The organism is Paenibacillus sp. CAA11, assembly GCF_003060825.1.
Classification (GTDB): domain Bacteria; phylum Bacillota; class Bacilli; order Paenibacillales; family Paenibacillaceae; genus Fontibacillus.
On record NZ_CP028922.1, the window covers coordinates 3,922,501 to 3,980,171 of the forward strand.

Consider the following 57,671-nt stretch of genomic DNA (forward strand, 5'->3'; position numbering starts at 1 on the left):
CAGCGCACGACGTCCGGGTTATCGCCCGAGAGCACCCATTGCTGTAAATCATCAGAGCTAATGTACAGAAGCTGATAGCGCTGCCCCTCACTGGCACAGTGCTCAATCTTTAGCTTTTCCTCGGTATGATCGCAGATAACCAGAATCAACAATTCGAAATCATGCAGCAATGGTCCATGAAAGCCTCCGACATTGTGACGGTATGCTATCGCCCCAAATGCCTGGCGCCCGATCGTCTCTTCTCCGATAAATGAAAAGTTTGTAGATCCCACACTGTCCCTCCGTCTCCTGTTTGTTATACACACAATTCGATATATTTAGATTCTACATAACCTCATGGTTTCCTTCTTCAAAATGGAGTCAATTTTGTAATGAGGAAAACAGGTTATCTCGATTGTGTGGATTGATAGGAGATCCGGTAGTCGGTTGGTGTTTTTCCGGTTATCTTCTTAAACACCTGGGTAAAATAGCGGGGATCCTGATATCCGACAAGCGGCGCGATCTGAAAAACTTTCACCTCAGAGTTCTTGAGAATAAATTCCGCTTTCTCGATGCGCAGCCTTGTTAAATACTCCAAGAAGGTGCTCCCAGTCTTCTGCTTAAACAAGGTGCAGAAATGGCTGCAGCTGATATGAATGAAATCTGCAACATCCTCAATGCCTATGTCTTCCTGATAATGAGCGTCAATAAATAGCTTAGCCTGATCAATCAGACTGTCTCCTGTCTCACCGTGTCTGCCCTCAGCCGCCAGATGCAGCCAATCCATAAGGCGTTCCTGCAGCGTCTTGATCAGCTTAGTAAGGCTGTCAGCCTGCTCCAAGGCATCCAGTATATCTTCTGAATCCTCTTCAGCCACTTCCGGTGAAGAAGGGATCATCATCTCCAGCTGCCTGCGAGCGACAATAGCAAACTCAAGGCAAATCCTTACCGTTCCTTCTTTGCTTGCTCCAGGTTGCTGCAAATGCTTTAGAAGAAGCGACATCGCAGCCTCAACTTCGTCTGTATTTAGCGTCTTGATCGCCTCAATTAGACGCTTCTCTATCATTCCGGGATACATAGAAGCAAGCTTTGAACTCTCGTTGAGTTCTCCATGAAGGAACACGGATTGATCCGTATGAACAAAAGCTTGGCGCAGCGCATCCGAAGCCATGCGATAACTGCTACGCAGCTGCTCCAGCCCCATAGCCGGGCTGCTGATCCCAACAGTGCATGTCATTTTAGTACACAAGTCTATCACCTGTACAAGCTGCTCCCCGAGCTTAAGCTTCTCTTCTTTGGTCATCTCGGGAAATATGAGCAGCCACTCCCCGCTGTAATAAGGAAAAACCATAAAGCAGCCATGCTGATCCCCAAATTCCTTAAGAACGTTGTTTACGGCGAAGAACCATAGCCTCTTCTCATCGGTTCTCCATCTTTCGGAGGCCTGCTGAAGCCGATCCAGCCGAACCAGGAACAGACAGTATGGGTCCTTTAAGAGCTCTACATCACTATCTCCTTGCATGGCTGGGAATGAGGGTTGGCCGTCCATCCACTCCGTATACAGCCTTTCCTTAGCAAATGCCGTCAGCCGCTGAAGTGAATATTGCAGCTGCTCCTCCTCCAGCTTTCGATTCCGGCGAACATCCAGCTCCAGCTTCGCCTTGGCAACAATCTCCTCCAGCTCTTCATGATCAATCGGCTTCAGAATATAATCAAACGCGCCGCTTCGCAGAGCCTCACGCGCATATTCAAATTCACCGTAGCCGCTAATCACGATGAACAACGGCTCCTGGTCCATCCTACCCTTCTTCAATTCACGCATGAATTGTATCCCATCGATCACAGGCATACGTATATCGCTAACGATAATATCAGGTTTTATCACAGCAGCGGCCTCCAGCGCCTCCTGTCCATTTCTCGCCTCACCCGCCACCTTCATGCCATATTGATCCCAAGGTATGGCCATTTTCAAGCTCTCCAAAATAATCGGCTCATCATCCGCCAGTAGAACCCGATAAGCTCGCTCCATGGTACCTCCCCCTTCCTTATCTGTTCTGAATGAGCTTCCGATAATTATTTAAAGACTGCTCCAAGCGCTCCAAGCTTTCCTCCGGGGTGACCTGCTGATCAACAATTCCTGCAATACTATGAAGAAAAACCTGCTTGATCTCCGGGGGAAGCATATTGTCATAAGGGACAAACTTAGTTTTGCTAGCCTCAGTCAGTGCAATGACCTGATTAAAGACGGAATCCTTTTCGACCTTTTGAACCTCCCCTGACATCACGGGGATCCGATAAGCCTCCTCAGTAATCTTCGCGCGCACTTCAGGTTTGTATATTTCTGCGATAAATTCCAATGCAGCTTCCCGCTTGCTGCCGGTGAGCGCTGATGATAACCCCAATCCTACCGTATACCCTCCTGCCAAGGAGCCCTCGTCCCCTTCCTGCAGGGTTGGAAAGGAGAGCACACCAATTTGAGTAGAGAATCCTGGAGCTGCCTTCTGAAATAAGGTGATGTCCCAGTTTCCGCTTAAGTACATTGCAGCTTTGCCTTGTGTAAACAGTTCCACCGCCTCTTCAGAGCTAAGCTGGTTAGCGTTGTGCGGGAAAGCGCCCATCTTCACGAGCCTGTCAAAATTCTTCATGGCCAGAAGATATTCAGGATTCGTAAAAGAGGCCCTCCCATTAATAATTTGAGTGAACTTCCCGGAGCCTGTCTGCCGATCCATGAAATAATGAACATAGATAGCTGCTGGCCATTCCTGTTTATTACCTAGCGCAAACGGGATGATTCCATGGTGCGTCAGCACAGGAATGATGCTCATTAGGTCGCTGATCGTCTGGGGCGGAGAGATTCGAAGCTTCGTAAACAGTTCTTTGTTGTAGAAGAGAGGCTCAGCATTCCCCTCAAAAGGAATCCCGTACACTTTCTGATCAAATGTCCACAGACTTAAGTCTTTGAATCTGCCATACAGATCTTCATCCTTAAGAAAACCCGTTAAGTCCAGCAGCCTTCCCGTCTGCACATAGGGCTCAATCTCCGCACCTCCGAAGAGACTGAATATATCCGGCGGCCTTCCGGTCACCATTTCACTTTTAAGCTTCTGCTCGCGGTGGATGGTCTGATCCAGTCCCTCAAAGTCGATTTTGATATGGGGATGCTTCTCCTCAAACTTCTTGATCGTATCCGCTATAATCCGCTCCACAGGCTCATCATGCTTACCTACCCAGAAATGCCGAAATGTAAGTGTGATCTTCTCCTCCGCAACCTTCTCTCTGGCAGGAAGAAGCTCGAAATTGCACCCTGAGCACATCAGCAGACTTAACGCGGTACAAACAAGCAGTCCTCTTATAGAACGATTCATATCAGGTTCTCCCCTTCTCCTACGCCCTTCCACTGCTTGGGGATACGGATTCTAATTACCGTACCAAAGCCCTCGGCAGAACATACAAGAATCCCATAAGGTGAGCCGTACTGAATTCGAATGCGCTCATACACATTTCTGAGCCCTACACCGCTGTTCTTATATTTGCTCTCCTTAACCGGTTGATGAAAAGCTCTTTCCAACCCCTCAGGATTAAATCCCTTGCCCGAATCCGCCACCTCAATCACAAGATCACGCCCGACCTCCATGGCTTCAATACGTATAAATCCAGATTCAGGCATCGGCTCGATCCCGTGATATAGAGCGTTCTCTACCAGAGGCTGAACAATCAGCTTTAATGTCATCAAGGTTCGCAGCTCTGGCGGACAACTGATCTCATAATCAAATTTATCCCGGAACCTCGTCTTTTGAATATTCAAATAATGCTTCACATGTTCCAGCTCTGTAGACAAGGCAATGGCCTCGATGTTCTCACTGATGCTGATTCTAAGCAGCTTCCCAAGCGAAATCACCATTCTGCTAATCTCCCGATTACCGGCTAGGACAGCCATAGAATTTATGGATTCTAGCGAATTATAAATAAAATGCGGATTGATCTGGGCCACAAGCGCATTCATCTCCGCTTCCTTCTTACGCTTCTGCTCACGCTCCACCTCATGAAGCAAATCTCGGATCTGGTTGCTCATCTGATTAAAGCCATCGACAAGCATCTTCGTCTCATCGTTCCAGCGGGTTGGTGGCTTCAGCTGGGTGAACTGCCCCTGTTCGACTCTCTTCATCCCGCGTGCACTGATGATAATCGTACGGACCACACGTCGAACAAATATACGCTCAAACACAAAGCCCATGAGGAGGGTTAACAGAATCAGCAGGATGGCAATACTTCGAATGGCACTCGATTCCCGGTGCAGCGTGCTTAATGGAGTAACCGCTGCAAGGGTCCACGCTTCATGAGCTGAGGGAACTACAGTAATCATAGATTCCTCATCTCTATACCTGGCGATCTGGTACCCTTGCTCATTAGGCTGCTGCCACAGCTCGGCAGGAATAATATTGCCGGCAGCATCGCCGGATTTGTCGAACACGACCGTTCCTTCTCGGCTAAGCAGCAAGATATCACTATCCGCTATGGTACTTGTTCCCCAAAGCGCTTGTTCAAGCACATCCGGCTTGACGGTGATCATGATGGAGCCAATTGTCTGCAACGAGAAGTAGTCCTTGATCAGCCGGGTATGAATCAGCACCGGACTGTCTGTCCGGTACGTTCCATTCTCTCCGGGACCGAGCCACAGCGGCCTACCTTGCAGATTTACACTGCGGGAATACCAAGGGGCCTCTTGGGGAACGGGATAGAGGGATGCACTGATCCCCGTTCCATACAGCAGCTTATGATTGGAAAAAAGCGCAAACGAGGTGATCTTCGGATGCGCCATAATCAAATTATTCAAGGATTGAGCAAGCTCGCTGCTGACCCTTTCCGGCGGGTGCTTCAGCAGCTGCTGCACACTGGGCTGAATGATTGCCAAGTCCGATACAGCATTTATTTCATTAAGGGCATATTCCAGCTTCCTATCTGTATCTTGTAGTGACACTCTGTAAAAACTATTGGTCTTCTCTTCATTCATTCCTGAAAATATGAAGTAGGAAACGGTCCCCATCATAATTACCGGAATAAAAACAAGCAGAATAATGCCCAGCCTAAATTTTCGCTGCAAATTCACGAAACAGCCATCCTTTCGGGAAACGCTTTCTTTCTCTTCATACATATTCCCGCTGCAGCTGTGTTTTTCCTACCTCCAAACGGCCATGTTCGTCAAATAATTAGCTCTTTACCGCCCCGCTGGTCAGCCCGGCAATAAACCATCGGCTGAAGAACAAGAACACGATTAGCAGCGGCAGTGTTGCAAAGAAGGTCGCCGACATGATCATTCCGTAGTCCAGACCATCTTTGTTGCTGAACAGCTGCTGAAGCGCGATTTGAATGGTAAAGTGCTCCTTATTCTTGAGAACAACAAGCGGCCAGAAGAAATCATTCCAGACGTTCATGAATGTCAAAATCCCAAGTGTCGCCAGTGCAGGCTTAATAATCGGCGTCACGATGTTAAACAGGGTTCTCAAATGACCGCTTCCGTCCATCCTGGCAGCTTCAAGCAGTTCATTATGCACCGAGGATGAGATATACTGCCGCATCCAAAAGATCCCGAAGGCATTGACCATCCCTGGAACAATGATCGCTTGATAGGTGTCGATCCAGTGGAATTTAGCCATAATGACATAGTTAGGCAGTACGCTCAGCTGCTGTGGAACAAATAGTGTAAACAGGACGAACATGAATAGTATATTTTTCCCCGGAAACTTATATTTAGCAAAAGCATAGCCGGCCAAGGTACAGAAGAAGAGAACTAGCACGGTGGTCGTTACCGATACAAGCGCAGAGTTGAACAAGGCTTTGAAAAAGTAAGTACGCTCAAGCACCCGCTCAAAGTTGTCAAACAGCTGACTGCCGATAGATAGCTTAGGGGGAACATGGAAGACTGCACTGCGATCATTGGTTCCAATGGCAAACATCCAATAGAACGGAAAGATCGAAATCAAGGCTCCCACCGTCAGCAGCAAATAATAAAAGAATTTGGAAACGATGTGGGGTTGTCCCGGTTTCTTAGCTCTACTCATCAGGCTTCTCCATCCTCTCCGTTCATGCGATTGCTTAACCAATGATTGGCAACCGAGAACAATATAGTAAAGAAGAACAGAATAACCGCAGACGATGCTGCCGTTCCGAAGAACGAATTGCGGAAAGCTTCGCTATACAGATAGATCACCATCGTGATCCCTTCTTGACGTGTTGATCCCGTACCTGACTGACCGAGGAACACATAGGGCTCCGTGAACAGCTGCAGGGCACCGATTGTTGACAGCAGAACGGTAAACACTACAAAGGGCTTTAATAGCGGTAGTGTAATCGAGGTCAGCTGCTGACGCCGGCTTGCCCCGTCAATCGTAGCTGCTTCATAGAGATCATGTGGAATGCTCTGCAGACCGGACAGATAAATAATCGCATTGTATCCAACCCAGCGCCAGAAGACCATAATTGAAATCGCAATCTTCACACCCCACCAACCCGAGTTCCAGGCTACAGGATCCAGTCCTATGCTTGTCAGCATCCAGTTGGCGATCCCTTCTCCGCCGAAGAAAGAGCTGAACACCAGGGTTACAGCGACAATGGATGTAATGTTAGGCAAAAAGTACAGGGTTCGAAACGCTTTTTTAAACCGAGTTATTGATGAATTCAGCATGACGGCCAGGATCAACGCTACAATCAACTGGGGAATCGTTCCCATGAGCGCCATCACAATCGTATTCATAAAGGAAATCCAGAATGTCGGGTCCTCGATCACAAATTTAAAGTTGTCAAACCCGACGTATTCCATTGGGCTTAAGGCGTCCCAACGAAAGAAGGAAAGATAGAACGTGAATATAATCGGATAAATGCCGAAAATCGCAAACAAAAGAAAAAACGGGGATATGAATAAATAAGCGACTCCCGCGCTTTTCTTCTTCTCCGTCCAAAACGATTTGGATTTGGAAGGCATTTTTCCGTCAGATAGCTTCGGTTCCAGTTGGCTCATACCGCACCTCCATTAATATCCTCTCTTAAGCACATAAGCAGGCTTACAGCGTTCAAAGTCCAAGAGGACCCAAGGCTCCTCAAGGACTTTGACAATTCATGCATTACGCTGTACGTACCGTTCTACAGGTATCAGCCGCCGCGTTTGGCCAGATCTTTCGACTGCTTCACCGCGGAATCCCATTCTGCTGCCGGGTCCGAGTTCTTCTCGATCACATTCCGAAGCGCAGACTTGAAATAGGAATCGGTTGTATCGTGGAGCGGTCCATAATAGACAGGCTTGATCTTCTGGGCCGCCTTCGCGAACTCGGTCGCGATATTCTGTCCGCTGAAGAACTCATCCTTTGCATTCTTGAAGGTATCGGTATCATAGATCGCAGGGATGGATGGCATCAAGCCAGAGCTTTCAAAGGCTCTCAGCTGCTGGTCTTGATTATCGAGCCAGGTGATAAATTCATAGGCTTCCTTCGAGTGCTTCGTTTCCTTAGGAATGGTCAAGAAGGAGCCGCCCCAGTTCCCTGAGCCTTCCGGAAGCTGGGTGACTTTCCACTTACCCTTGGTGTCCGGAGCGTTGCCGGTAATGTTCGCTTTCATCCAAGCCGGGCCAAGGACGACAGCAACCTTGCCTTCGTTCATGGCCGCCCCCCATTCAGGAGACCACAGTACGGTTTTGCCGATCCATTTCTCCTGAATCGCTTTTACCGTCAGGTCATAAGCTTTCTTGATTTGAGGATTGGTGTCTCCAATAAAGGAGTCGTCCTCTTTCTTAAAATAGATTTCGCTATCGCTTTGGTCACGAAGCGCATTAAACATCAGATCGGTGTTGTCGACAAACGCAACCCCCGTCTTATCCGTAAATTGCTTGCCAACAGCAGCGAACTTATCCCATGTATTGATCGCTTCGCCAAAGGCTACCGGATCTGACGGAATGCCAGCCTTCTCCATGAGATCTGCACGGTAATAAACTACGGACGGGCCGATATCCGTTGGCAGCCCAATCTGGAATTTGCCGTCTTTGGACTGGGCCTGCTTCCATTTCCATTCGAGATAGTTGCCTTCAATATCTTTTGCGCCTAAATCATACAAGTTATAGAACTTATCCTGGTTCTTAATGAATTTCTCCATAAAGGCAATTTCAAGCATGAAAATATCAGGAGCCCCTGAACCAGCCGAAAGCGCTGTGATCAGATTGTTGTGATGTGCCGTCTGATCTCCAGTATTCTGTACTTTCACTTGGATATTGGGATGGGCCGCATTCCATTCCTCAACAAGCTTGTCATAACCGGCCGTTCCCAGAGTCCAGAAGGTGAGCTCCACCTTCTCCTCTTTCTTCTCACCTCCGCTGCCACCCGTGCCTTCGGCATTCTTGGAGTTGTTGCCGCCGTTACCGCCACCGCAAGCTGCTAAGGAAACCAGAAGTATGGCCGACAACAGCAAGGTCATCCATCTCTTCATTTCTGTAACCCCTTTCAAAATTTATAAATGTCATGATCTGCACCTATAAATCTATAGGATTCCTTGTTTGATTGGCAGGCGGCAAACCAACGATTTAAGGTTTAAATTCTTTTGAGGGTACAATAAAAAAACACCATATCCCGCTGAAGCCTAACAAGCACGGCTTACGGTCTATGGTGCTGTGAACATGCAAGTATGATCACTTCAATGCTATGATTGCCAATTCTACTCATTCACCTTACTCAGTACTTCCCAAGCTTCCTTGGAGGCAAAGCCCCGGTTCCACGAACCAATCCCCCCCAAATTCAGCCTATGAACCAAATCCACTCTCTGTTCAAGAGAATCCACATCCTCCAGCCAAATTCGCTTCAGCGCACCGTCTTCCTGATATTGCACATAGTTCTGGCCAGTATTATCGGGAGTGCTCTTCTCAAGCTTAAGCTGCTTTATAATTTCCTCTGCTTTATCCATACCGATCGCTTTGGAGCTGACTTTAGTTTCTCCGTTCTCCGTCTTCTCCGTCCAGACTCTGGTATAAAGGGGTACTCCCAGAATGAGCTTGGCTGGAGGAACCTCATCCTCCTCCAAAATCTTCGTTACCGCAGCTTCTGTCCAGGGCAGTGAAGCCACTGACCCCGCTTGGGGACTCGCCGCCCAGTGCTCGTCATAAGCCATCAGCGCCATAAAGTCAACAATGCTGCCGAGCTCCTTGCGGTTCAAAAATTTGGACCAAAGCTCACTGTTCGATTTAGGCGTTACATCTATGGACAGTGTCAAGCCGGCAGCGTGAGCAAGCGGCCGCATCTCCCTCAAGAATTGGGTAACATTATCCCCATCCTTGGTATGAACACTTTCAAAGTCAATATTGATTCCGTCCAGATCGTACTGCTTTGCATACTTTACCATTTGATTAATTGCATTTAGCCGTCTGTCATAAGCAGCCATTGCCTCCGAGGTCAAATCGGCATCAAAGCTGTTGCTAAAGAGCCCCCAAACCTGCATGCCTTGAAGATGGGCCCAGGTTACATAAGCCCTATCAGCTTTGTTCTTCACATTGCCCTTCGTATCCTTCAACTGGAACCAGGTCGGACTAACAACATTTACCCCGGGAAGACGCCCGATCCGGGACGGACTGGCAGGCACCTGATACACGGCCTCCCATGTCAGATTAACCCGTTTGTTCTTCCATTGCTTCTCCGCAGGTGAGACGGCTTTTTTCACCTCTGGAATGGTCGCCTCCTGTTGAGGAACTACCTCCTTCTGCCGGATATACCCTGTGTATCCGCCGTCTGTCTGCGCGTAATACCATTCTCCTTCAGCCCGAAGCAATCGAAGATTAGCCCCCGATGGGACATCTGCATAGATCGGGGAATGAATGCTTGCTTCTTGCCTAAGGGGGGCTGTTCCCTCCTTGTTATTAGCTACCTGCGCCCGCTCAATGCGTTCGCCCGGCTTATAGATATGCACCACTCCCGATGCTGAATCCTCTTTAAATTGTACTCCGTACAGCTGCTCGATCAGTTTGGCCGGAACATAAGGAACTCCGCTTGCGACACTTGGCGAGGACGTTAAGCTCAGCTTATGATTATTCATCTCGCCATAAGCTTGATTCACTTTAAGGCGAACCAGCTTGTCCGGCGTAGCCATGACGATCGAAGCGCTGTCCTCCTCATACCGTACGTTAGAATCAATCTCCTTCTGAATGACCGGCAGTGGAATCAGCAGTTTATCTCCTGTACCAGCCGCAGAGTAATCCATCACAAGGCCCTTCGCAAAGATCGGCTTAGCGCGGCCTTTCCAGTCTGGATCTACATGGGCATGATTAGGAACGAACCAGTAGTACACTGCATAGGCCGCCCCCATCAATAATAGAAGAAGCAACCATCTGCCCGTTCTTCTCTTCTTCCTGGTTCTGTACATACTTCGTCGACTCATGCTATTCTTCATACCTCCTGCATTGTCTGATTCTCCTCACTCTATATAAACAAAAAACGTGAAGAACCCCGAAAGGAATTCCGCACGTTCTAAAATCAGGCCGCAGTCTCTTATCAATTCTGTTTATGCTTTTGACAATTGTCACATATGCCATAAAGCTCCAAACGATGTCCGAGCACCTTAAATCCGGTCACTGATTCAGCTTGACGTTCCACAGCCTCTAATGAAGGATAAGTAAAATCCTTGATTGTTCCACATTTCTCACAGATTATATGGTAGTGATCCGAGACATCGGCGTCAAAACGGCTCGAATCGTCACCGTAGGTTAACTCCTTGACCATACCAGCCTCTATAAACATCTTGAGATTATTGTAGACTGTAGCCACACTCATATTCGGAAATTCCGGCTCCAACGCACGATAAATTTCATCGGCTGTAGGATGTCCCATCGAATCAAGCAAATAGCTAAGGATGGCGTGACGCTGCGGCGTGATACGGACACCATTTACTTTGAGTTTATCTAAGGCATGCTGCACGCGTGTCATATGTCCACCGCCTTTACAAATACTGCAAAATCCTGTAACACATTCATTGTACGTTCACTCTAAATCGTTTGTCAACGCAAGGATAGAGTATCAGATCAACCATGCTATTCACCCATCATAGGTGTAATAAGATTCTCCCGATTCACAAGCAGGTTGCTGTTACCCTCCAGCTTGATCTGATATTGTCCTTCGCCAAGCTCTCCTTCGATCCTCTTATTATCTTTCTCAAAAGGAAGGTTACTGTAAATTTCTCCATACCCGCTTGACGCCTCCAAATGATAGCTGCCAAAGTAAGGCAGTGTAATATTAACCTCTCCCACTGCACTATACACCGACCAGTCTCCGCCAATGGAACTTGAGCGAATAGAAATTTTCCCATTGAGTGATTCTGCATTTAGGCCTTGGTCCGCACCCTCTACCCGGATATTCCCATTCTTGGTGGAGACATCAATATTCCCTTTATTATCCTTAAGGTTCAAATCTCCCACCAAAGTTGAAAGCTTGGCAGAGCCTTGAACATTTTCTGCGGTCATTTTCCCGCCCTGTGTATCGGCATTCACATCACCGAAGACATTCGTCAGCGCGACATCCCCATTCAGCGTCTTCAAAGAAATGTCCCCGTCCCCGTATATATCGCTTAATTCTACAGCTCCGTTCCCGGTCTGAAGCTTTATTTTTCTGGACGAAATGCTCTTCACCAGCAGGCTGCCATTAGTCGTCGTCGCATCAAGGGTCAGATCACGGTTAAAAGGAAGGATCACATGGAGATTGACTCTCGGGTGTCTCTTACCAGACTGGCCATAGCCGCGGTCATTCACTACGATAGACAGCTTATCGCCCTCGGAGATATTAATCTCCGCCGCATCTGCAATGGCCTTCGCCTCTTCACGCTGCACTTCATCAACATAGACCTTGGCCTCAACCTGCACTTCAAACACGGGTTCTCTTGAAACTGTAATAGTGCCATTAATATTCTCAATCCGAACCCCCTTCATATCCGAATTAACAGGAATGGTTAGCGGTTCCTTGAGGAAGGAATAGCCCTTCTGCTCACTAAATTCCGTTCCTGCTGCGGTCAGATCAAGGCTTACCTTGTTCCATAAATGCAGGTAATGGTCCTGCTGCGTAACTGCGAACACACAGGCAGCTGCAACCACTGATCCAAGGATGCCTTTGATATCCAAGCGAAAGCGGCGCCCATGCCCTGGGGCTGCTTTGCGCCTCTTCCAAATCAGGACTGCAATATACTCCACACCAAGCAGCACCAGCAATACCGGCCACCAATTGATTAATAGCAGCAGAAAATCCCCTTGTGTCAACTCTTCAAGCAGCAGCAGGACACTTACACCTAGCAGCAGCAGAGAAGCGGTAAAGCGGCCTGTTCGCGCAGCCCGATATTTGATCTCCTGCATAAATAAAGATAGGCCTACAGCGGCCAAGATTCCCGCGCAAATATAACCCGCCCATTCTTGAATCAGGACTTCAAGCCACTTGGGCTTGATGCGCAGGACCCATACAATTAGCCCCCCGGCAACCATCATTGCCCCGATTGCGGTCCCCCTCAATAGTTCGCGTCCTGGCCCGGCCTTGACCGGATTGCGGCTCCGTGAATTCATGGAATCTGTAGACTGAAGCACATCGTAGATACTATAAAAGTAAATCATTGGCACCAGTAATCCCATAATAATCAGCAGAGGAACATTTATTTGAATCCGAACGGATGAGAAATAGATCAAGGCGGCAAGATCTATAGCGATCAAGTAAATCAAAGCGATTCCCTTGCTGAACAATTTCAGGTAAACATGCCCCAGGCCAGGAAACAGCGCGGTCAGCAGTACGGAAACAAACTTCCGCTTGCGTCGTCTCGGGCGATAGCCTTTGCGCGCTTGAGCCCCGTTCGGCCTTGGCGTGCCATTCTCGTCAGAACTGCTCACTTGCTCTTTTGCCATGCCGATTCTCTCCTCCTCTCATCTCTTATCTTGTAAGATCATACCCTTTTTCAAGGCGATACGTAACGGAAAATTCAGGTTGAATCCGCCCGACTCAACGAAAAAAAGGCCCCGCTTCCGGCTCACCGGCCCCCGAGGCTGTGTAGTCAAATTAACCTTCAAAAAGAAGACAGGCTTCAAACAAGCGCTTCTCTTCCGCGTTCTCTCCACGGAAAAATACCTGTCCATCACGCTTTTCTGTACGGAATATGCGAATCTGATCGCCCCAGGCTGCCTCTTGGAAATAGGTAATCCGAAATCCCCGAAGCGTGATACAATCCAGCTCTTCTCGCAGCATGGCATCAAGGCAGAGGTCTGCATACTTGGCATTGTTAAGATGGCCGTTCGCATCAATTCCACTGTATCGCACCGTCCATTCGTGGGCCAATTGAAGCGCGAAGCTCTCGGGAATGGCCAGCTTCTCAAGAAGATTCTCCGGCAGCTCCTCAGCGGTCACCGGCTGATGGACAGGCAGCTCATACGGAAAGGCAGATGGACGGAGAATCCGCCGCTTCCGAAGATCCACCAGCGTCCATAGCGTGCGGGCCACTGCCCAAACTTGCCCTCCCTTATGAATCCCATCATAGGATAGATTAAAGTCACGCCGCCACTGCACCCCTTGTGCGCCCCGGTTCCAAGTAGATATCTCCACGGCTTCATGCAGCAGGGGCACCTGGCGGATATCCAAATCCACGGACATCAGCATCCAGGCCATCCCTTGATTCAGCATATCTGTTATCTCTACTCCAGCTGCCTCAATATGAGAATCGGCTGCCTTCTGCATAGCTTCCAATATAGCGGACAACCGATACTGTCCCCTATAATCGGCATCACGCGAGGAGACTGTGCTATCTTCCTTCCAAATCTCAAGCTTCATAAGCATGTCGCCTCCATGTTCTACGGTATACCGTCAATTCCACACCCGGCAAAGGCTCATAAATTTGCTCGGGGGCAAATCCGAAGTCTTGATACAGAGCTACGGCGGCATGGTTCCGTGAACCTGCGGTAACCGTAAGATCGGATGTTTCCGGCAGCACTTCCAGCACATGTTGAAGCAGGCTGCGGGCAATCCCCTTGCGCAGATGCTCCGGATGAACCATAAGCCGGGTAATTTCATAAGAAGTCTCCCGCGTCTTCTTCACCGACACTGCTCCGAGCAGTTCTCCTTCCTCTGTTACAAGCCCGAAGAAAACTTCGGGGGAAGCCTGCAGGGACTCCAGCGTATCCGTTAAGGGAGGCGCATCCTTAAGACCAATCGCCTCCGATTCCATCCTGTAGGCTTGATGCTGCAGCAGCCAGAGCTGGCTAAGTATATCCGGATCATGTAAAGAAAGCTGGGTAATCATCTTATCGACCGCCTTCCCTAAGAAAAGAGGCGGTACACGAAGGAACCGCCCCACATCTGTTCTCTCTTATTCCTAACGCCGAAGCGTCTCAACAAGCAGCTTGTTCACAAGGCCAGGGTTAGCTTTGCCTTTACTGCGCTTCATCACTTGCCCGACCAGGAATCCGATCGCTTTATCCTTACCAGCCTTGTAATCTTCTACAGAAGCCGGATTCTCGGCGATCACTTCATTCACAATAGTGAGAATGGCGCCTTCATCACTGATCTGCACAAGGCCTTGCTCTTCAACAATTTGCTGTGGAAGCTTGCCGCTTTGCAGCATTTCCTTAAAGACCGTCTTGGCGATCTTGGAGCTGATCGTCCCCTTCTCCAGCAGTCCAATCATCTCGCCGAGGCCCTGCCCGGTCAGCTTCACCTCGGACAGCTCCAGGTTGTTGCTGTTCAAATATCCGAGCAAGTCGCCCATGATCCAGTTCGAGACAGACTTGGCATCCGAAGTAAACTCAAGGCTGCTCTCAAACAGATCGGCCAGTGCCTTAGATGCAGTAATTACGCCTGCATCATAATCCGGCAGGCCGAGCTCAGAAGTATAACGGGCTTTGCGCGCATCTGGCAGCTCAGGGATGGAAGCGCGAATGCGATCCTTCCACGCCTGGTCAATATGCAGGGTCACAAGGTCCGGATCAGGGAAATAACGGTAGTCATGCGCTTCTTCCTTGCTGCGCATGGTCAGTGTTTTCCCCATTGCTTCATCCCAGCGGCGAGTCTCCTGAACTACTTGTCCGCCTTCATCCAGGATTTCAGCCTGACGATACTGCTCATACTCCAGGCCGCGCTGAACACCGCGGAAGGAGTTCATATTCTTGAGCTCGGCCTTCGTGCCCAGCTCCTGCTGGCCATGCGGCCGCAAGCTGATGTTAGCGTCACAGCGAAGCGAGCCCTCTTCCATCTTCACATCAGAAACCTCGCAGTACTGCATGATTGCCCGCAGCTTCTCCAGATAAGCACGCGCTTCTTCCGGCGAGGAGATGTCCGGCTCAGACACGATCTCCACCAGAGGAGTGCCGACACGGTTAAAGTCGACTAGAGAAGCATAACCGCCATCCACGTGGGTCAGCTTGCCTGCATCCTCTTCCAGATGCAGCCGGGTGATCCCGATCCGTTTCGTCTCTCCATTCACTTCAATATCTATATAACCATTCAAGCCGATAGGCTGATCAAATTGCGAGATTTGATACGCCTTTGGAGAGTCAGGGTAAAAATAGTTCTTACGATCAAACTTGCTGACATCGCCGATTTCGCAGTTCAGGGCCATGGCAGCCTTCATCGCATAATCTACCGCCTGTCTGTTAAGCACAGGCAGCACGCCGGGATGTCCCAGGCATACCGGGCAGGTATGCGTGTTCGGAGGTGCGCCGAATTCGGTCGAACAGCCGCAGAAAATCTTAGATTTTGTATGCAGCTCCACATGCACTTCCAGCCCGATTACTGTTTCATATTTGGATGTTGACATAAGTAATCCTCCTGAAAGAATAGGCTTATAGCGACGGGCGCCGCTTATGATGCTCGGTATGAACCTCGTAGGCATGGGCCGTGCGGAGCACCGTGCCCTCATCAAAGGCTTTGCCGATGATTTGCAGTCCTACCGGAAGACCGTCTGCAAATCCACATGGCACGCTGACGGCTGGTACGCCGGCCAAGCTTACCGGGATGGTCAGAATATCATTCAGATACATCGTCAGCGGATCATCAACTTGTGACCCTAACGGGAAAGCGGTGGTCGGCGCAGTAGGTCCGATAATGACATCGAACTTTTCGAACGTCTGATCGAAATCCCGCTTGATCAAAGTACGAACCTTCTGTGCCTTCAAATAGTAAGCATCATAATAGCCTGAACTCAAAGCGTAAGTACCCAGCATAATTCTACGCTTCACTTCCGGTCCAAACCCCTGGCTGCGGGAATCCAAATACAGGTCCATTAAGCTTCCTGCATGGTTCGCGCGCTCGCCATAGCGCACCCCGTCAAAACGGGAGAGATTGGAGGAAGCCTCCGAGGAAGCAAGCAGATAATAAGCGGCTACGGCGTATTCCGTATGCGGCAGAGACACCTCTTCCCATACGGCGCCCAGGCCTTCGAGCACCTTCAGCGCGTCCATCACGGCCTCTTTCACTTTAGGGTCTACGCCATCAAGATACTCCTTAGGAACAGCAATGCGCAGCCCCTTCACATCACCTGTCAAGGCACTCACATAATCAGGAATCTCCACATTCGCAGAGGTGGAATCCTTCGGATCATGGCCTGCAATCGCCTGAAGCACATAAGCAGAATCCTCGACATTTTTCGTAATTGGCCCGATCTGATCCAGCGATGATGCAAATGCTACCAGACCATAGCGAGATACTAATCCGTAGGTGGGCTTCAATCCGACAACACCGCAGTAGGAGGCAGGCTGTCTGATCGAACCGCCGGTATCCGAGCCCAGTGTAAAGTAGGCTTCACCTGCTGCAACAGCAGCAGCCGAGCCTCCGCTGGAACCGCCAGGAACACGGCTGAGATCCCAAGGATTCCGTGTAGTATAGAAGCTGGAGTTCTCATTCGATCCGCCCATCGCAAATTCATCCATATTCAGCTTGCCGATCGTTACCGTATCGGCGGCTTTCAGCTTGGTAATAACCGTCGCATCGTAAATCGGATCATAGTTCTTTAAGAACTGGCTTGCACAGGTGGTGCGCAGCCCTTCAGTTATCATATTATCCTTGATGCCTGCGGGGAGCCCGAACAAGAGTCCTCTGGCTTCGCCAGACATAAGCTTGTCGTCAAGCTTGGCAGCCTGGGCTCTTGCCCCCTCCTCATCCAAAGTCAGATAGGCCTTAACCTGCTCTTCCCGCTTCCCAATCACCTTAAAGGCCTCATCCACCAAATCGGTAACGGATAATTCCTTCTCGTGAAGCCGGTTATGTACCTCCTGCAAACGCAAATCAAACAGCGTCACTTCCATTTCCTCCTTCCATAATCTGTTCCTGGTCTATTCCAATACAGCCGGAACCTTAAATTGCCCGTCCTCTTCCTCCGGCGCATTGCGGAAGACCTTCTCTTGCGGAAGGCTCTCATGCACTTCGTCCTCTCGCATGACATTGCTGAGGTGCAGCACATGGGTTGTCGGTGCGACGCCCTCCGTGTCCAGCTCATTCAGCTTCTCAGCATATTGTAAAATAGCGTTCAATTGTTCGGTGAACGTCTCTTTCTCTTCATCGGTCAAGTTCAAGCGAGCCAGCTTGGCCACATGCTCTACATCTTTGATCTGAATGCTCATTGCTTCTAAGTTACCCCCTTATCCTTCAATCCTCGTGGTTCCATTCTAGCATGTCCTCACAGATGAATAAAATTATATTGTAGAAACCGGGACAATTCAATCCGCTAACGCGAAACAACGCAAAAGAGCGCCTCAAATGGCGCTCTGATTTGCATATATCCCTAAAGCCTACTTTCGGGACGCTATTTCAATATCTTCCGCAGCCCAGTGACCGGCAGGCACATCGCTCCAAGCTACAACCTGATCATCCAGGCCCAGCCCTCCATGAAGTTGGAACATACGGTTAATAATGACCACAGTTTCTGCACGAGTCAAAGTCGCATTCGGATGGAAAGTCCCGTCTGCATATCCCTTGATTAACCCTGTGCTCTGGGCAGCCTGAATGACCGATGCAGCCCAGTGCCCTTTAACATCTGTAAACCCATCTGCAGCTGCTGAGCTGGACAGCGGAAGCTGTTCAACACGGGCAATGATCGCCGCCATTTCACCGCGGGTTACCGCTTCTTCTGGACGGAAGTTCCCATAGCCATCCCCGCTCATAATTGCCTTCTCTTTAATGGCTGCCAAAGCGTTGACAGCATACGAATTAGCAGGTACATCGCTATAGTTAAGCTTAACGCTAGAAGCTCCTTGTCCAATCCCCAGGTTGCGCGCCAGCATTACAGCCAGTTGAGAGCGGCTTACAGGGGCGTTCGGACGGAACGTACCGTCAACAAACCCGTGGATATAGCCGGTATCCGGTGTAAGATCCACACCGTCCCACTGCAAAATGGTGAAGGTTCCGAACGCATTGGTAGAAACTTCAAGACCTGTGGTTCCCTCTTGCTCGGCAGGTTTGCCTTTGTCTAAGGAAACCTTGCCATCGGTAGTCTCAATCAGCACCGCCAGCGAATTCAGCAGCTGGCTGCGAAGTACCGGATCTTTCGGAATCTCTCGATTCCGAATCGGAATGGTCAGCGTTACCGGACGGTCGGACAGATTTGTCTCGATCTTCACAGGCCGTGAAGCGAGGGTAGGCGCCTGATCAGCAGCCTTTTTCACAACCGGCTCATTTTGCACCCGGGTAAGCAAAGCTTTTTGATCAGAGCTGTCTTTTACAGGGACAAGACGGAAGTACAGGTCTTCATCCAGACCCTCCAATGATGCGGCAGGAACCGCAATCGTTCCATGATCTGTATAGACCTCAAAACCAAGCCCCGCTTCGTTCACAGCTTTAATATCGTTCTTAGATATATTGAAGTCCACTTGATCGACTTCGTCCTTCACATCAGGAATAACTACGCGGATTTCCTTCTGGTTTTGTTTCTGCGCTTGAGCGATGGCTTCCTTCCACTCTGCAGAATCCATGTGAACTTTGTCGGTTGTCTTGCCATTGGTTGTTGTCCGCTCTAACCCGGTCTTGAATATTTCCTTCTCACTTGTTCCTAAATCAACCGAAATGATCAGCTTAGGAGAAGCAGGCTGACCTGACGGTGTACCGGTACCACTACCAGAGCTCGTAGAAGGATAGCTAGGAACCGGATCCGGCAGGCTCGGTGTCGTTGGCTCTACTACGACAGGTCCGTTATCCGGTGCTGGCGCTGGAATCTCAGGAGTCCCAGGAGTTCCGGTTCCAGGCTGATCCGTATTGGGATCTGGATTCGCAGGCGCCATGGCTCTGATCCAGAAATCAGAATAAGTCACAAAATTCCGGCTATCCCTTGCAGAAACCTGAATTCTGAACGCCGTCTTGTCTCCGAAATCCTGTGCTGCCAGCAGCTTATCGCCTTCAATTTTAAAATACTTATTATCATCTGCAAATTCCTTAGACGACACTAGATGATAGCTAAAAACCTCGCTGCTGCTGGAATAAGATTGCTTCAGAGAAGTCAGCTCGCTATCTGTTTCGTTCACCCAATTCGAATCAGGCTCCGTCTTCCCCGGCATAATATAAGGATAAAACCCCGGTGGTGATGTGGGGAAAGGCTTGGTCCAGATGGACTTATCCCAATCCGTATAGTACGCATCATCTGCCAGCTGAGCATCTGTCAGCTTAGTACCGATGTTCTTGGTCGGATCATCTACCTGATGGGTATAGTAGAGATTGGAATATTCGGCTGTAGGCAGCACTTCTATAGCAGTGCCCAGCGTGTAGTAACAGTTGGTGTACACAAAGGACAGCTTACCGTCCAGTGTATGAACCATGCTGGCTCCATAGGGGATTTCCTTGGCTATATAGGTACCATTGTTAATATCCCCAGTCGAAGTATTCACTCCAGCAATGCTGCCAAGTTTATCAATGTGGCAATACTGGAATTTCATAGCCGAAGTGAATTCTGTAATGAGTCCACGGTTCTCTCCGACCATGCCACCGCCAATCTCTCCGCCTGTACTCTGAATCTCGCCGCCAGCATTGACGCGGATGATCTTGCCGCCTTCTTCATTAATTCCGGCAACCCCACCCGTATATGCGAAGTTATTGGCCACAAAAGCTAATTGAAGACCTAAATTCATGATCGTTCCCTTGTTTACAGCGAATAATCCTACGCTATTCGTAGAGTTCAGCGGGTTCGCTGGATCTGCGGTACGATTCATATAAAGCCCTCGGATATAATGATCATTACCGTTAAATAAATGTACAGGAGCAAGAGGAACCCATCCTTCACCTCTGCCCGTATAAGTTCCTAAATTAAGATCGTTCATTAGAATAAAGCTCTTGTCGATCACTTTGCTCTCATCCTGGCCAATCGCAATCAGGTCCTCGGGAGTATAAATCTGATAAGGATCTTCCTCCGTTCCGGCGCCTGTCCATGGAGCCTTAACCTCCGGGGTACCTACAGCATCTGTACCGCCCGTGTCGGCCTTAACACGCTCCTGCCCTATGCCAAACAAAGTTCCCATGAGCAGCATAACCACCATCAACATCGAGCATATTTTTCTACCTTTTGAAAAATCCAAGCTGTCGTCATCCTCTCTTCATGCCTTGTTCTGTCTGTTCTGTCAGTCTATCAAGCAGCTCTGAACGGATTCTGAACAATTCGTTAGACAAGACAAGAACTGAATAAGAGAATGCAACAAAAAAAAGACCGGCATCTGCCGATCTTTCCTATCATTTAAATCCAAGCGCGGAGATTTACCTGCTTGATAAACTCGGCTTGTGACATACCTTCCTGTGTTGGTTCAATAGGTTCCTCCGCATAAGCTGTGTCGCCGTTCATCACTTGATAGAACAGCTTCTCATTATGCGTAGCTAGGGCATAATCGATAAGAGCCTCACGCTCTACCCGCTCTACCTCTTGCTTGATAAGCCGATCCTCGGTTTCGATATCGCTCGCAGGAACGAAATAATTGCGGCCCGCTTTAGGACAGCGGACGACATAATCGAACGCATTGTCCGGATTACGGTCGTAAGCAATAATGTAGCCATATTCCCCAACAGGAAGATTCTGCTCAAAAGCATCCTCGACGATAACAATCTTCTCTCCCAAACGCAGCATCGTCTACCCCCCTGATTATGAGTTAATTTATTTCTCTATCCTACTAAATGGAAGTAAGATTGGTCAAGGAAGCAAACTATGAAAATAAAGTATATTTGATAAAATTTGATTGTGGCGTTGGCATCTATGGGATGAATTGCACCAAATTGACCTTCTGAGCAATGATGAATTGCTGTAATTAGGTTATGTATTCTTTCTATGCCGATGGATCTCCAAACGTTCATGCCAAGGCTGCTCGATCTTGCCATGCTTCATAAACAGACGATTCCATGCGGTAGTTCTGAAGCAGAATTCCTTCCTCTCCCTATCCACGCAATCATCAGAGCGACGATGCCTGCAGCCTGTCTTACGGACCATAGTCTCTATATCAAACGGATAATATCTTCCGGGATTCAAGCGGTTTCCCCCTTCAAAGGACCAAACTTGGACAAACTCCAAATACCAAATCTAGACAAAAAAAGAACGCAAACCGGGATGGATTCCACAGCTTGCGTGCTTCGCGATAATTAACATTTGTTAAATTAAGTATATCCTATCAAAGTAAATTCTAGTTGTCCAGCCATTTTGACTTTTTTCGCCGAAATTATGGTAAATTCCTTAGTAGCCCATTATGATCCAGGAACATAAGGATTATGCGCCCGCTCATACCCAATCGTTGTCCTTGGCCCATGCCCCGGATACACTGTCACTCCGTCCTCCATGCGGTACAGCGTCAACCGGATCGAATCGATCAAGTCGCGCTCCCGGCCACCTGGAAGGTCTGTTCTTCCAACTCCTGCACGAAACAAAACATCTCCCGAGAACAAGTGATTTCCGCATAGAAAGCTGACACTTCCCGGAGAGTGCCCCGGTGTATGAAATACCTCGAATTCATGACCAAGAAAACTCAGCTTCTGCCCTTGCGCCAAATCGTATTCAGCTCTATCTACCGCAATAGGTGGTGTTACTTGCGGCCACATCGTTGAACCGTTAAGCTTAGGCGTATCCAGCCAGTCCGCTTCAAGAGGATGAACATAAACCGGACAGTCCTTTGCCTTACGGATCTCGTCCACGCCGCCAATGTGGTCAAAATGCGCATGTGTCAGTAAAATAGCTTCAATATCCAAATCAGCAATCCGGCGAAGCAGCGGCCCTGGATTCATCCCCGGATCTATAATGATCGCCTTCCCCGGCTCTTCGCCTTGGATAAGATAAGCATTTGTCTGAAGGGGACCCAGTGAAAAAGACTCAATATTCAGCATCCTCTTAAACCTTCGAGATCAGCTCACGCAGTTCGGATACAATAACCGCGTGAATTCCCGTTCCCTCTCCATATCTCTTCTGCATCTCCTGGCGGGCCACCGCAATTTTAGCTTCATAATCCGGGGCTTCCCGGTCCGGGTTAGCCTGCTTGAAGGCTACCATGACTTCCTGTACATGCTTTGGACGAGGACCCCAGTGTCCTAGCACATGGCCGCCTGTATCCGCAATAATTACGATTGGCACGGATCTTCCGCCCATGGTTAGAAAGTCATCCATCACTTCCGGATTCTCCTCAAGGATCAATACTTCCGTAGGAATTCCCGACACTTCAAGCGCGCGAAAGACAACCGGAACGTTGCGCACAACGTCTCCGCACCAATCCGCAGCCAAAATAAGCACACGCAGATCATCCCTATGGTTCAGGCTCTCAAAGAACTCCCGATCCTCCTGATTAGCCCAGGTGAACTGATCGTACCACGACTGGAAAGCTTCTTTATTGCGCGTCATAGAAGCGATGAACTCTTTCGGCTGAAGTCCAGTGCCAAACTTATTGGCTACATTCTTCTTACTGCTCATTCTCATATCCCCTTTTTTGCAAAATGGTTAACATCGCTTGATTTATAGGCCAGTGATCATGAATTCATTCTAGCATTCAGGTACATCCATGAACAAGTTGCCCCAAGCTTCTGAAAGCAAGCCGCTCGCCCTGCTATGTATGGAATCGGCTGCGAAATTTCGCCGGAGATTCCCCCGTCCAACGCTTGAACTGACGGCTGAAATGCGCAATATCCTTATAGCCAAGCCGGATGGATATCGCTTCTATAGAAAGCTCGGGAGCCATCAAGGCCAGCTTCGCCTTTTTCAGCTTCAACGCAGATAAATACTGTCTCGGGGACATGCCGTACACCTGATGAAACATCCGGTTGCAGGAAGATGCACTGTAGCCCAGCTGCTCAGTGATCTCTCTGATAGTCTTAAGAGAAGTCTCCTGTTCTTCCTGCCCCGCTAAGCTCTCCTGCATCTTCACACTATTCTCCAGCGCAGCCGCGATTTCCGAGGCGACACCAATCGTGCGGGTGCCCTCAGCGTTATCCGCAAAGCTCGACAAGATTTCGCTAAGTCCCGCGAACAGTTCAAATACAGCTGACAGGATCAACATTTTGTCGGCAAGCTTCGGCATGCTGCTGGATGAGGTTAACGCAATCAGTTTATCAAGACTCGGCCTAATCTTCTGAGCGAGAGGACTTGCTGAGGGGCAGTATCTTGGCTCATTATGGCATAGGAGCTCCCGAAGCACCCGTTCGTCAACGTCAAAATGCAGACAATAGTAAGTCATCGGCTGCTCGCCGATCACACGGCTTTCATGCACATCCTCAGGGCGCAGCAGGACTAGATCACCGGGCTGCTGCACATGGCGCCGTCCGTTGACAATCATCTCCTGGCTCCCCTCCAGCACAAGATTCACTTCAAAGAGCGGATGGCGATCTTTCGGGTAAAACCATTCCTTCGTAACAGTGCGCACATGCGCTGCAAAAATCCGAAATGTAGAGTCCATATCGGGCAGCATATAGTCTGCAATTTGATATTTTGAGCCTTCCAAGCCTATCCTCCTCCTCTTTCAAGCCCTGTCCAAACGCTGGTTGATTTGGGTAAATAAACAGCTGATTTGGATATGGGTTCCAAATTCCCACCTTGTTATACTTAACGTACCATATGAGCTTCACCTATTACAGGAGGTAATCTGAATGGATAAAAAAATGTTCTTCAATGCTCACCATTCACCAATAGGAGCCTTCGCCAGCTTCACCCTGGGCTATCCGGGCAAAAGCGGCGGCTTTGATCTTGAAATCGCTTCCCCGCCTGATCAGAACATCTATATCGGCCTGCAGGAGGACGGGAAATCCCAGTATCGGGCGCTGCCCTTCTTCGAGGACGCCAGGAATGACCGGAGCCGGTATACATCAGATGACGAGGAACAGGACCTTCAGCCAGGCCCCTCATCGTCTTCCGAATTGATTGTACCCTTTACCAGACATGAAATCTCCCGGACGTTCCAAGCAGCCACAGACAGCTGGCAGGCCGGCGATTTGACCTTTACCCTCTACTCCCCGTTCGGCCCTGTCCCGGAGCCTGGAAAAGCTGAAGAAGAGGAGCTGAAATTCGCGCTGTTGCCCGCTGTTCTAGCAGAAATTACAATTGATAATACAAAAGGACTTCATACCCGTAAAGCCTTCTTCGGCTTCCAAAAAAATGATCCCTACACCGCGATCCGCAGAATTTCGGATACGACCGGCGGCAAGTTAAGCGGGATTGCACAGGGCCGCCACATTGCGATTGCTGCCAAGGATCCCCGCGTCCGGGAAGGCGGATACTTCTCCCTGGAGGGCATCCTGCAGCCCAAAGTGGAGGAGAATCTCAGATTCGGCCTTGGCTCGGTGGGTGCTCTGCTCATGGATGTTCAGCCGGGGGAGAAAGCCGTATTCCGGTTTGCTCTATGCTTTTACCGCGGAGGGATTGTGACTACGGGGATAGATGCAGCCTATTATTACACCCGGTACTACTCCAATATTGAAGAGGTCGCCGGCTATGCACTGGAGCACTTCGAGAAGAAGCTGGAGGTCACTCGCTCAGCAAACCAGCTGATTCACTCAGCTTCTCTAAGCGGTGACCAGCAGTTCATGCTGGCTCATGCCATACGCAGCTACTATGGCTCAACAGAGCTCCTAGATCATGACGGAGAACCACTCTGGATTGTGAATGAGGGCGAATACCGCATGATGAACACCTTCGACCTCACAGTGGATCAGCTATTCTACGAGCTGCGAATGAACCCCTGGACCGTCAAAAATGAACTTGATCTGTTTATCCAAAGATACAGCTATACTGACACCGTCCGTTTTCCGGGCGAGAAACGGGAATATCCGGGCGGAATCAGCTTTACCCATGACATGGGCGTGGCCAATTCCTTCTCAAGGCCCGGCTTCTCCACTTATGAGCTGCATGCCATCGACGACTGCTTCTCTCATATGACCCATGAGCAGCTGGTCAACTGGGTGCTCACTGCTGCTGTTTATGTGCAGCAGACTGGAGACCAGGACTGGCTCAACCAGCATCTTGGGCTGTTCGAACAGTGCCTTGAGAGCATGGTTCACCGTGATCATCCCGAGCCCAGTCAGCGCAGCGGCCTCATGGGATTGGACAGTTCCCGAACGATGGGCGGTGCCGAGATTACCACCTACGACAGCCTGGATGTCTCGCTTGGCCAGGCCCGCAACAACATCTATCTGGCCGGAAAATGCTGGGCCGCTTATGTTGCCATGGAGAAGCTGTTTGAAGAGCATCAGCTCCCTGAGGCTGCAAAACTTGCCGGACATCAGGCTGTGCTATGTGCACAGACGATTACCGGCCAGGTTCAGCCGGAAGGGCATATCCCGGCAGTGATTAAGGAGGGCAATAATTCCAAGATCATTCCGGCCATTGAAGGGCTGATCTTCCCGCTCTTCACGGGCTGTGAGGAGGCATTGGAGCCCGGCGGCCGATTCGGTGATTACATCCAGGCCCTCTCCGTTCACTTTAATACCGTGCTGGCCAAGGGAGTCTGTCTCTTTGAGAATGGAGGATGGAAGCTGTCCTCTACAAGCGACAATTCGTGGCTCAGCAAAATCTATCTCTGCCAATTTATCGCCCGCCGCATCCTGGGCCACCCCTGGGATGAACAAGGGCACGCAGCAGATGCTGCTCATGCCGCCTGGCTCACCTCTGACGAGAATGCTTACTGGAGCTGGAGTGATCAGATGAAGGCCGGAATTATCTGCGGCAGCAGATACTACCCTCGGGGCGTTACGGCCATTCTGTGGCTGGATGAAGAGCCTTTGAGTAAAGGAACGTCTGAGCGAGCAGCCAGATAGCAAGTTTTTATATAGAATGAACTAAAGAAATGAACGTTATAGGATCGTATTAGGCCGTGGTGATAGAAAGCTCAATGTAAAATTTTAGTTCAATCTATATATCTATAAATAAAGCACGCTGCCAGGTTAGCCTGAAAGCGTGCTTTTAATCGTTTGATCTATAGCCGAAGGTTTGCTACTCGCTCTTATTCTTCTTCCGGCTGGACAGCATCCATTTTACCAGGAAGTACACGATCAGCAGCGCCAATGCGGAGAGGAGGATCGGCATAATGTAAGGAGAAGCCTTCTCATCGATATTCTCCCATTGTTCTCCAAGAATCATGCCCAGATACACGAAGAGCACCGTCCAGGGAATAACCGCCAGCGTAGTCAAAAGTATAAACTTGCTAAGCTTCATCTTGGCCATGCCTGCCGGAATCGAGATCGCATGTCTGGCTACCGGAATAAAGCGCGCGGTGAAGATCACCCCTGCCCCATACCTCAGGAACCATGACTCGGCTACATCAATGTGCTTCTTCTGGATGAGAATATATTTGCCGTATTTCTCCAATATGGGTCTGCCTCCGTAGCGCCCGATCCAGTAAATGAAAATCTGAGCAATCACGCCGCCTACGACCCCGAAGAAAACTGCACCTATAAAGTTAATATGCCCGCCATGGACCAAATACCCCCCATAAGCCAGAACAATTTCACTAGGAATAACCTCAATCATAAGCCCAAGCATAATGCCCAGGTAACCCAGCTGCTCGACCCATTCCAGCAACTTAGCGACAATATCTGATAGAAATCCCACTGCTTGCCCCTCTCTCCTTAACGGTCTCTATTTGCAGTCTATTCTATCACACCGGAGGACATGCATTCTACTTTCCCCAGGTCACCGGCATAAGCTCCCGTGCATAAGCTGTATTTTGAAAAGGAGTGATCGCAAATGGCCTTCAAGCCACCCAAACACGAAGCCGCTCTGCCCTCCCCTCGCAAAATTCGAAGAACCTGCAGCAAAGAGCTGTATCGAACGCTGAAGCGCATGAATGTATACCTTTCCAAGGATCTGATTGAGGAGGGCGAGACGCTTTATTACCGTAAAGTCATCGCCAACCTAATCTGGATTCATGAACAGGGCGGGAACCGGAAGAAACTCGCCGATTGGTGGGACACCGAAGTCAGCGGAGAGCTGGCCGAATTATGGAATGTCGACCAGGAAGCCTTAAAACGGGCGTTCCGCGCTGCGTTCTGTGGAACGGCGTAACCCGGCGGCTCTGGACGCCAGCTCTGCCGCAAAGGCGCCCGAGCTCTGAGTCAGTCCAAAACCCCGGTCATTCCGCGCCCCCGGAATGGCCGCAAGCCGCTCTGCCAGCTCAGCATACTGATGGTACAAGCTGCGGCTTGTACCCGCTACCTGCAGAGCTTCTTCAGCTTTGCCCCGCTGAACCAGCTGCCCTGCCAGCGCCAGCAGTTCCCGCTGCACAGCCGTTTGCTTCTGCAGGCTGTACGGGTCCCGGGCCAGCGCCCGGATGAACCAGCCTTGAGCCTCGGGGTCGCCGGCCCGGCCAAGGGCCGTCGCAATCCCCCAGAGCAGCTCAGGCTGCACTGGCTCAAGGCGGTGCCCCTCCTGCAGCAAGCTGGCCGCTTCTGCTGCTGGCAGTCCTTTGGCAAGAGCCAGGCGAGCAGGAACAAGCAGCGGGTTCCACTCAAGCGCTGCCCGCAGTCCCGCTGCCCGTTCAGAGGACGATGGCGTATAGACCGCCTGCTGATACAGCTCTATGCCGTGTGCAGCAGACCAGCCGGCGGCGCTAAGCCCGAGCAAAGCCGCCGCACTAAGCCCCGCCGCACATTGTGAAGCAATCTGTCCGCCAGCCCTGTTCGCCCGCCTGGCCCCCTCCTTAGCTTCGTCAGGTCTTCTTCCTGTCCCACCGCCCCCAAGCACCGCTGCCCAGAGCAGCAAACAAAGCGATAGGTGGAATCGCATGTCAACATCCACCAGCTGGTGCAAAGCCAAGACCACAAAGGCCGGCGCCCAGCTGCTGCGCCTGCGCAGCAAGCCTTGTCCCAAAAATCCAAGCCACAGTACATAAATCGCTAGCCCGATAGCGCCTGTATCCAGCAGCAGATTGAAATACCCGCTGTGCATCTCGGCCCCGGCATAAGGAGCGCTCTGCACACTCCGGTACACGGAGCGCCAAACCCCGCCGCCCTGCCCCCACCAAGGGGCCTGTTCCATTAGGCGCCAAGCATCCCGGTACATTACCAGCCTGGATTCCCAAGTTGCCCCGCCCCTCTGCCATAACCCAAGAGGCCGCACTAAACCCAGAAGCCCTCTCCCACAGGCTGCAAGCGCCAAGATCGCCAGTAGCAGTGCAGCCAAGAGGAGGAGATGATTCCCCCCTCCTCTCCCTCTTCTCTTGCTTATTCCTGCCCTCACCTGCCAATCAATGAGCCGGTCAGCCAGCCACATTAGGAGCGGCAGGATGCATAGGCCAGAGACAAGCTCCAGCAGCGACGGATAGAGCGGCGGAGCAAGCCCGGCCTGAGCCAGACGAATACCGAGCGGCACTGTAGCTGCGGCCGTGGCGACCGTATACAGCACTAGCCGCAGCTTTGCCCGCGCTGTCCTCATTTGCAGCAGGGCACAGCCCCAGCCCACCGCTGCGACGATCCCTGCCCCGCGCGATTCGGACAGCATGAGGCACAGCGCAAAGGGGAGAAGGCCCAAGGTGTGAAGCGCATAGCGCCATCCCGCTCGCCCCCTCCCCGCAGCACTGGCCGCCAGCTTGCTCAGCTGCTGCAGCCCAAATGCCGCCATTACGGCGCCGAACACGTTCGGATATTGCAGCAGGCCGCCCAGCCGTGCGCCGGTGGCCGCAATATCCGCATCTGCAGTGCGCAGAATGGCGAAGGGCAGCGGCAGCAGCCCATACACGGCGGCCAGCGCTGTTCCCGCCAGCACTGCGCCTGCGGCTGTCCAGCCGCACTGCAGCCAGCGGCGGCCAGCACGGGTGCCCGCCGCGGCCAGCAGCAGCACGGCCAGTGCTGCGAGGCTGCTCCAGCGCAGCACAGCGGCCGCGGTGGCCGCGGCCGAGAGCGGGCCTGCCGCAAGGTGTGCGCCATACAGCGCACACAGCAGCAGCGGCCCGGCCATATAGAGGGCCGCTCGGTACGGGAGGAAGGGCGTAAGCACGCCCCCCCCTCCCCGCCTTGCGGCCACGCGGAGGAGCAGGAGCGCTGCGCCCAGCAGCAGCGCTGCCGCCGCCTTGAACAGCTCCCGGTCAAAATACAGTCCTGTCTGCATGCAGGCATACAGCCCCGCGAGACAGACGGCGGCCCCTGCAGCGGCAGATCCAGCGGTATCCTTTGCCCTGTTCACTTCTGCTCCCTCCTTCCACTTCTAAGCCCTCACATGTCTAAAAATTCATTAAAAAAGAGGTCAACACTTAGTGTTGACCTCTCGACCTTCGTTAAACCTCTACCCCTTTCGATGGGGGAAGCAAATCAGCGCAGGCTCGCTCCAGGTATGGTGAAGCCTGAAGAAAGTCGCGAAATGCCTGATACTCTGCCCACAGCCTGTCGCGATGTTCGGATGGAGCCTTCACCGCTCGGATTAGAATATTTTTGGGCGTATGCTCCATATCAATGAACTCCAGCAGCTGTGTTTTGTAACCCATAATATCCAGCAGCTTGGCGCGAATAGCATCTGTAGCCAGCGCAGAGAAGCGCTCCTTCAGGATGCCGTGGGACAAGAGCGGCTCCATAACCGGAGCCTCAACCTGCGCGAACAGCTCATGCTGGCAGCAAGGAACGGATAAAATGACCGAAGCGTCCCAACGTACGGCTTTCTCCAGTGCAGCATCCGTCGCTGTGTCACAGGCATGCAGCGTGACTACCATATCCACCTGACTTAATTCATCATATTCGGCAATGTCCCCGACAAGAAACCGCAGATTCTTATATTCGAGCTTCTTCGCCAGCAAACTGCAGTGTTCGATCACATCCGCCTTTAGATCCAATCCGACAACATTCAGCGTTCTTCGCTGTTCTACCGACAAATAGTGATATAGAGCGAAGGTGAGATAGGACTTGCCGCAACCAAAGTCAACAATGGTCAGCGGGCGGTCCTGAGGGAGGAAAGGGATAATATCCTGAACCATCTCCAGGAACCGGTTAATCTGCTTGAATTTATCGTATCTCTTAGCATAGACCTTTCCGTCTTCGTTCATAATGCCAAGCTCAACAAGAAAGGGAACTGGGGTTCCTTCCTCCAGAATATACTGTTTTTTACGGTTATGACTGAGGGAGCCCGCCTGCTTGGTAGGGGACTTCGTTAAGATCGATACCTTGAATTTCTTACTGATCAAGATTTGATAATCCGCCTCAGGGGTGCAGATCAGGCCCTGCCGGAACGTGGTCTCGAACAGCCCGGTCAGGCGCTCTTCCGCCTCAGAGGGGCTTAAGTTCTCGTGCAGCACCTTATTCGAATAATGGAAGGCAAACTGATAATTCAGTGTCTTCTTGATTTCAACAGGCTTAATCTGAACCTTCGTATAAAGGATCTCGCCTGTTTTGCGGCGCTGACTGAGCGTCGCGGAGATCAGGCTTTCCTCTTCCGCGATTTGATGTATTAATTTCCGCAATGCTTCCATGAATGACAGCTACCTTTCTAGGGTTATTTCCTATCCTCTTATTCTTCATCGGGGGCTTCGGCACGTCGTCTAAGTTCCGCAAGCCCCTCCTCTACCTCTTCGCGTGGCAGGTTGCCCTGCTCAAGCTTCTCGTCCTCAAGATTCAGAAGTCTCTCGTAAAATGCGGTCCCTTCCCCAATTCCTGTAGTTCCGGATTTCAAAAGCCGGTACAATGAATCCTCCGCAGAATCGAAACGGCCTTCTCGCTCCTCATAGCTCATCAAAAGCTGCTCCGTCTCTACGGGAAGCTGGTATCCCTTCACAGCCGTGCGCAATTCCTGTACTTCCCGGTCAATATTCCATAATTCCCGGTCTGCTCCATGGAAGGAAGCGTACATAAATAGGTGAAGGGCCTTCATATAGCGGATCACCGCTTCATCTTCCTTGTTCTGCTCCAGGTAGATGCCTCCTTCTTCCTTCATCAGACGGGCCAGACTTTGAAGCTTGTCCGCTTCGATCTTATCCCCCATCCGAAATACTTCAATGAGGTCCTTGAGCGAGAGGGAGTTTACCAATGTTCCATTTAGTCGAAACTGTTTCTTGTATTGTTCATCCAGCTCCCACAGAGCTTCGGTATACTTCTTCTGCTGCTTTAAATTAAAGACGGTAGCGATCATATCCGTCATCTCTTCGATCATTCGCACCAAATAATCTCTTCTTAGCATATTCAACCGTCCTCTCATGCCGCGAATAAAATAAGCCGTGCCCTTACGGGAGGGCTCTTCCCGCATGAATCAAATTGTAAGTCATTTATCCCGCTATTACCAGTCTACTGCAAACTGCCTCTATTCATTATTTGTACCCGCATGGCCTTAAGCTTCTGCCGGTAAACACAGTAAGCCGCAAAGTCCCAAGAGGGTCTTTGCGGCTTATCATTCATTCCCGTCGCTTGCAGAAGTTTGGACTATTTACCTTTGCTTGCCTTCGATGACAGTACCTAAGAAATCATCAATAACCAGAATAAGCTGCTCAGGCGCCTCGTACATGCTCATATGCCCTGCACCCTTAATCACCGATTTCGTAATATTCGGTCCTTCGGCCGTAAAGGTGCGGTCCAGTGAGACAGCCCGATCACCTTCTCCGGCCACTAGTAGCACAGGAAGCTTGGTGGTGGATAGCACCTCGCGGCGGTCAGGGCGCTCTCGCATCGCCAAAGCGGCTCCTGCTGCCCCTTGCGGCGGTGTCTTGTAGCCGATCTCCCGCGCCGTATCAACCTCTCTGGCCATAGCGGCTTCATGCCCCTCAGCGAATAATCCTGGAACCAGGCCATCTACAAAGGCGGTTATCCCTTTGGCTTGGATATCGGATACCGCTTTAAGCCGCTTCTCTTTGCCTTCCTCATTATCCGGATAGGCTGTGGAGTGTATAAGACCGAATGCCTTCAGCCTAGAGCTATACCGCTCTGCATGAGAAAGGGCAATATAGCCGCCAAGAGAATGGCCTAGTACGGTATAGCTAGGAATGTCCAGCTTCTCTAGCAATTCGGCAATATCATCTGCCATTTGCTCAATCGAATATGGGCCCATCGGAGCGTCCGATGCGCCATGTCCTCTTAAGTCAGGAACAATACAGCGATATTTCTGCGAGAGTGCCGGGATTACTTTAGCCCAATAGCCCGAGCTGCCGCAGAACCCATGAAGGAGGACGAGAACCTCGCCTTGACCGCGGTCCTCATAGGCCAGGGTAATTCCATTTACCGCTTTCTTCTCCATCTATATCAACCTTCCTTCTATATAAATTATTATAATATAAGTAATTATTAAGCCAGCCAGCAGGCTTTCGAAACCTGCTGGCCTTGCCTATTTCAAGCCAAAAGCAAGAGCTGCGGCTGCGGCAATTTCGTCTGCCATATTCATCACTTTATATAATGATGTCATTTGCAAAGCCTGATAGGGCCGTGGCCCCTTTCGGTTTACCACCGCAGCTAAACTGAAATCTCCTACAAGCGGGAGCTTACCGCCTACAGATTCTGCCGGCTGCAGCGGACCTGCTCCAACCAAGTATGTTCCCACAGACGCATCGCTGCCAAGGCAGGCATCCACCGCTATAATCACCTGATGCTCCGGGATGCTTAACAGCTTCTCCCCAAGGGTATCCGCATCACAAGGATCCGGCAGAGTTCCAACCACAGATGGAAAGCCTAGACCTGCAAGCCTGCTGCCTGTCAGCGGACCTAAGGCATCCCCGGTCGAACGATCCGTTCCGATACAGACGAACGTGACCTGCTCTCTGGAGTGCTTAGCTGAAATCTCCTGAAAGAAGCTTTCCAGCATCGGCGGCGTAACCCGCCGTCTAAGGACAGGCCTATCTCCTGCGGTAAGCTCCTCTTTGGCCTGCATGTTCACACCCCCTTCATCTCCCTCGATTGTACCCGATTCCTGTAAAGATCACAAAAAAGGTGTGACACGTTAGGTCCCGTGGTACAATACGGATGATCCTCTTGTACAGAAAGGACGGGTACCATGGATTTGACCCAAAAAACACAAGAAAATGTAGAGTTCATGATTGATGCCATCAAGAACAAATTAAGAATGGCCACCGGAGCAGCCATGCAAGCGTCTGCCTTCTCCGTCGACCGCTATGACGATATTCATGAAGTATATGAAATCGTGATGAGTAAGGAACGGCTCAGTATTTCAGAGGTTGAAGCGCTAGCCTCAGAGCTTGGGCAGCTGAGAAATACCAACTAAATCTCCTTTTTAATCCTGTCTATAAGCAAAGACCCTAAAGCTGCGGCTAAGCCGGCTTTAGGGTCTTTGCTGTATGAATATATATAGTTACGGAAGCTCGATGATCATCATTCGAGCTGGCTGATCCGGGCTCATGCCGGTGATCCGGACGCCCCCCGCATCTTGAATACGCACAGCGTCTCCCTCTTCAAGCATGTAGCTTTCCCCGTCACATTGTATCTCTGCAGCCCCGCCAGTCAAATAAATATAGATTCTCTTATCGCTAGAGGACAGCTCCACTGTACTTGCTTTATCTAGTTCAGGCAAGTACATGCTGAACGGATAAAGTCCCTCTTCTGGCCGGTGCCGCTCTTCTGGCACAACTGCAGTTAACCGGTTCATCTGCTCTTCCTGTTGCAGCTTCATCACGCTGCTGCTTGGTTGTTCACCAGACTTTGCCGGGAGAAACCACAGCTGAATATAGCGGACAGACTCTGACTTTGATGCATTGCTATAGCTGACGTCAATTCCAGTACCTGCGTGCTGAACGTCGATCTCGCCTTCAGCGATCTTTCTATAGCCTAAGCCATCCTTTTCCTCGATGAGCAGCGTCCCGCTTAGCACAATACTAACCACAATCAAATCATGAACATGCTGCTGTTTGCCTGTATATCCAGCAGGCAAGGAATAATCATTATGAACGAGCAGACAGCCAAAGTGCTCATTCCCCAAATCCTGATACTCCGCGAAAGAGAAGCTGAGCTGGCTTACAGCCCCTTGATGATCTAACGTGTGCCTCTCTTCCGATGTTCTCACCACAATCATGATGATCCCTCCATATTGTACGCTGTTAGTGTACTAATACCCGTCTGGAAGGGTCCTAATCATGACAGCTGAAGGGGATTTAATTGTTTTCATGTGCGGTTTCAAGCTGGAATACAGCTTCAGCATGCCCCACTTCCAACCCTGCATCATTAGTAATTTGATGAGGAAAGGCTTGTTTTAACCGTTCCAGCGTCTCTGTCTGATCATAACCTAGCTGCTCTAAAATGGATCGCACAACCCATCCCCATTCTTCCTCGGAACCATCCTCTATTTTGAAGCAGATGCCGATGCGCTCTTTGCGAAGCGCAAAGCAGTAAATACCTTTAAAACCGCACTTAGCGATGATATTCGAATCCTTCATGAGCACAGAATCCACTCGCCCGGTGCCTCCGACCCACTCTGGATATTGACTCATGGCTGAGGTGATGCGTAATACAGCAGTTCGAGTCGCCTCATCCTCAATGAGGTCAGGACAAGCCAGCTTCATATAGGCCGTTGCTAAGGCAGAGATGGGTACGGCGAACACAGGAAAGCCGCAGCCATCTGTACCTCTGCCAATCTGCTGCGGCGCAACTCCTGTAAAGCTGGAGAATGTATCTAAAATTTCGCGTTGCACCGGGTGGCTTGGATCTGCATAGGTATCCATAGGATAACCCATCATTTTGCTGTATGCCAATACACCCAGATGCTTGCCTGAGCAATTGTGATACAGCCGCCGCTCATGCCCTCCGCTGCGCAGAAGTTCTTCTTTGGCCGATGGATCCAGGGGGTAGCTCGGTGCGCAAACCAAGCTTTGCTCTGCAAGCCCAGCATCCTTGGCTAGCGTCTCAAGGGTATCTATATGAATATGCTCCGAACGATGAGAAGCTGTCATCACTGCAATCTCGCGTTCATTCAGCCCATAATGCTCGGCAATACCTGCACGTATTCCCGGAATGGCCTGGAAGGGCTTCGCCGCGGAACGCGTAAAGCTGACATAGTGGGGATCTCCCGCAAAATGGGTGACCTTCCCTCGGTCATTTACAATACTAATATGGCCGCGATGCACACATTCTACAATATCGGCGCGGTATTCTTTAACTAAGATAGCATCCATTTTACTTTCTCCCCTTCCCTAACCCTTAAATTATAGTACAAACCCTCCTTACAGGACACCCCTTGCATGTGCTGGCCTCATCTCATTCTTCCTCATCTCTTCAGCTTATGATTGTTTCACCACAGTGCTTCACGTTTATATACGAAGTAAGCAACGCTATAAGGACTAAGGACCTGAAGGGAAATAGACCAAGGAGGCGACCTTATGTGGGGAATCATCATCAGTATATTGATGGCAGCAATCATCGGTATCATCGGTGAAGCACTTGCCGGCCATGATATACCGGGAGGTGCCTTGGCATCCATCATCGCTGGATTTGCAGGTGCCTGGACGGGTGCATGGTTATTCGGTAATGTAGGACCTGTCATCGGTCAATTCGCGGTCATTCCCGCCATTATAGGGGCAGCCCTGTTCGTGTTCATCCTTGGTCTAATCTCCAGAGTGTTTGCGCGGGCCTTGTAAATCATAAATTCTAATAAAGGAGTGATCCGTATGAATCAAGCAGAAAAGGATTATCCAGTACAAACCGGCTCCACTTTTGTTAAAGGTGCTCTGATCGGAGGACTGATTGGTGCAGCGGCAGCTCTTCTGTTTGCTCCAAAGCCTGGCCGTGAACTTCGCAGCGATCTTTCGGACAAGCTAAGCACTGTAGCCGATAAATCCAAAGAGGTATGCGCATCGGTAAGCGATAAAGCGGTTAACCTCTATCAGAACGTAGCCGACAAGACCAGCAGCCTGGCTCAAACCGTTGGTACCAGCGCAGGGAATGTTATTTCCAGCGTCAAGGAGGCTTCTGCCGATGTATCCCAAGAGGTGAAGAAAGCTTCTGCCGATGTTACTGACGAAGCAATGAAGACAGAGGCAGATATGGCTAAGGACGTAAAGAACACAGCCGAAGATGCGGCCAAAGACGTGAAGAAGGCTTCTGAAGATGCTGCCAAGGAGGTTCACAACAAGACGAATTCTTCCACTTATTAAGGCGAGGGAGCACCCCTTGAACAAGCCAGCTGGGGAGCAGCTGGCTTTTTTCATACCACAAGTCAAATCACCATCAGCACCTTAAGGAGAAAGCGAGGAACCTTCTATGGCTAAGGTTTACGACACCAAAGATCATCCGTTCGAGCTTCGTCATGAGGTGAAGAGATTAAATACAAGGCTGGATGACATCGCCACTGCGCTCGAGAAATCAGATTTCAAGGATATTATCGAGAACTATACAAATCCTAAGAAGCGGATTATCACCAATTTTACCGCAGGCCTGTCCAGAGGATTAGGTCTTACGGTAGGTACAGCCATTGTGCTCGCCCTGCTGGGCTGGATCATTAGCTGGTTCGTTGACCTTCCGCTGATTGGCCAATATATCGGTGACCTGCAGAATTATATTGATTCTTATAAGCAACACTAATTGTTCCCCCAAGAAGAGGAGGCATATTCATGAAGCGTGATCCCGAGAATGAGCAGGAGAACTATGTTGAACACCAAATCGAAGAGGTTCAAAAAGGACGATTTGCGAAGCACAAAGATATTGCCAAAGCTGAGAACGGATCTATGGTCAACGATCTCGAGGATATGAAGATTCTTGGCGATGACATGAACGAAATGAATACCAATGAGGAAGATGAGCAAAAAGGACTCCGACCTGATCCAGAACAATAGCTCCTATCCTGAATCAAGCCTGAGCCCTGGGGGAGGGTACAGGCTTTTATTTATATCTTTCTACCTCTGATTTTGACGCTTTCGCCGGGTGAATTTCAGCAAATCTCCCGTCCAGCCCCGGCTCCACATCAGTAGGTATAACCCTAAAGTAAATCCCAAGGTGATACCCATAATAAGAACAAACCCCCATGTACCTTGATGAATCCAAGGCAAATAATCAAAGTTCATTCCCCAAATTGCTCCAATCACCGTAGCTGGAGTAAAGATCGCCGTGATAATCGTCAGGGTCTTCATAATTTCATTCCCCCGCACCCCGGATACCGCATCATCAATCATGATAAGTGTATCAATCTCCTTCTCATAATGGGAAAACAGCGTCTCCATCCGTTCTGCCCGGTAATAAAATCGCTTAAAGTAGATGCTCTTATCCAGCTCTTCCATATAAGCTTCCCTAGCTCCCGTAATAAGCTCCAGGTAAGGAATGAAGAGATTGCTCCAGAATAGAAGCTCAAAGCGGGCCTCCATGATCTGTTCCATGATATTCTTCTCATTGCGCTCACGCATTAACTCTTCTACCTCTCTAAGATTCAGTTCAAATCGGTCGAGTCCGGTATGGAAATAATGAAGAATCGTACGGCAGAGCACAAACATGCCATCTATCGGCAGCTGGCAATTCGCCAGCATATCAAGTCGTTCCCTTGAGTTCATGATGAACCGGGTATGGTCATCCAGATTAAGTGTAATCAAGAGCTTACGGCTCACAAAGAAATGGAACTGCTCACATTCTGCACTATCATTAATCTTTTCCTTAATAGAATAAAGAAGGGAACCAAAAATCTGCGGATTGTCATGTCCTGGAAAGCGAACCGACAAATAATTGGTTTCAATCGTGGTGATATCACGAATCCATTCTTCTGTCTCCGGATAGGTCTCGATCAGTTCCCTGATCTTCGGGTCATCCCAGCTGGGGGCCTTAAGATCGACCCAAGTCCAGCCTTGCTCCATATTCCATACTCGATTCTGACCCAAGCCCTCCATGCCTTCTAACGCCCCTCTATAATAAATTTAAAAAGAACACGCCAAGGTTCAAAATCACTGGCGTGTTCTATATACATCCACATCTTGGTTCATAATGAACCCGAATTGGACATAATTTGTTTCAGCTTCTCTGTGGCTCGCTTCTGAATCCGGGATACACTCATTTGAGAGACGCCAAGCTTCTGAGCGATGGCCCGCTGGGATTGGCCTTCCTGGAAGGCCAGCAGCAGAACCTTCTGCTCCTGTTCCTTCAGCTGGCTGAGCGCCTGCTGGAGGTCCATCCGCTTCTCCACTGTATCGTAATCGTTTGCATCCGAGCTGATCAGCTCACCGAGCGTGGCTGCACTCTCCTCTTGGGATAACGGCGAATCCAGGGAAACGTAATGGTAGCATTCTCTTCCTGCGAGCACCTCAACCGTCTCTTCAACAGACAAATCCAGGAATTCGGCGATCTCCTTCACGTCCGGAGAGCGCTCCAGCTTGACCGTAAGCTCATCAATGGCCTGCTGGACAAGCGCCCCTTTCTCTTTAATTCTTCTAGGAACCTGTATGTACCAGGATTTATCCCGTAGAAAATTCTTCATGTGCCCGATCATGCTCTTCATAGCATAAGGCTCAAATGGAATACCTAGCTCGATATCATACTGCTGAAGCAGGCGGATCAGCGCCATTTGGCCGACCTGGTACAGATCCTCATACAAGTCGGGGCGGTTACGTGCGATCTTCCCTGCTGCCATCTTCACCATAGGCTCGTACTTCTGAATCAGAACGGTGGCGATTTCGTTATCCTTTGTCTGCTGGTATTCCCAGATCAGACCTACTGCTTCATTCATAGACTCGGGGGGAGTCATTCTATCGGTCATACCGTCTCCTCGCTTCGAGCGAGTCTTCGAGTCAGAACCACCTTGGTTCCCTTACCTGCCTCGCTTTCGACACTTACATCATCCATAAGTGCCTGCATAAGATAGAATCCGAGACCGCCGATCTGAGCTTCGCTGATCTCCTTGTCATGGAGCGTTGCCGCATCGCTCTTACCGCTATACGATTCAAAGCTCTCCCCTTCATCTTTGACCGTAATGGACAATTCGCTTGGCCCTACTTCAAATAAAATTTCCATCGAGCCCTCTTGTTGGTTATAAGCATAAAGAACGGCATTGTTACAGGCTTCCGATACAGCAACCTTCATATCCTCTATATCCTCATAGGAGAAGCCCATCTTAGAAGCAATTCCGTATAAATTAAGTCGGACAATATCGACATACTCCGCAGTGGCCGGCAAATTAAGTATTACTCTTTGAACTTCCTCTTTCATTCTTTCTTCGATCCTTTCCTATTGGGAATTCTCCTGTGAGGCAAAAAACTTCGAAATGCCCGTCATCTCAAACAGCTTCTGGATTTGATCCGGTACTTCTCGGACATAAAATTGAGCGTTCATGCCGTGCCTTACCTTTAGAATGGACAACAAGATGCCGATCCCTGTACTGTCTATATACTTCAAGTCCTTTAGATTGATAATTAAATCCAAGTTGCCATCTCCTACAAGCGGCTCCATCACCTGACGAAAATCAGGAGCAACGGATAGATCCAATTCACCGTTCAAAAATACAGTGCACGCTCCATCCTGCATCTGAGTTGTAGCGCTAAACTTCTCATTCTTATTTGTATTCATAGACATTCTCTCCTGAATTGTGGTTTCTCTACCTAATAACCCTCTATCGGCTTAACTGAAACAAAAAAAGACTGTAAGTATCTGGATACTAGATTCAATTGGTTCTCTCCAGCTTCTCTTCTCCACGGAGGGATACCACGGAATATTTGGCCAAAATATGCTTGATACTGCCCAATTTGAGCGGCTTGCTAATATAATCATTCATACCGGCTTCCAGACAACGGCTCTGCACTCCATCCATCACATTTGCAGTCATCGCAATGATGACCGGTTGGAGCTCTCTTGGCTGACGGGACCGGATTATCCTTGTAGCCTCCAGACCGTCCATAACAGGCATGTGAATATCCATAAATATAAAATTATACTTCTTGCCGCTTAGGGCCATGCGGACAGCCTGATCTCCATCTTCCGCGACATCTGCCTCATACCCAAGCTTATGGAACATACTAGCCATAATCTTCTGATTGATCGGATGATCATCGACGACCAGCATACATCCCTTGGCATCAACCTGGAGGGCCGAAGACTGACCTTCAGCAGGGGCGTTAAGCAGACCCGTCCCGTCCTCACATCTGCGAACCTCAATCGTAAAGCTGAAGGTAGCACCTTTCTCCTCAATCGCCTCAACCCAAATATCTCCGCCCATCATTTGCACAAGACTCCGGCATATCGCGAGTCCGAGTCCGGTTCCGCCATATTTCCGCGTCATGGAAGAATCCAGCTGTGAAAAAGGCTTGAACAGCCGATCTGCCTTCTCTTGCGAGATGCCAATGCCGGTATCCTTCACCGTAAATTCCAGCACAATGCGATGATCCTCCTGCTGCTTGGGCAGCACTACAACATAAATCCCGCCTTGGTCTGTAAACTTAATAGAGTTGGAAATCAGATTAATCAAAACCTGCCGCAGTCTTCCCATATCCCCGTACAGAACGGAAGGCACAGCATCATCTATGAAATAAACGAGCTCTAAGTCTTTGCGGCTCGCATCCATCGAGAACAAGTCGAACACTTCCTGGACGCCGGCCCTCAGTTCAAACGGGGTCTCCTCCAGCTCCATTTTCCCGGATTCCATCTTCGTGAAATCCAGAATATCGTTAATCACTGTAACCAGAGTGTCCGCACTTTTGCGGATAATCTCGGCATATTCCTGCTGCTCTTCTTGAAGCTCTGTCTCCATGAGAAGATCGATCATGCCGATTACCCCGTTCATTGGCGTGCGGATTTCATGACTCATCATTGCCAGAAACTCTGTCTTGGCCTTAGCGGCAATCTCTGCCGCTTCCTTGGCCTGAAGCAGCTCCCGGTTCGTTTGCTCCAGCTCCTGCGTTTTTTGATGCAGCAGCAAGGTCTGAGTTTTCAGCTTCTTATTGGCCAAATACATGCTGACAAACCCTTCAATCTTAGATTTCAAAATCTGAGGAATGAACGGCTTGACCATATAATCGATAGCGCCTGCCGAGTATCCCGCAAAAAGATGCTCTGCCTGCTTGCTGTTTGCAGAAATAAAAATAATAGGAATATCCTTGGTCTTATCCCTAGCCTTAATTAGCTTTGCCGTCTCGATACCGTCCATTCCCGGCATCTGAACGTCAAGAACAATGACCGCAAATTCATCCTTTAACAAACATCGAAGCGCCTCTTCACCCGAAGTCGCCTTAACCAAGCTATACTGCTCGCTGTCGAGAACAGCCTCCAATGCGAGCAAATTCTCAGGGCGATCATCTACCAACAAGATATGAATCGGTTCCTCTACCCCCATAGGATCCTCCTAAACTATCACGTTTCGCTCAATCATTTGATCTTACGGTAAATTTTCTCGACCCGGTCCAAAGACTCGTAACAGCCCGAATAATCTGTGAAGTGAATGGATTCCTTTGCACCGAGTACCAATACGCCGAAATGGCTCAGGCTTTCATGAAACAATTGATGCACTCGATTCCGAAGCGAGTCATTGAAATATATCATCACATTTCGGCAAAATATGACATTGAATTCATTAAACGAACGATCTGTCGCCAAATTATGCTCCGCAAAAATAATATTTTTACGAAGGTAGGGCTGGAAAATCACTGAATTGTATTTAGCCGTATAATATTCCGAGAAGGAACGGGTCCCTCCCGCCTCGATATAATTTTTGGTATACAGCTTCATTTTCTGAATGCCGTATATCCCTTCCTTGGCTTGCTCCAGTGAGAGATCGTTCATATCGGTGGCGTAAATGCGCGCCTTATCATAAAGACCCTCTTCATGCAGAAGGATTGCCATCGAATAAACTTCTTCACCTGTCGAGCAGCCGGCATGCCAAATCCGTATATATGGATACGTCCTTAGAATCGGAACCACCTTCTCTCGGAAGGTGCGAAACAGCTGAGGATCCCGAAACATTTCCGTTACAGGAATCGACAGGTTTCGCACGAGCCGACCAAAGCAGTCACGGTCATGGAGGACCCGTTCCTGAAGGCCGGAAATGCTTCGCAGATTCTCCGCGTGTACCGAATGCCATATTCTTCTTCTAAGAGACGGAAGAGCGTAATTTCGAAAATCATAACCATAAAGCCGGTGGATTCCTTCCAGCAGCAGTTCAATCTCGATGTTCTCTCGTTCCTCTTCATTGCCAGCCGGGATATCCGCATCCAAATCAGAGTATTCGTCTGATATCATAGTCTAACCCCAATTCTTAATTACTTTCTATTACATGCACCTTATACTACATTACCCCGATTCATGGATTACGAATACAGCCAGACACGCATTAAGGATAAGAGCTGATCCGTCTGAATCGGTTTTTTCATATAATCTGAGGCTCCGGCTTCAATACATTTCACGCGGTCTTCTTTCATCGCTTTGGCTGTAAGTGCAATAATAGGCAGCTTCTCGAACTCAGGAATTTGGCGAATGCGGCGCATCGCCTCATACCCGTCCATCTCAGGCATCATCATATCCATAAGCACGAGATCGAAATCCCCATGTTCCTCGATCAGCTCAATAGCCTCTCTGCCATTCTCCGCAAATACCACCTCCATGCGGTATCCTTCCAAGACACTGGATAGAGCAAATACGTTACGTACGTCGTCATCCACAAGCAGAATCTTCTTGTTCTCGAACAAAGTCTCCTTATTATGCAGTTGACGGAGAATTTGACGTTTATCCTCTGGCAGATCGGCCTCTACCCGGTGCAGGAACAAGGTGGTCTCATCCAGCAGGCGTTCTGGAGATTTTACATCTTTAATAATGATAGACTCCGCATACTTGCGCAGGCGTGTCTCTTCCTTGCTGTCCAGCTCTTTACCTGTGTAAATGATGATCGGCAGATCATTCAAATCTTCATCATCCCGAATTTGATCAAGCAGGTCAAAACCGGTCATGTCTGTAAGCATCAAGTCCAGCACCATGCAATCATAGTGCTGCTCGCGAAGCTCGGTCAGCGCCTCTCGCCCCGTAGCGACCGCCTTAATGACTACATCATCATGCCCGATCAGTTCTATAATGGCATTGCTTTGTATTTCGTCATCCTCTACCACAAGCAGATGCTTTAAGCTCTTCTCCATATAAGACTCTATGTGGGAGAAGGCGTCCTCTAAGCTTTCCGTGGAGGATGGCTTCTTCAGGTAAGCGATCGCCCCCATCATGAGTCCCTGCTTAATATCATCAACAACGGAGATGACATGAACAGGAATGTGCCGGGTCTCTGCACTGCTCTTCAGCTCATTCAGAATCGACCAGCCGTCGATAACAGGAAGCTGAATATCCAGAATAATAGCATCTGGCAAGTAGTTGCGGGCCATATGCAGACCCACATCCCCCTGCAAGGCAACGAGAACCTTGAAGCCGTGCTCGCGGGCCATATCAAGAAGAATCTGGGCGAAATGCACATCGTCTTCAACCACCAGCAGCACCCGGTCATTCGGACCGATCGCCTCGCGGTCATCCTCAAATGGCTGTGCCGTTTGGATCGCTGGCTGAGCCTGCTTCGGCTGCGGAGCGGAAAGGGTGTTAGCCGGAGCAGTATGATTCTCCCTGCTATCCAGATCAGCCGACGCCGCGCTGGCCTCCTCGTGAACCATGAAGAGACGGGAGGAAGTGACCTTCGGCAGATACATCGTAAAGGTGCTTCCCTCGCCTTCTTTCGTCTCAAGTCCAATACCACCGCCAAGCAGCGAAGCCAGCCCGCGGCTGATCGATAGCCCTAGTCCGGTGCCGCCGTACTTCCGGCTGGTCGTTCCATCCACTTGCTGGAACGCCTCAAAGATCAGATCCGTCTTATCCTGCGGTATGCCTATACCGGTATCCTTAACGGACAGGGCCAGGTATTCCTGGTCCGGATCGAGATAGCCGGGGATTTCATCCGGTGCAGCTTCTGATATGGCAAAGGTAACCGAGCCCTCGCCCGTAAATTTGAAGGCATTTGACAATAGATTGCGAAGCACCTGCTTCACGCGGTGCCCGTCAGTCATAATCCGTTCGGGAACTCCCGGCTCGGTCACCACCTGCAGAGCGATATTCCGCTTCTGGGCGACAGGGCCAAAGTTCTGCTGTACGAATTTCTCCAATTCCTTCATGCTGACATATTCACGGTTGATCTCCATCTTGCCTGCGTCCACTTTGGACAGATCCAGGATCTCATCGATCATCTTAAGCAAGTCTGCACCTGAATTATAAATCGTCTGTGCATATTCCATCTGTTTCTGCGTCAGATTATGCTCCTTGTTCTCCGACAGCAGCTGCGACAGAATGAGCAAGCTGTTCAGCGGGGTGCGAAGCTCATGCGACATATTGGCCAGAAATTCAGACTTGTATTTGCTCGTAATGCTCAGCTGCATCGCCTGCTGCTCCAGCTGATTCTTCGTCTTCTCGATCTCCTGGTTCTTCTCCTCAACCTCTTGAACCTGCTCTTCAAGAGCCCGTGTCTTGGCGATCAGCTCGGTATTAAAGTGCTCCAACTCCTCCTGCTGGCGCTGCAGCAAATCCTCGGAACGCTTGAGAGCTTCAGCCTGCTGCTCCAGGTTTTCATTCGAACGCCGCAGCTCCTCCTGTTGAGTCTGAAGTTCCTCTGATTGTACCTGCAGCTCCTCAGTGAGCGCTTGTGATTCTCGAAGCAGCTCCTCTACGCGTAGTCTTCGTCTGATATTGTTAAGAATAATGCCGAGGCTATTGCTAAGCTCTGCCAGAAGCTTCTCCTGAAGTGGAGAGAAGTCCAGGAAGTTAGCCACCTCAATCACACCCAGCACCTCATCTTCAAAGATCACCGGGTAAATCATCACCGCCGCTGGAGAAGCGTCACCAAGGCCTGATTTGATGGACAAATAATTATCCGGTACATTGCGAAGCGTCACCGGAGTCTTATCCAAGGCTACCTGACCGACCAGGCCTTCTCCCAGCTTAAACTTCTGTCTTGGCTGGGAATCCTCATCCAGTGCATAAGCCCCCGCCAAATGGACCTCATTCGGGCTCTTCTCTTCGTCGTGAATATACAGCGCCCCGAATCTCCCGCCCAGGACAGGGGTAAATTCGTTGACAAACATTTGAGACACTTGCTCCATAGAGCTTACCCCATGGAACAAATCGGTAATCTTGGCCAGGTTGGAGCTGATCCAGGTCTGATCCTTCTGGGCCTGATTGAACTTCTTCTCCACTTCCTGCTTCTCTTCAAGGTCTTCCGACATTTCTTGAAATACCTTGGCGATCGTTCCGATCTCATCTTTGCTGCTAATTTTGATCCGCCGGATCGCCTTGAGCTTCCCTTTACCGAAGCTATTGATCATCATAGATACGGTGTTCAGTCCGCGGCTTATGCTTGGCAGCACCCACAGCATGACAGCCAGGCCAAGCAGCAGCCCTGCCACCATAATGCCGACTGTCACTTGCAGTGACTGCTGATAAGCCGCGTTCGCATCGTTAATTTCCTGATCAATCTCCAAATCCTGATAGCTCGATAGCGAGTTAAGGCTAGATAAGATTTCATTCTGCGCTGGAATCCCTACCGAGTTCCGATAGGCATTAGCTGAGCCTGTTCCACCCTGCTTGAGCAGGACAAAGGTTCTGTCCAGAAAGGCGGTGTAATTATCCCATGATTTTTGCACCTGGTTCAGAATGGTCTTCTCATCCACATTTAGCGTGTACCCATTCATTTTGGCCAAATACTTGTCCGCATTTTCTCTATATTTTCTAATCCGTGCCTCACTATCTTCTACAGTTACCTCAGAATTCAAAAGCGTGTTCGCCATTTCCTTGGTAATCTCATTAACCTGTCCTCGAATATCACCGGAGCTTCTCACCTTTAGATAACGTTGATGATATATCTTGTCCATCTGGTCATTCATATAACTCATGCGGTCATAGCCGATAAATGTCAGCACCAGCAATATAAGCATCATCGTACTAAAGCCAATCAGCAGCTTGCTCTTAATATTCATTCCCTATACGCTCCTTCTCCCAGCGATATCCAGACCAGGCACTTATCATCTTCCCGTTCCGCTTGTATATCGTCATCGAAGAAGAGATGCTGCATCCGTTCAAGATCCATAACATGACTATCTTTCAATTGTTCTGTCAAAAAATGAAGCTGAGCGTCCTGATCTCCTTCTACAGCTTCGAGCAAGCCATCCGTATAAAGAACGATATGACCGTCCCCTTCATAGGTTAGTGTTCTAGGCGTTGCTTCAATTTTGTCAAATAGGCCTACCGGTGCACATACCGTATCTAAATGTTCAATCCGGCCATCCGCATGATAGAACAAGCCGGGAGGATGGCCTGCATTAACATAATCAATCCGCTTGTATCGGGTGTCCACCACCAGATAAATGGCCGTAAAATAATATTGAACGAGCTGGCTGTCTATATGAAGCTGATTAAACCGCCGATTCAGCTCCTGAATTACCTTCTCTGGATCTACGTAAGTACTTACCGTATCCTTCAGCACCGATGCAATGAACATACAGAACAGCGAAGAGGAAATTCCGTGGCCCATCATATCGAGTAAAATAACACCATACCTGCCCTCTCCCAGCGAGTACCAGGCATATAAATCGCCTGCCAGCTCATAAGAAGGCTTGTACAACGCATTCACCGAGAAATTTGCCGCCTCAATAGGCTGGCTAAGAACAGCGTTCTGCACTAATGCCGCCAGCTTAAGCTCCTCCTGAATTCGCTGATCGCGCTCCTTATGCCAGTCTTTCTCCTGCTTTAGGCGCAGCGCCAGACGAATTCTGGCCATAAGCTCGACTTTGTTGATCGGCTTGGTTACATAATCAACAGCCCCTGCATCCAAGGCCTCTGCAAGCTTCTTCGAATCGCCGACGGCTGTGACCATAATGATCGGAATATCCTTCAAGTGCTGATAATTCTGAATGATTCTGCAGGCCTCAATGCCATCCATCTCCGGCATCATCATGTCAAGGAGAATGAGGTCGATATGAACAGGACCCCGTGCAGGCGCCTCTTGGCCCTGCTCAATTCCAAGCTCCCGAAGCATTTCAAAAGCTGAGGATACCGAAACGGTATTCCGGTAGTTCTCTTTCTTTAAAATTTCACGAATAATAATGATATTAGTGGGATTGTCATCAACGATTAATATTCTCATAGTCTCTCCTTTACCGAAAAGCAAGGTCGCACACTATTATTCTTCTACTATATCATCGAACAACCATACACTATGAATGCAATGATTGCTATATACATCTATATAGGTCATCCAAAACATAGATAAGGAATGAGAGTACACACTCCCATTCCTTATCTATAATTTGAAATTATATTCAGATGAAAAGCTTAGTCATTTTCGAGTAGCGATAACCAATACTTTTCCCAAATCTAGTTCCTTCTCATAAAAAGCAGCTTCCGATTCCGTAAAGCCTAATGCCACAATCTTGGCACGCAGCTCATCACCGCGGGATCTGAACAGGTTGGCTATAGAGGTAAATACACCCTCCTCCTTAATTCCAATCTCGCCCGTATCCGCTGCTTCCGCAATGCGATCTGTGCGATCCTGTTCATGGGCCAGCACATAGATATTCTCTGAAAGATATCCTGTATTTCTGAGCTCATTAACCGTCTCGACAGCCTGAACCCCATTCTGAACTACCTTGGCGTAAGATTTAGCATTGATTGAACTCATGGTCTTCACTCTCCTCTTTTATTAATAATAAGAATGATAGGAATCCCGTCGTTCATCTATCGAAAGGTCATTACCCACCTTGAAGGCAGCTGAAACATGTCTTTGCTGATTTGTTTTTAGGAAGCAGTGGTATCAAATAAATCCAAGCCTGTAATCTCCCCTGTTGAATTCCTGTAAATTTTGATCGCAGCCAGTCCGCGAATATAAACATCGCCGTCCTCCGCAGAATCATCGGGGTCCCCTAAGGCTTGAACGATCGCTTTGTCTTCAAGTGAAATCTCCCGTCCATTTATGCTTACCTTTTGATTCGGATCACAGTGCACATAGTACACCCAGTTATCATAGAGCCCCACGGTAGCATCCTTGTAATGATACTCTATGTACCCGGTGATCGGATCCTGGGTTACCTTAGCCGGCCTGCCTCTTTTGTGAAGCAGAGTATCTCTGGTATCGCTTAAGGATACGCCGTTCAAGCTATCAAAGGATGTAAGCTTCTCGGCCCAAGATGCGCGCCAAGTCTGAGCAACCGCCAGCCTTGCAGACGGCTGTACGGTTAAATCCTGACCAGCCGTTTGTGGGCCATGAACATTCATGGGAGAAAGCAAGGCTAGAAGTAAAATCCAAATGTTAATCATCGTTCTCACCCCTTTGCTTTAGAACCCCGATGCAGGCTGTCTATTCGATTAGCTGCGGTATTTCTGCCACAGTCCTGCTGCTACATCCACCCACTTCATCCAACCTGCCTTGGAACCGGACGCGCTTGCATTCGGCTGCACTGCAGCATAGCTGTTCAACGTTCTATCAGAAGGTGTCTGAACTGCAGCGTTGGCGGCAGCCTTCGGATCCGCCTTAACCTTATGCTCTGTCGAGGATTTCTTAAAACGCTCAATTAAGGTAGTAGACACCTGTTTGGCTGCAAGCGTAACCTCGTTCAAAACATCTCCTACATTCTTCACGGTCTCCAGAACCGGATCAATTTGCTTCATCTTATGCTGAACGTCCTCCGTAATCCCGTTAGCCTGCCGTAGAACCTGCTTGACCTCATAGCTAAGCTCATCAATCGTCTTCTGAACCTCCTGCAAAGTCTGTGAGGTTTTATCCAAGGAAGTTTCTGCTGCTTTCAAAGTCTTGATTAAGTAAACTACCAGCGCTGCAAACGCAACAGCGATTAACGCCACGCTTAGCTGCCATATGAGTGACATAGACATCCCTCGCTTTCTGTCATTGTTATGATGTTATTCCATAGTTACCCGAACCATTTTAGGACGAAACAAACCAAAAACTCCCTCCCCGTAAGGCTTCCTCAAGTATACGCCTCCCATTGTTTCACCCTCTCAAAGCCAGGTTAATTGTCACTACAAGCGGCCAACACCGCTTTTAGATAACCCGGCAGTAGGGCCGTTAGTTTTTCCTTTAATTGGCCTATGCGCCCCGCGTTGTTATCTTACCACTTATTTATGAAAGAAGGTTGAATTTCATGTTGAAATGGACTCTGATCTTCCTAGTGGTCGCCCTGGTCGCAGGCATTTTCGGATTCTTCAATATTGTGGCGGCCGCAGCATCAATCGCCAAAGTGCTCTTCTTCATCTTCCTTGTACTCTTCATAATTTCGCTGTTTGCCGGTCGCAGTCGCCGTCCTTTGTAGGAACTCTCCTGCAACAAAGAGATAAAAAAAGACTAATATTAATAAAAGCACAGGTGCCGAAAGCACCTGTGCTTTTATTGCGTACATTTAAAAAGACTTACCAAATCAGGGAACCAAGGTCAAACAGATCAAGAGAAAAATGAAGCTTAAGTCCGCTCCCGGGAAATTCCATGCTGCTAACCTTCACAATATTGGGAAGATACTTGCTGGGATCCACTTGAATCGTCTCCAGCCCCAGAGTGTCAGGTGAGAGATCAAGTCCTTTTATGTTTACGGACAAAGGTCTAAGCTCCAGCATGCCGGCTTTATAATCCATTTCATATAATGCAACGCCTTCGGTGACGATCGGCCCCCATCCCGCAATCACGTCCGCCGTCAGTTCATTGCCGCTGATCTTAAAATCGGCACCCTTTATATCTACAGGCAGTCTAGTATCCGATTTGTGTAGTGCGATTTCTTTCTTGGCCAGATTGTTGACCTCTTCCTCCGAAAGTGTCATCACGGCCTGCCTTTGCTTAATCATCGTCTCCAGCTTACTCTTCCATGCAATATCGGTATAGTTCAAATTAAGAGACTTATCAGGTCTTAAATACCAAATTAGCCCGCCTGCTAGCAGAAGTAGCACTAACAGCAGCACAGCTAAAACTCGTAACCACTTCAACTGTTTTGCCTCCTCTCTAAAATATAGGTTATAATTACCCCCGGCGTTAAATGTTTCATTTTTTTTGGCAAAAAATGATTCTAAAGCTTACTTGCATGTTTATATTTCTATTACAATCATCTAACAAAACTCGAGGGAGGAAATAATCAATGAAAAAAATCGCAGCCATCACAGCTTCTCTTACGCTAAGCGCAGCGCTAGCAACCGCTGCAGGCGCAGCTCCTGCAGGTACTACCACTACTACTGACACCACAACCACAACTACAACCACTACCGATACTAACACAACCACTGGCACTACACCAACTGCCACCAACGGCCAGGTCGTTACGTCAACTCCAGCGAATAACAGTAATTCGCTGCTGGTGGACGAGCCAATCGTGGTTAAAGAGCTGTTGACCATAGCTCCAGCCCCACTAACCATTAAGGATTTGACTTATTTCTATGACGCTCCTAACGGCAAGATCTGGAACCGCCTTGGGCCAACAGATGTAACACCAACCGGACAAATCGTTAATGGCTGGGTTGAAATTTACACATGGCTTGGAAAGGCTTGGGTATACGCTCCCAACTATGTGCCTTACCCATCTTAATATAAAGCTATTTCGCCTTACATGTTCAGGCAGGCATAAAGCAAAACGGATATCCCCTAGCCAAAGGGATATCCGTTTTGCTTTATACTCTCTCATTGAATAACACTACCGCCGAACAAGAACCGCTTTTCCCATGAGCCTCCAAAACTATCGATTCTTACTCCACCTGAGGCTACAGAATAAGTATGAAGCATTTTACCGTCCCCCAAATAGATCGCTACATGGGTTATGCGCTGCTTATCCTTATCAATGTTCTGATATGCCGCAGAGCCTGAACCTTTATAATCCATGAAGAACATCAGATCTCCTGCCTTCAGCGAAGCCGCATCATATACCGCTTTGCTGTTCTCCTTAACCCAAGCTCCCTGGCTGCGTGAATCCGCAGGAAGAGTGATGTTTAGCGCTTCCCGGTATGCGGTTCTGACAAAGTCAGAGCAGTCGAACGTATCTGTTGTGCTTCGGTCCGAACCGTATTCGTACGGAGTTCCCAGATACTTTTTCCCTGCAGCAATCACTTTTTCAATCCGTGAATCATAGGACTCCGAGCTGCCTGAATTTTGGGTGGATGCGTCTGAAGTGCCGCTTTCCTTCTGCGTGCCTGCCTCACCGATACGGACGTATTTCTCCTGCGAGCTTACATACCCCTCTATCCCGGAAGCCGTCTTCACTTTATAGAAGTATTTCGAACTATCATCCAGGATCTGAACGCGGTCACCTTCATACAGGAATCCAATAACCGTGCTTGACATCGAAGGCTTGTCCCGCAAATTCACCGTGGTCTGAGCATAACCTGTCTGACCCGAGCCTGTTTGATTGCCGCTCCCCCCGCCAAGCTGTATGTACTTGTCCGCAGAGCTCGCATAGCCGACTGTGCCTGAGGATGTTTTTACTTTATAAAAATAGCTATTGCTGCTATCTAATATCGTTACGTTTTCTCCCGTCTTCAGCAGACCAATAATCTTCCCAGAGGTGGAAGGCTTATCCCTTAGATTCACACCAGAGACTACAGTACCTGTCTGAACCTTAGTCTGAGCAGTTGAAGCATAAGTTGACGCCGGCAGGGCCGGGACGGTTAGAAGTATCGCGGCGCTAAGAAGCGCAGCGGATAATTTCATCTTCATAGGAAACCTCCTTGATGTCATCAATCACGTTGTCACTAAGCCTCCTGTCTTGCCCCCTTTCCGCTTGTCCCCATTATAATCAGGCCCCTTCTAACTTGAGAATAAGACTATTTACACAAGTTTTCCGAAGTGTATTCCTTAAGAACTAAAATAGCCTATATTTTATAAGCACAAAGTCATAATCAACCATTATAAGGAAGGTAAGGGTGACCATCATACAGGCCTTTATGCTAAAGTGGTAAAAAATTTCTACCTCGATGAATCTATTCTATATATACTAGAAGTCTTTGAATATGAAAAATTTCCCTGAAGCAATTCCCCGCTTTGATCTTAATGTCTGAGCGTCCCTAAAAAAAGGATGGCCCCAAGATCATATCAAAATGATCCTGAGGCCATCTGCTTTTCATGCGAGACTCTCTATGCCTTATTTTCAGTTAAGAGCAGGCTCAACGTGAACATGGACATGCATGATGTTATTCTCCCGCCCGAGCTGCTCTTCAACCCTGTCACTGATTACATGCCCCTCCCGAACTGTGAGATCTGGCTGTACCTCAATAACTACGTCAACCAGAACCTGGTTGCCATGCGCCCTAGCCTTAATATCCTTTACGCCATGTACACCTGGAATTCGGGTAACAATATGCCTCAGCTCCTTCAGCTTCTGTTCGTCAAATCCATCTGTCAATCGGTGGGTAGCCTCCCGAAAGATACCCCAGGCTGTCTTGCATATAATCAAACCTACAGCAATGGCAGCCACCGTATCCAGCCAGGGAAGCCCGATTTGAGAGCCGAGTATGCCTACCCCTGCGCCGATGCTGACCAGAGCATCCGAAAGGCTGTCTTTGGCTGTTGCCATCAGAGCTTGGCTCTGAATCTTACCAGCGAGCCTTCGGTTATAGATATACGCGGCGAACAGAATAACTGCACTGCCTAATGCCACTGCGGCAGAAATAGGGTCAGGCGCCGCCCTCTCCTTGTGTACAAGCCCCTTAAAGCTATCCAGCAGCACCTGCAATCCCACAACAGCCATAATAAATGAGGACAGCAAAACAGCAATGGTCTCTGCACGATAATGTCCATAGGCATGATTAGAATCCGGGGGCTTACGAGCTATACGCAGTCCAATCAGAATAGCAGTCGAAGACACGATATCTGTCAGATTGTTAAGGCCATCAGCCAAGAGAGCGCTGGAGTGAAACAACCTTCCGCTGGCAAGCTTCACCGCCGCCAACAGCAGGAAGACAACTACGCTTACCAACGCGCCCTTTTCCCCTTGTTTTAAATGATCTTCCTGTGCAGCCATCCTTTAGCTCCCACCTCATGGTTGTACTTTACCTAAATCGATCCTAAGTCTACAGCAAAAAACACATGCTACCATTATTCCCGTTGTTCGTTCTTTTAAAAACGTATAAAATAAGGACAGCCCCTAAGTACCTCCGGTCTCCTGCTCCTTCAGGCAAGACAGGACACCGGCTTCCCTATGATCTGTTTAAGGAGATGAGTCAAGTGACCGAGAATCAAGAGCCGCGCAAGATAGACCTCGCTGAGGCAGTCCGGCAGAAACTGCTTCAGAAGAAGCAGCAGCAGGCGTCCGCCAATAAACCTGGCATGAATGGAAACACATCCACCAAAGCGCTAAAAAGCCAAAACAACAAGAAGCCTAACAACCAGCGCCGGCGCACCGGCGGGTCCTAAGCTGCACAGTACATTTCAAGTAAAAAAAGCTGCCCAAATCGGGCAGCTTTTTCTATATTATTCAGCTTAAGCGTTAAGCGCCTCAGCCGGATACAATTCCTTGCGCAGGTTCTGAATCTCTTCACTCTCCAGATATTCATCATAGGACATAGAGCGATCAATAATACCATTAGGAGTAATCTCAATAATGCGGTTAGCGATCGTCTGTACGAACTGATGGTCATGAGAGGTAAATAGAATCGTACCGTCAAAATCAATCAGACCATTATTAAGTGCGGTGATGGATTCCAAATCCAAGTGGTTGGTTGGCTCATCGAACACCAGTACATTGGCGCCGTTCAACATCATCTTCGCCAGCATGCAGCGAACCTTCTCGCCCCCGGACAGAACGCTCGCCTTCTTCAGGGCTTCTTCGCCCGAGAACAGCATACGTCCAAGGAATCCGCGCAGGAAGGTCTCGTCTTGATCGTTGGAATATTGACGCAGCCATTCCACCAAGTTCAAATCTACACCATCGAAATATTCGGAGTTGTCTTTTGGAAAATAAGCCTGCGAGGTCGTAACCCCCCAGCTGAACTCACCAGCGTCTGCTTCCAGTTCCCCCATAATAACCTGATACAGCGTAGTTTTGGCAAGGCCATTCGGACCAACGAACGCAATCTTGTCGCCTTTGTTGACCACAAAGCTGACATTGTTCAGTACAGTTTCGCCCTCAAGGTTCTTCGAGATACTGTCTACGGTAAGCAGCTGCTTACCGGCTTCACGCTCTGCCTTAAAGTGAAGGAACGGGTATTTCCGGTTAGAAGGACGGATATCCTCCAGCGTAATCTTGTCAAGCTGCTTCTTCCGGGAAGTGGCCTGCTTGGATTTGGAGGCGTTCGCGGAGAAGCGCTGAATAAACGCTTGCAGCTCCTTGATCTTCTCTTCCTTCTTCTTGTTGGCTTCACGGGTCAGCTTCAGCGCAAGCTGGCTGGACTCGTACCAGAAATCATAGTTGCCTACGTACAGCTGGATCTTGCCAAAATCAATATCAGCGATATGGGTACATACCTTGTTCAAGAAGTGCCGATCGTGAGAGACCACGATAACGGTGCCTTCGTAATCCAGCAGGAAGTTCTCCAGCCAGCCGATGGACTCGATATCCAAGTGGTTGGTAGGTTCGTCAAGCAGCAGGTTGTTCGGATGGCCGAACAGCGCTTGAGCCAGCAGGACGCGAACCTTCTCATTACCGCTGAGATCACGCATCAGTTTGTCATGAAGGTCACGGGGAATCCCGAGGCCAATCAATAGTGAGGCGGCATCGGATTCAGCATTCCAGCCATCCATTTCCGCAAATTCTCCCTCAAGCTCACCGGCTCGAAGACCGTCTTCCTCGGAGAAATCAGGCTTCGCATACAGAGCGTCCTTCTCCTTCATAATACTGTAGAGGCGCTCATGGCCCATGATTACCGTCTCCAGCACTGGGAAATCATCATATTCGAAGTGGTTCTGCTTCAGAACCGCCAGCCGTTCGCCCGGGGACATATGAACTTCACCTGAATTCGGCTCAATCTCACCGGACAGAATCTTGAGGAAGGTCGATTTGCCTGCCCCGTTAGCTCCAATCAGGCCATAACAGTTGCCTGGTGTAAATTTTATATTTACATCTTCAAAAAGTGCCCGTTTTCCATAGCGGAGCGTTACACCACTTGTACTAATCATGAAAGCATTACCATCCTTTATATATAATCACACTACTGGCTAACTATTATATCATACTATCCCTCCGGACTGTCGAAGGGTTTTGTGCCAGAAGCCCGCCAATTTAGCTTGCTACAATTCGGAAAGCCTCAGAGTCTCCCCATGAATCATCACCCGAATGCTCTCTTCTGAAATATTACGTCGCTTCCTATCCTCTTCCAGCCGATCCAATGCTTCGCGGGCCGTGTCATCTGCAAGCCTAAAGGTGCCGTAATGCATCGGGATCATGAGTTTGGCTTTTACATCGACAAAGGCCTGCAGTGCCTCCTCGGGCGTTGTATGCTGTGAGGTCATAAACCATTCCGGCTCATAAGCGCCAATGGGCAGCAAGGCCACATCAATGGCAAAGCGGCTGCCAATCTCTTCAAATCCTTTAAAGTAGCCGCTGTCTCCTGCAAAATAAATCACCGGCGGACGGCCCTCCCGGTGTTCACCTATCCCTTCAAGCACGAACCCGCCCCAATGGGAGGTGTTGGTGTCAAACGGTGTGCGGCGTGTCCAGTGCTGAGTAGGCACAAAGGACAGCTTCAAGTTGCCGAACGTAATATCCTCCCACCAGTTCAGCTCTTGGCAGCGGCTGAAGCCCTTACGCTCCATCTTCCGCTTCAGCCCTGCCGGAACGATAACCCTTGTCTCACTTCCGTACAATCGGCGGATGGAAGAGACATGCATGTGATCATAATGCGAATGAGAGATGAGAATAAGATCTATTTGAGGAACTTCCCCAATAGGGACTCCGGGAGTGCCAAGGCGACGCTGAAGGCCCATTCGCGGAGCCCATACCGGGTCTGTAATGATGTTTAGTCCCTCATACTGTATGAAAAAGGTGGAGTGGCCGATCCAGGTTATGGTCGGCTCCTCACGGTTGCTACGCAAAAATTCAAGCTCTGGCGGCATATTCGGGATCACGAAGGAGTAATCCTTCTTCTTGCTCCGGCGCTCCTCTCGCCATTGGCGGAACTGCTTGAGCGTTTTGTCTGTGCTAACATTGTCCAAATTGCTATACCGGTTTCTTGCCATGAAAAGGGGGTCCTCCCTTCCAATTTTCCTGTTCCCTTATATCTATTTATAACCGCATTGCCAGCTATACGATATGACGCATAGTGTATATTTATATTTTAGCGAAACTTCAGGCCAATTCCAAACCTCCCCTATCCTTGAGGGTCCTTAAACTTTGCGCAATAGACAAACAGGAAGACAACCGCCGCTAAGACCACAAGCTGGGGCGCGTACATCATGATGAAAAATTCAATATCCATAGACTTCAAGATCCTTTCTTTCGGAGCTCGCCCCGGACATATTTGGCGTCGAACAGAAACAACCGGAGCAGCAGTACCAGGGACGGAATAAGCACCAAGAGTCCCAATGTAAACGCCGTGATCAAGGCCGTCGCCATCGCAGGATTGGTAAAGCTCTTATTCAAGTTGATGTAATCGTACAAGAGGTAGGGCAGATGGGAATGCCCATATCCGTACCAGGCAAAGGCATATTGCAGCAGCACCAGAACGATCGACAAGCCGATTCTGCTCCGTTTCCATACCAGATAGACGGCCCCGATAAAGCAGACAAGCGAAGCGATAAACATCCAGGCTATATTCAGCATATTCTGAAAGTGCACAGGATTTTGCCGGTTGATCTCAAAAAAGGCAAACACACAGGCGAGAATGGTAGGCCCGCTCCACAGCAGCGCGTAGCCTCGCAAAATATTGAAAGCCTCACGGTCACCCGCGCGGTCCGCATAGTAAGTCATAAACATCGCAGAAATGTACAGAACCGAGACAAGGGCCAGCAGAACCGCTGACCAGGTATAAGGATTCGCAAAGAACCTCGACCAGTGAAGCAGGACGAAATCCCCCCGCTCCTCAATAATGCCTCCCTCGGATATCGCAAGCACCGTTGAGAGCGAGGCCGGGATGAGCAATCCGGTAGCTCCGTACAGCCCCATGTACAGCTTATTATTTGCTTTGCTTACTCCATAGGTGTTATAGGCATAATAAGCACCGCGAATGGCAAGCAAGGCCAGGAACAAGCTGCCCGGGACGAGCAGCGCAGTCCCATAATAATAGGCGGTGTCCGGGAAGAAGCCTATTAATCCGATCACAAAAAAGATTAGAAAGACATTCGTTACTTCCCAGACAGGAGACAAATACCGTTGAATCAAATTATGGACTTTGTTCTCATGTCCTGTCATCACACTGTAGAAGCTAAAGAAGCCTGCACCAAAGTCAATGGAGGCGATAATTAAATACCCAAAAAGAAAGGTCCATAGCACCGTA

The 57,671-nt window shown here is 49.4% G+C and carries 57 protein-coding genes (2 of these 57 only partly in view); 10 read left to right on the plus strand and 47 right to left on the minus strand.

The features are described from left to right. From DCC85_RS18425 to DCC85_RS18525, 21 genes are all read right to left on the minus strand, one after another. Positions 1 to 272 carry the beginning of a nucleotidyltransferase-like protein gene (locus DCC85_RS18425; RefSeq protein ID WP_108466874.1) on the minus strand. Its footprint begins 601 nt before the window's first position, so only the first 272 of its 873 coding nucleotides appear in the window; it begins with the start codon at positions 270 to 272; its stop codon lies off the left edge, out of view. 113 nt (positions 273 to 385) lie between these two features. Beyond that, complete coding sequence (locus tag DCC85_RS18430; RefSeq protein ID WP_108466875.1) at positions 386 to 2,008, minus strand: response regulator; 1,623 nt, start codon at positions 2,006 to 2,008, stop codon at positions 386 to 388. A 16-nt stretch (positions 2,009 to 2,024) separates the two neighbouring features. Next, positions 2,025 to 3,344: an ABC transporter substrate-binding protein gene (locus DCC85_RS18435; protein ID WP_234414233.1), complete on the minus strand. Its 1,320-nt coding sequence runs from the start codon at positions 3,342 to 3,344 to the stop codon at positions 2,025 to 2,027. After that, a complete protein-coding gene (locus DCC85_RS18440; protein WP_108467953.1) occupies positions 3,341 to 5,086 on the minus strand; it encodes a cache domain-containing sensor histidine kinase in 1,746 nt (581 codons plus the stop codon). The genes DCC85_RS18435 and DCC85_RS18440 overlap by 4 nt, the downstream gene beginning before the upstream one ends. 100 nt (positions 5,087 to 5,186) lie before the next feature. Next, on the minus strand, positions 5,187 to 6,038 hold the full coding sequence (locus tag DCC85_RS18445) for a carbohydrate ABC transporter permease (protein WP_108466876.1): 852 nt from the start codon (positions 6,036 to 6,038) through the stop codon (positions 5,187 to 5,189). After that, a complete protein-coding gene (locus DCC85_RS18450; protein WP_108467954.1) occupies positions 6,038 to 6,958 on the minus strand; it encodes a carbohydrate ABC transporter permease in 921 nt (306 codons plus the stop codon). Before DCC85_RS18450 ends, DCC85_RS18445 begins: the two co-directional genes overlap by 1 nt. A gap of 167 nt (positions 6,959 to 7,125) precedes the next feature. Next, complete coding sequence (locus DCC85_RS18455; RefSeq protein WP_108466877.1) at positions 7,126 to 8,448, minus strand: ABC transporter substrate-binding protein; 1,323 nt, start codon at positions 8,446 to 8,448, stop codon at positions 7,126 to 7,128. Between the two features lie 225 nt (positions 8,449 to 8,673). Continuing rightward, positions 8,674 to 10,383, minus strand: a complete 1,710-nt coding sequence (locus DCC85_RS18460; RefSeq protein ID WP_108466878.1) for a glycosyl hydrolase family 18 protein — start codon at positions 10,381 to 10,383, stop codon at positions 8,674 to 8,676. A 113-nt stretch (positions 10,384 to 10,496) separates the two neighbouring features. Beyond that, a complete protein-coding gene (perR, locus tag DCC85_RS18465) occupies positions 10,497 to 10,928 on the minus strand; it encodes a peroxide-responsive transcriptional repressor PerR (RefSeq protein WP_108466879.1) in 432 nt (143 codons plus the stop codon). A gap of 104 nt (positions 10,929 to 11,032) precedes the next feature. Beyond that, positions 11,033 to 12,877, minus strand: coding sequence for a DUF4097 family beta strand repeat-containing protein (locus DCC85_RS18470; protein WP_108466880.1), 1,845 nt, complete (start codon positions 12,875 to 12,877; stop codon positions 11,033 to 11,035). A gap of 151 nt (positions 12,878 to 13,028) precedes the next feature. Next, the gene (locus DCC85_RS18475; protein ID WP_159081923.1) at positions 13,029 to 13,793 is read right to left on the minus strand and encodes an acyl-[acyl-carrier-protein] thioesterase; all 765 of its coding nucleotides are present in this window, start codon (positions 13,791 to 13,793) and stop codon (positions 13,029 to 13,031) included. Continuing rightward, the gene (locus DCC85_RS18480; RefSeq protein WP_108466882.1) at positions 13,783 to 14,262 is read right to left on the minus strand and encodes a GNAT family N-acetyltransferase; all 480 of its coding nucleotides are present in this window, start codon (positions 14,260 to 14,262) and stop codon (positions 13,783 to 13,785) included. Before DCC85_RS18480 ends, DCC85_RS18475 begins: the two co-directional genes overlap by 11 nt. Before the next feature lie 72 nt (positions 14,263 to 14,334). Beyond that, positions 14,335 to 15,774, minus strand: coding sequence for an Asp-tRNA(Asn)/Glu-tRNA(Gln) amidotransferase subunit GatB (gene gatB / locus DCC85_RS18485; protein ID WP_108466883.1), 1,440 nt, complete (start codon positions 15,772 to 15,774; stop codon positions 14,335 to 14,337). 25 nt (positions 15,775 to 15,799) lie between these two features. Then, positions 15,800 to 17,254 (minus strand): Asp-tRNA(Asn)/Glu-tRNA(Gln) amidotransferase subunit GatA, encoded by a 1,455-nt coding sequence (gene gatA, locus DCC85_RS18490; RefSeq protein WP_108466884.1) that lies wholly within the window; start codon positions 17,252 to 17,254, stop codon positions 15,800 to 15,802. A 33-nt stretch (positions 17,255 to 17,287) separates the two neighbouring features. Continuing rightward, on the minus strand, positions 17,288 to 17,575 hold the full coding sequence (gene gatC, locus DCC85_RS18495; RefSeq protein ID WP_108466885.1) for an Asp-tRNA(Asn)/Glu-tRNA(Gln) amidotransferase subunit GatC: 288 nt from the start codon (positions 17,573 to 17,575) through the stop codon (positions 17,288 to 17,290). A 168-nt stretch (positions 17,576 to 17,743) separates the two neighbouring features. Next, a complete protein-coding gene (locus tag DCC85_RS18500; RefSeq protein ID WP_234414234.1) occupies positions 17,744 to 20,512 on the minus strand; it encodes an S-layer homology domain-containing protein in 2,769 nt (922 codons plus the stop codon). Positions 20,513 to 20,667: 155 nt separating this feature from the next. After that, positions 20,668 to 21,051 carry an ATPase gene (locus DCC85_RS18505; protein WP_108466887.1) on the minus strand — a complete coding sequence of 128 codons (384 nt, stop codon included), beginning with the start codon at positions 21,049 to 21,051 and terminating at the stop codon, positions 20,668 to 20,670. A gap of 183 nt (positions 21,052 to 21,234) precedes the next feature. Continuing rightward, positions 21,235 to 21,447: a hypothetical protein gene (locus DCC85_RS18510; RefSeq protein WP_108466888.1), complete on the minus strand. Its 213-nt coding sequence runs from the start codon at positions 21,445 to 21,447 to the stop codon at positions 21,235 to 21,237. A 212-nt stretch (positions 21,448 to 21,659) separates the two neighbouring features. Next, positions 21,660 to 22,292 (minus strand): MBL fold metallo-hydrolase, encoded by a 633-nt coding sequence (locus tag DCC85_RS18515; protein WP_108466889.1) that lies wholly within the window; start codon positions 22,290 to 22,292, stop codon positions 21,660 to 21,662. Between the two features lie 4 nt (positions 22,293 to 22,296). Then, positions 22,297 to 22,869, minus strand: a complete 573-nt coding sequence (locus DCC85_RS18520; RefSeq protein ID WP_108466890.1) for a thioredoxin family protein — start codon at positions 22,867 to 22,869, stop codon at positions 22,297 to 22,299. Between the two features lie 133 nt (positions 22,870 to 23,002). Continuing rightward, a complete protein-coding gene (locus DCC85_RS18525; RefSeq protein WP_234414235.1) occupies positions 23,003 to 23,893 on the minus strand; it encodes a helix-turn-helix domain-containing protein in 891 nt (296 codons plus the stop codon). Between the two features lie 145 nt (positions 23,894 to 24,038). On the opposite strand from DCC85_RS18525, the gene DCC85_RS18530 reads away from it, so the two are divergent. Continuing rightward, positions 24,039 to 26,201 carry a glycoside hydrolase family 52 protein gene (locus tag DCC85_RS18530; protein WP_108466891.1) on the plus strand — a complete coding sequence of 721 codons (2,163 nt, stop codon included), beginning with the start codon at positions 24,039 to 24,041 and terminating at the stop codon, positions 26,199 to 26,201. 175 nt (positions 26,202 to 26,376) lie between these two features. Here the strand turns inward: DCC85_RS18530 and DCC85_RS18535 are convergent, their stop codons facing one another. Beyond that, entirely contained in the window at positions 26,377 to 26,925 is a 549-nt protein-coding gene (locus tag DCC85_RS18535; protein ID WP_442789550.1) for an undecaprenyl phosphate transporter UptA, read from the minus strand. Between the two features lie 204 nt (positions 26,926 to 27,129). Between DCC85_RS18535 and DCC85_RS18540 the strand changes: the two genes are divergently transcribed. Beyond that, positions 27,130 to 27,447 (plus strand): dehydrogenase, encoded by a 318-nt coding sequence (locus DCC85_RS18540; protein ID WP_108466893.1) that lies wholly within the window; start codon positions 27,130 to 27,132, stop codon positions 27,445 to 27,447. Here DCC85_RS18540 and DCC85_RS18545 read toward each other — a convergent pair. The 5 genes from DCC85_RS18545 to yyaC form a co-directional block, all read right to left on the minus strand. Further along, the gene (locus DCC85_RS18545; protein WP_108466894.1) at positions 27,406 to 29,562 is read right to left on the minus strand and encodes an O-antigen ligase family protein; all 2,157 of its coding nucleotides are present in this window, start codon (positions 29,560 to 29,562) and stop codon (positions 27,406 to 27,408) included. The two genes, DCC85_RS18540 and DCC85_RS18545, sit on opposite strands and share 42 nt — an antisense overlap. A 91-nt stretch (positions 29,563 to 29,653) precedes the next feature. After that, on the minus strand, positions 29,654 to 30,835 hold the full coding sequence (locus DCC85_RS18550; protein ID WP_108466895.1) for a class I SAM-dependent methyltransferase: 1,182 nt from the start codon (positions 30,833 to 30,835) through the stop codon (positions 29,654 to 29,656). 38 nt (positions 30,836 to 30,873) lie between these two features. After that, positions 30,874 to 31,539, minus strand: coding sequence for a DUF6483 family protein (locus DCC85_RS18555; RefSeq protein WP_108467956.1), 666 nt, complete (start codon positions 31,537 to 31,539; stop codon positions 30,874 to 30,876). 243 nt (positions 31,540 to 31,782) lie between these two features. Then, positions 31,783 to 32,586, minus strand: coding sequence for an alpha/beta hydrolase (locus tag DCC85_RS18560; RefSeq protein ID WP_108466896.1), 804 nt, complete (start codon positions 32,584 to 32,586; stop codon positions 31,783 to 31,785). An 87-nt stretch (positions 32,587 to 32,673) separates the two neighbouring features. Then, a complete protein-coding gene (gene yyaC / locus DCC85_RS18565; RefSeq protein ID WP_108466897.1) occupies positions 32,674 to 33,213 on the minus strand; it encodes a spore protease YyaC in 540 nt (179 codons plus the stop codon). 123 nt (positions 33,214 to 33,336) lie between these two features. Between yyaC and DCC85_RS18570 the strand changes: the two genes are divergently transcribed. Beyond that, positions 33,337 to 33,564 (plus strand): DUF1128 domain-containing protein, encoded by a 228-nt coding sequence (locus DCC85_RS18570; protein ID WP_108466898.1) that lies wholly within the window; start codon positions 33,337 to 33,339, stop codon positions 33,562 to 33,564. 87 nt (positions 33,565 to 33,651) lie between these two features. On the opposite strand, the gene DCC85_RS18575 is transcribed toward DCC85_RS18570, so the two are convergent. Together DCC85_RS18575 and DCC85_RS18580 are read right to left on the minus strand one after the other, a co-directional pair. Continuing rightward, entirely contained in the window at positions 33,652 to 34,368 is a 717-nt protein-coding gene (locus DCC85_RS18575) for a pirin family protein (RefSeq protein WP_108466899.1), read from the minus strand. A gap of 79 nt (positions 34,369 to 34,447) precedes the next feature. After that, positions 34,448 to 35,464 carry an asparaginase gene (locus DCC85_RS18580; RefSeq protein WP_108466900.1) on the minus strand — a complete coding sequence of 339 codons (1,017 nt, stop codon included), beginning with the start codon at positions 35,462 to 35,464 and terminating at the stop codon, positions 34,448 to 34,450. 204 nt (positions 35,465 to 35,668) lie between these two features. Between DCC85_RS18580 and DCC85_RS18585 the strand changes: the two genes are divergently transcribed. The 4 genes from DCC85_RS18585 to DCC85_RS18600 all read left to right on the plus strand — a co-directional run bounded on the left by DCC85_RS18585 (position 35,669) and on the right by DCC85_RS18600 (position 37,120). Then, positions 35,669 to 35,926: a GlsB/YeaQ/YmgE family stress response membrane protein gene (locus tag DCC85_RS18585; RefSeq protein ID WP_108466901.1), complete on the plus strand. Its 258-nt coding sequence runs from the start codon at positions 35,669 to 35,671 to the stop codon at positions 35,924 to 35,926. 30 nt (positions 35,927 to 35,956) lie between these two features. Continuing rightward, complete coding sequence (locus DCC85_RS18590; protein ID WP_108466902.1) at positions 35,957 to 36,442, plus strand: YtxH domain-containing protein; 486 nt, start codon at positions 35,957 to 35,959, stop codon at positions 36,440 to 36,442. A gap of 106 nt (positions 36,443 to 36,548) precedes the next feature. Next, positions 36,549 to 36,869, plus strand: a complete 321-nt coding sequence (locus tag DCC85_RS18595) for a DUF5665 domain-containing protein (RefSeq protein WP_108466903.1) — start codon at positions 36,549 to 36,551, stop codon at positions 36,867 to 36,869. A 29-nt stretch (positions 36,870 to 36,898) separates the two neighbouring features. Next, positions 36,899 to 37,120, plus strand: coding sequence for a hypothetical protein (locus tag DCC85_RS18600; protein WP_108466904.1), 222 nt, complete (start codon positions 36,899 to 36,901; stop codon positions 37,118 to 37,120). A gap of 60 nt (positions 37,121 to 37,180) precedes the next feature. Here the strand turns inward: DCC85_RS18600 and DCC85_RS18605 are convergent, their stop codons facing one another. The 11 genes from DCC85_RS18605 to DCC85_RS18655 form a co-directional block, all read right to left on the minus strand. Next, a complete protein-coding gene (locus DCC85_RS18605) occupies positions 37,181 to 38,149 on the minus strand; it encodes a magnesium transporter CorA family protein (protein ID WP_325048392.1) in 969 nt (322 codons plus the stop codon). Between the two features lie 98 nt (positions 38,150 to 38,247). Continuing rightward, positions 38,248 to 39,021, minus strand: coding sequence for a sigma-70 family RNA polymerase sigma factor (locus DCC85_RS18610; RefSeq protein WP_108466905.1), 774 nt, complete (start codon positions 39,019 to 39,021; stop codon positions 38,248 to 38,250). Next, positions 39,018 to 39,470: an anti-sigma B factor RsbW gene (gene rsbW / locus DCC85_RS18615; protein ID WP_108466906.1), complete on the minus strand. Its 453-nt coding sequence runs from the start codon at positions 39,468 to 39,470 to the stop codon at positions 39,018 to 39,020. The genes DCC85_RS18610 and rsbW overlap by 4 nt, the downstream gene beginning before the upstream one ends. Before the next feature lie 18 nt (positions 39,471 to 39,488). Then, positions 39,489 to 39,827 carry an STAS domain-containing protein gene (locus DCC85_RS18620; RefSeq protein ID WP_108466907.1) on the minus strand — a complete coding sequence of 113 codons (339 nt, stop codon included), beginning with the start codon at positions 39,825 to 39,827 and terminating at the stop codon, positions 39,489 to 39,491. 94 nt (positions 39,828 to 39,921) lie between these two features. After that, complete coding sequence (locus DCC85_RS18625; protein WP_108466908.1) at positions 39,922 to 41,586, minus strand: response regulator; 1,665 nt, start codon at positions 41,584 to 41,586, stop codon at positions 39,922 to 39,924. Positions 41,587 to 41,618: 32 nt separating this feature from the next. Further along, complete coding sequence (locus DCC85_RS18630; RefSeq protein ID WP_108466909.1) at positions 41,619 to 42,488, minus strand: CheR family methyltransferase; 870 nt, start codon at positions 42,486 to 42,488, stop codon at positions 41,619 to 41,621. 68 nt (positions 42,489 to 42,556) lie between these two features. Further along, positions 42,557 to 46,240, minus strand: coding sequence for a response regulator (locus DCC85_RS18635; RefSeq protein WP_108466910.1), 3,684 nt, complete (start codon positions 46,238 to 46,240; stop codon positions 42,557 to 42,559). Continuing rightward, complete coding sequence (locus DCC85_RS18640) at positions 46,237 to 47,406, minus strand: PP2C family protein-serine/threonine phosphatase (protein WP_108466911.1); 1,170 nt, start codon at positions 47,404 to 47,406, stop codon at positions 46,237 to 46,239. The genes DCC85_RS18635 and DCC85_RS18640 overlap by 4 nt, the downstream gene beginning before the upstream one ends. 192 nt (positions 47,407 to 47,598) lie before the next feature. Beyond that, on the minus strand, positions 47,599 to 47,940 hold the full coding sequence (locus DCC85_RS18645; RefSeq protein WP_108466912.1) for a YflT domain-containing protein: 342 nt from the start codon (positions 47,938 to 47,940) through the stop codon (positions 47,599 to 47,601). A gap of 116 nt (positions 47,941 to 48,056) precedes the next feature. Then, a complete protein-coding gene (locus DCC85_RS18650; protein ID WP_108466913.1) occupies positions 48,057 to 48,575 on the minus strand; it encodes a hypothetical protein in 519 nt (172 codons plus the stop codon). A gap of 48 nt (positions 48,576 to 48,623) precedes the next feature. Further along, positions 48,624 to 49,142: a DUF948 domain-containing protein gene (locus tag DCC85_RS18655; RefSeq protein WP_108467958.1), complete on the minus strand. Its 519-nt coding sequence runs from the start codon at positions 49,140 to 49,142 to the stop codon at positions 48,624 to 48,626. 275 nt (positions 49,143 to 49,417) lie between these two features. Between DCC85_RS18655 and DCC85_RS18660 the strand changes: the two genes are divergently transcribed. Continuing rightward, on the plus strand, positions 49,418 to 49,585 hold the full coding sequence (locus tag DCC85_RS18660) for a DUF1328 domain-containing protein (protein WP_108466914.1): 168 nt from the start codon (positions 49,418 to 49,420) through the stop codon (positions 49,583 to 49,585). 97 nt (positions 49,586 to 49,682) lie between these two features. Here the strand turns inward: DCC85_RS18660 and DCC85_RS18665 are convergent, their stop codons facing one another. Then, on the minus strand, positions 49,683 to 50,246 hold the full coding sequence (locus DCC85_RS18665; protein WP_108466915.1) for a hypothetical protein: 564 nt from the start codon (positions 50,244 to 50,246) through the stop codon (positions 49,683 to 49,685). A 149-nt stretch (positions 50,247 to 50,395) separates the two neighbouring features. On the opposite strand from DCC85_RS18665, the gene DCC85_RS23195 reads away from it, so the two are divergent. Next, positions 50,396 to 50,839 (plus strand): hypothetical protein, encoded by a 444-nt coding sequence (locus DCC85_RS23195; protein WP_199909940.1) that lies wholly within the window; start codon positions 50,396 to 50,398, stop codon positions 50,837 to 50,839. 92 nt (positions 50,840 to 50,931) lie between these two features. On the opposite strand, the gene DCC85_RS18675 is transcribed toward DCC85_RS23195, so the two are convergent. Both DCC85_RS18675 and DCC85_RS18680 read right to left on the minus strand, forming a co-directional pair. Beyond that, positions 50,932 to 51,960, minus strand: a complete 1,029-nt coding sequence (locus DCC85_RS18675) for a C40 family peptidase (protein WP_108466916.1) — start codon at positions 51,958 to 51,960, stop codon at positions 50,932 to 50,934. Positions 51,961 to 52,390: 430 nt separating this feature from the next. Further along, positions 52,391 to 53,263, minus strand: coding sequence for a cation diffusion facilitator family transporter (locus tag DCC85_RS18680; protein ID WP_108466917.1), 873 nt, complete (start codon positions 53,261 to 53,263; stop codon positions 52,391 to 52,393). Between the two features lie 203 nt (positions 53,264 to 53,466). Between DCC85_RS18680 and DCC85_RS18685 the strand changes: the two genes are divergently transcribed. Then, positions 53,467 to 53,655: a hypothetical protein gene (locus tag DCC85_RS18685; RefSeq protein ID WP_108466918.1), complete on the plus strand. Its 189-nt coding sequence runs from the start codon at positions 53,467 to 53,469 to the stop codon at positions 53,653 to 53,655. 66 nt (positions 53,656 to 53,721) lie between these two features. Here DCC85_RS18685 and DCC85_RS18690 read toward each other — a convergent pair whose 3' ends face one another. The 4 genes from DCC85_RS18690 to DCC85_RS18700 all read right to left on the minus strand — a co-directional run. Continuing rightward, complete coding sequence (locus DCC85_RS18690) at positions 53,722 to 55,356, minus strand: ABC-F family ATP-binding cassette domain-containing protein (RefSeq protein ID WP_108466919.1); 1,635 nt, start codon at positions 55,354 to 55,356, stop codon at positions 53,722 to 53,724. A gap of 111 nt (positions 55,357 to 55,467) precedes the next feature. Next, positions 55,468 to 56,415, minus strand: a complete 948-nt coding sequence (locus tag DCC85_RS18695; RefSeq protein ID WP_108466920.1) for an MBL fold metallo-hydrolase — start codon at positions 56,413 to 56,415, stop codon at positions 55,468 to 55,470. A gap of 131 nt (positions 56,416 to 56,546) precedes the next feature. Continuing rightward, positions 56,547 to 56,648 carry a cytochrome bd oxidase small subunit CydS family protein gene (gene cydS, locus DCC85_RS23750; RefSeq protein ID WP_442789551.1) on the minus strand — a complete coding sequence of 34 codons (102 nt, stop codon included), beginning with the start codon at positions 56,646 to 56,648 and terminating at the stop codon, positions 56,547 to 56,549. 11 nt (positions 56,649 to 56,659) lie between these two features. Further along, positions 56,660 to 57,671, minus strand: partial view of a cytochrome d ubiquinol oxidase subunit II gene (locus DCC85_RS18700; protein WP_108466921.1) — the 3' portion only. 23 nt of this gene lie beyond the right edge of the window; the window shows 1,012 of its 1,035 coding nt (coding positions 24-1,035); the start codon falls outside the window, past its right edge; the stop codon is at positions 56,660 to 56,662.

What these genes read in the sequence shown, in the direction of transcription:
- DCC85_RS18575 (WP_108466899.1), bottom strand. Translation starts at nt 34,368, where the DNA reads ATGATTGTGGTGAGAACATCGGAAGAGAGGCACACGTTAGATCATCAA.
- DCC85_RS18430 (WP_108466875.1), bottom strand. Translation starts at nt 2,008, where the DNA reads ATGGAGCGAGCTTATCGGGTTCTACTGGCGGATGATGAGCCGATTATT.
- DCC85_RS18460 (WP_108466878.1), bottom strand. Translation starts at nt 10,383, where the DNA reads ATGAGTCGACGAAGTATGTACAGAACCAGGAAGAAGAGAAGAACGGGC.
- DCC85_RS18660 (WP_108466914.1), top strand. Translation starts at nt 49,418, where the DNA reads ATGTTGAAATGGACTCTGATCTTCCTAGTGGTCGCCCTGGTCGCAGGC.
- DCC85_RS18690 (WP_108466919.1), bottom strand. Translation starts at nt 55,356, where the DNA reads ATGATTAGTACAAGTGGTGTAACGCTCCGCTATGGAAAACGGGCACTT.
- gatC (WP_108466885.1), bottom strand. Translation starts at nt 17,575, where the DNA reads ATGAGCATTCAGATCAAAGATGTAGAGCATGTGGCCAAGCTGGCTCGC.
- DCC85_RS18610 (WP_108466905.1), bottom strand. Translation starts at nt 39,021, where the DNA reads ATGACCGATAGAATGACTCCCCCCGAGTCTATGAATGAAGCAGTAGGT.
- DCC85_RS18450 (WP_108467954.1), bottom strand. Translation starts at nt 6,958, where the DNA reads ATGCCTTCCAAATCCAAATCGTTTTGGACGGAGAAGAAGAAAAGCGCG.
- DCC85_RS18555 (WP_108467956.1), bottom strand. Translation starts at nt 31,539, where the DNA reads ATGCTAAGAAGAGATTATTTGGTGCGAATGATCGAAGAGATGACGGAT.
- rsbW (WP_108466906.1), bottom strand. Translation starts at nt 39,470, where the DNA reads ATGAAAGAGGAAGTTCAAAGAGTAATACTTAATTTGCCGGCCACTGCG.
- DCC85_RS18470 (WP_108466880.1), bottom strand. Translation starts at nt 12,877, where the DNA reads ATGGCAAAAGAGCAAGTGAGCAGTTCTGACGAGAATGGCACGCCAAGG.
- DCC85_RS18650 (WP_108466913.1), bottom strand. Translation starts at nt 48,575, where the DNA reads ATGATTAACATTTGGATTTTACTTCTAGCCTTGCTTTCTCCCATGAAT.
- DCC85_RS18435 (WP_234414233.1), bottom strand. Translation starts at nt 3,344, where the DNA reads ATGAATCGTTCTATAAGAGGACTGCTTGTTTGTACCGCGTTAAGTCTG.
- DCC85_RS18515 (WP_108466889.1), bottom strand. Translation starts at nt 22,292, where the DNA reads ATGCTGAATATTGAGTCTTTTTCACTGGGTCCCCTTCAGACAAATGCT.
- gatB (WP_108466883.1), bottom strand. Translation starts at nt 15,774, where the DNA reads ATGTCAACATCCAAATATGAAACAGTAATCGGGCTGGAAGTGCATGTG.
- DCC85_RS18595 (WP_108466903.1), top strand. Translation starts at nt 36,549, where the DNA reads ATGGCTAAGGTTTACGACACCAAAGATCATCCGTTCGAGCTTCGTCAT.
- DCC85_RS18570 (WP_108466898.1), top strand. Translation starts at nt 33,337, where the DNA reads ATGGATTTGACCCAAAAAACACAAGAAAATGTAGAGTTCATGATTGAT.
- DCC85_RS18520 (WP_108466890.1), bottom strand. Translation starts at nt 22,869, where the DNA reads ATGAGCAGTAAGAAGAATGTAGCCAATAAGTTTGGCACTGGACTTCAG.
- DCC85_RS18480 (WP_108466882.1), bottom strand. Translation starts at nt 14,262, where the DNA reads ATGATTACCCAGCTTTCTTTACATGATCCGGATATACTTAGCCAGCTC.
- DCC85_RS18585 (WP_108466901.1), top strand. Translation starts at nt 35,669, where the DNA reads ATGTGGGGAATCATCATCAGTATATTGATGGCAGCAATCATCGGTATC.
- DCC85_RS23195 (WP_199909940.1), top strand. Translation starts at nt 50,396, where the DNA reads ATGAAAAAAATCGCAGCCATCACAGCTTCTCTTACGCTAAGCGCAGCG.
- DCC85_RS18625 (WP_108466908.1), bottom strand. Translation starts at nt 41,586, where the DNA reads ATGGGGGTAGAGGAACCGATTCATATCTTGTTGGTAGATGATCGCCCT.
- DCC85_RS18475 (WP_159081923.1), bottom strand. Translation starts at nt 13,793, where the DNA reads ATGAAGCTTGAGATTTGGAAGGAAGATAGCACAGTCTCCTCGCGTGAT.
- DCC85_RS18680 (WP_108466917.1), bottom strand. Translation starts at nt 53,263, where the DNA reads ATGGCTGCACAGGAAGATCATTTAAAACAAGGGGAAAAGGGCGCGTTG.
- DCC85_RS18445 (WP_108466876.1), bottom strand. Translation starts at nt 6,038, where the DNA reads ATGAGTAGAGCTAAGAAACCGGGACAACCCCACATCGTTTCCAAATTC.
- DCC85_RS18540 (WP_108466893.1), top strand. Translation starts at nt 27,130, where the DNA reads ATGGCCTTCAAGCCACCCAAACACGAAGCCGCTCTGCCCTCCCCTCGC.
- DCC85_RS18645 (WP_108466912.1), bottom strand. Translation starts at nt 47,940, where the DNA reads ATGAGTTCAATCAATGCTAAATCTTACGCCAAGGTAGTTCAGAATGGG.
- DCC85_RS18620 (WP_108466907.1), bottom strand. Translation starts at nt 39,827, where the DNA reads ATGAATACAAATAAGAATGAGAAGTTTAGCGCTACAACTCAGATGCAG.
- DCC85_RS18560 (WP_108466896.1), bottom strand. Translation starts at nt 32,586, where the DNA reads ATGGAGAAGAAAGCGGTAAATGGAATTACCCTGGCCTATGAGGACCGC.
- DCC85_RS18455 (WP_108466877.1), bottom strand. Translation starts at nt 8,448, where the DNA reads ATGAAGAGATGGATGACCTTGCTGTTGTCGGCCATACTTCTGGTTTCC.
- DCC85_RS18640 (WP_108466911.1), bottom strand. Translation starts at nt 47,406, where the DNA reads ATGAGAATATTAATCGTTGATGACAATCCCACTAATATCATTATTATT.
- DCC85_RS18580 (WP_108466900.1), bottom strand. Translation starts at nt 35,464, where the DNA reads ATGGATGCTATCTTAGTTAAAGAATACCGCGCCGATATTGTAGAATGT.
- DCC85_RS18695 (WP_108466920.1), bottom strand. Translation starts at nt 56,415, where the DNA reads ATGGCAAGAAACCGGTATAGCAATTTGGACAATGTTAGCACAGACAAA.
- yyaC (WP_108466897.1), bottom strand. Translation starts at nt 33,213, where the DNA reads ATGCAGGCCAAAGAGGAGCTTACCGCAGGAGATAGGCCTGTCCTTAGA.
- DCC85_RS18530 (WP_108466891.1), top strand. Translation starts at nt 24,039, where the DNA reads ATGGATAAAAAAATGTTCTTCAATGCTCACCATTCACCAATAGGAGCC.
- DCC85_RS18535 (WP_442789550.1), bottom strand. Translation starts at nt 26,925, where the DNA reads ATGCTTGGGCTTATGATTGAGGTTATTCCTAGTGAAATTGTTCTGGCT.
- DCC85_RS18635 (WP_108466910.1), bottom strand. Translation starts at nt 46,240, where the DNA reads ATGAATATTAAGAGCAAGCTGCTGATTGGCTTTAGTACGATGATGCTT.
- DCC85_RS18630 (WP_108466909.1), bottom strand. Translation starts at nt 42,488, where the DNA reads ATGATATCAGACGAATACTCTGATTTGGATGCGGATATCCCGGCTGGC.
- DCC85_RS18675 (WP_108466916.1), bottom strand. Translation starts at nt 51,960, where the DNA reads ATGAAGATGAAATTATCCGCTGCGCTTCTTAGCGCCGCGATACTTCTA.
- DCC85_RS18550 (WP_108466895.1), bottom strand. Translation starts at nt 30,835, where the DNA reads ATGGAAGCATTGCGGAAATTAATACATCAAATCGCGGAAGAGGAAAGC.
- DCC85_RS18505 (WP_108466887.1), bottom strand. Translation starts at nt 21,051, where the DNA reads ATGCTGCGTTTGGGAGAGAAGATTGTTATCGTCGAGGATGCTTTTGAG.
- perR (WP_108466879.1), bottom strand. Translation starts at nt 10,928, where the DNA reads ATGACACGCGTGCAGCATGCCTTAGATAAACTCAAAGTAAATGGTGTC.
- DCC85_RS18655 (WP_108467958.1), bottom strand. Translation starts at nt 49,142, where the DNA reads ATGTCACTCATATGGCAGCTAAGCGTGGCGTTAATCGCTGTTGCGTTT.
- DCC85_RS18590 (WP_108466902.1), top strand. Translation starts at nt 35,957, where the DNA reads ATGAATCAAGCAGAAAAGGATTATCCAGTACAAACCGGCTCCACTTTT.
- DCC85_RS18600 (WP_108466904.1), top strand. Translation starts at nt 36,899, where the DNA reads ATGAAGCGTGATCCCGAGAATGAGCAGGAGAACTATGTTGAACACCAA.